The 55,748-nt window shown below is 52.6% G+C and carries 62 protein-coding genes and 1 pseudogene (1 of these 63 running past the window's edge); 37 read left to right on the top strand and 26 right to left on the bottom strand.

Features of this window, described 5'->3' with window-relative positions:
- A partial coding sequence (locus KNP02_RS12225; RefSeq protein WP_214709640.1) for an IS3 family transposase occupies positions 1–927 on the top strand: 927 nt, incomplete at its 5' end.
- A 67-nt stretch (positions 928–994) separates the two neighbouring features.
- Here the strand turns inward: KNP02_RS12225 and KNP02_RS12230 are convergent.
- Positions 995–1,297, bottom strand: coding sequence for an AzlD domain-containing protein (locus KNP02_RS12230; RefSeq protein ID WP_138860152.1), 303 nt, complete (start codon positions 1,295–1,297; stop codon positions 995–997).
- On the bottom strand, positions 1,294–2,022 hold the full coding sequence (locus tag KNP02_RS12235; protein WP_214709642.1) for an AzlC family ABC transporter permease: 729 nt from the start codon (positions 2,020–2,022) through the stop codon (positions 1,294–1,296). Before KNP02_RS12235 ends, KNP02_RS12230 begins: the two co-directional genes overlap by 4 nt.
- A 112-nt stretch (positions 2,023–2,134) precedes the next feature.
- Here KNP02_RS12235 and KNP02_RS12240 point away from each other — a divergent pair, with 112 nt between their 5' ends.
- A complete protein-coding gene (locus tag KNP02_RS12240) occupies positions 2,135–2,836 on the top strand; it encodes a CBS domain-containing protein (RefSeq protein ID WP_131471717.1) in 702 nt (233 codons plus the stop codon).
- Here the strand turns inward: KNP02_RS12240 and KNP02_RS12245 are convergent.
- Together KNP02_RS12245 and KNP02_RS12250 are read right to left on the bottom strand one after the other, a co-directional pair.
- Positions 2,819–3,154 (bottom strand): antibiotic biosynthesis monooxygenase, encoded by a 336-nt coding sequence (locus KNP02_RS12245; RefSeq protein WP_034780505.1) that lies wholly within the window; start codon positions 3,152–3,154, stop codon positions 2,819–2,821. The genes KNP02_RS12240 and KNP02_RS12245 overlap by 18 nt on opposite strands.
- 78 nt (positions 3,155–3,232) lie before the next feature.
- Positions 3,233–4,072, bottom strand: coding sequence for a M15 family metallopeptidase (locus KNP02_RS12250; RefSeq protein WP_214709644.1), 840 nt, complete (start codon positions 4,070–4,072; stop codon positions 3,233–3,235).
- A 283-nt stretch (positions 4,073–4,355) separates the two neighbouring features.
- Here KNP02_RS12250 and KNP02_RS15015 point away from each other — a divergent pair, with 283 nt between their 5' ends.
- The gene (locus KNP02_RS15015; protein WP_256442104.1) at positions 4,356–4,490 is read left to right on the top strand and encodes a hypothetical protein; all 135 of its coding nucleotides are present in this window, start codon (positions 4,356–4,358) and stop codon (positions 4,488–4,490) included.
- A 61-nt stretch (positions 4,491–4,551) separates the two neighbouring features.
- Positions 4,552–5,022: a hypothetical protein gene (locus KNP02_RS12260; protein WP_034780511.1), complete on the top strand. Its 471-nt coding sequence runs from the start codon at positions 4,552–4,554 to the stop codon at positions 5,020–5,022.
- Between the two features lie 17 nt (positions 5,023–5,039).
- Here the strand turns inward: KNP02_RS12260 and KNP02_RS12265 are convergent, their stop codons facing one another.
- Entirely contained in the window at positions 5,040–6,146 is a 1,107-nt protein-coding gene (locus KNP02_RS12265) for a glycerol dehydrogenase (RefSeq protein ID WP_214709648.1), read from the bottom strand.
- Positions 6,147–6,519: 373 nt separating this feature from the next.
- Between KNP02_RS12265 and KNP02_RS12270 the strand changes: the two genes are divergently transcribed.
- The 5 genes from KNP02_RS12270 to KNP02_RS12290 all read left to right on the top strand — a co-directional run bounded on the left by KNP02_RS12270 (position 6,520) and on the right by KNP02_RS12290 (position 10,299).
- On the top strand, positions 6,520–7,179 hold the full coding sequence (locus tag KNP02_RS12270; protein WP_034780515.1) for a type 1 glutamine amidotransferase domain-containing protein: 660 nt from the start codon (positions 6,520–6,522) through the stop codon (positions 7,177–7,179).
- Between the two features lie 109 nt (positions 7,180–7,288).
- The gene (locus tag KNP02_RS12275; protein WP_131471709.1) at positions 7,289–7,714 is read left to right on the top strand and encodes a DMT family transporter; all 426 of its coding nucleotides are present in this window, start codon (positions 7,289–7,291) and stop codon (positions 7,712–7,714) included.
- Between the two features lie 11 nt (positions 7,715–7,725).
- Positions 7,726–8,397, top strand: coding sequence for a Crp/Fnr family transcriptional regulator (locus KNP02_RS12280; RefSeq protein ID WP_114164987.1), 672 nt, complete (start codon positions 7,726–7,728; stop codon positions 8,395–8,397).
- 11 nt (positions 8,398–8,408) lie between these two features.
- Positions 8,409–8,885: a DMT family transporter gene (locus tag KNP02_RS12285; protein ID WP_131471707.1), complete on the top strand. Its 477-nt coding sequence runs from the start codon at positions 8,409–8,411 to the stop codon at positions 8,883–8,885.
- Positions 8,886–8,973: 88 nt separating this feature from the next.
- Positions 8,974–10,299, top strand: a complete 1,326-nt coding sequence (locus KNP02_RS12290) for a hemolysin family protein (RefSeq protein WP_138860144.1) — start codon at positions 8,974–8,976, stop codon at positions 10,297–10,299.
- A gap of 10 nt (positions 10,300–10,309) precedes the next feature.
- Here the strand turns inward: KNP02_RS12290 and KNP02_RS12295 are convergent, their stop codons facing one another.
- Entirely contained in the window at positions 10,310–11,494 is a 1,185-nt protein-coding gene (locus KNP02_RS12295; protein ID WP_214709650.1) for a M20 metallopeptidase family protein, read from the bottom strand.
- Positions 11,485–11,937 (bottom strand): NUDIX hydrolase, encoded by a 453-nt coding sequence (locus KNP02_RS12300; RefSeq protein WP_214709652.1) that lies wholly within the window; start codon positions 11,935–11,937, stop codon positions 11,485–11,487. Before KNP02_RS12300 ends, KNP02_RS12295 begins: the two co-directional genes overlap by 10 nt.
- A gap of 138 nt (positions 11,938–12,075) precedes the next feature.
- Between KNP02_RS12300 and KNP02_RS12305 the strand changes: the two genes are divergently transcribed.
- The 3 genes from KNP02_RS12305 to KNP02_RS12315 all read left to right on the top strand — a co-directional run bounded on the left by KNP02_RS12305 (position 12,076) and on the right by KNP02_RS12315 (position 14,060).
- The gene (locus KNP02_RS12305) at positions 12,076–12,624 is read left to right on the top strand and encodes a LemA family protein (protein ID WP_021067978.1); all 549 of its coding nucleotides are present in this window, start codon (positions 12,076–12,078) and stop codon (positions 12,622–12,624) included.
- A 21-nt stretch (positions 12,625–12,645) separates the two neighbouring features.
- A complete protein-coding gene (htpX, locus tag KNP02_RS12310; protein ID WP_232819448.1) occupies positions 12,646–13,527 on the top strand; it encodes a zinc metalloprotease HtpX in 882 nt (293 codons plus the stop codon).
- A 245-nt stretch (positions 13,528–13,772) separates the two neighbouring features.
- Positions 13,773–14,060: a hypothetical protein gene (locus KNP02_RS12315; protein ID WP_114164982.1), complete on the top strand. Its 288-nt coding sequence runs from the start codon at positions 13,773–13,775 to the stop codon at positions 14,058–14,060.
- A gap of 36 nt (positions 14,061–14,096) precedes the next feature.
- Here KNP02_RS12315 and KNP02_RS12320 read toward each other — a convergent pair.
- Together KNP02_RS12320 and KNP02_RS12325 are read right to left on the bottom strand one after the other, a co-directional pair.
- Positions 14,097–14,624, bottom strand: a pseudogene (locus tag KNP02_RS12320) (glucose PTS transporter subunit EIIB); the annotation flags it as partial.
- Between the two features lie 196 nt (positions 14,625–14,820).
- Positions 14,821–15,390 (bottom strand): hypothetical protein, encoded by a 570-nt coding sequence (locus KNP02_RS12325; RefSeq protein ID WP_214709654.1) that lies wholly within the window; start codon positions 15,388–15,390, stop codon positions 14,821–14,823.
- A gap of 142 nt (positions 15,391–15,532) precedes the next feature.
- On the opposite strand from KNP02_RS12325, the gene KNP02_RS12330 reads away from it, so the two are divergent.
- The 3 genes from KNP02_RS12330 to KNP02_RS12340 are packed head-to-tail and all read left to right on the top strand — an operon-like array spanning position 15,533 to position 18,191.
- Complete coding sequence (locus tag KNP02_RS12330) at positions 15,533–16,183, top strand: response regulator transcription factor (protein WP_214709656.1); 651 nt, start codon at positions 15,533–15,535, stop codon at positions 16,181–16,183.
- Positions 16,180–17,457: a sensor histidine kinase gene (locus KNP02_RS12335; RefSeq protein WP_214709659.1), complete on the top strand. Its 1,278-nt coding sequence runs from the start codon at positions 16,180–16,182 to the stop codon at positions 17,455–17,457. The genes KNP02_RS12330 and KNP02_RS12335 overlap by 4 nt, the downstream gene beginning before the upstream one ends.
- A complete protein-coding gene (locus tag KNP02_RS12340) occupies positions 17,448–18,191 on the top strand; it encodes an AAA family ATPase (protein WP_214709661.1) in 744 nt (247 codons plus the stop codon). Before KNP02_RS12335 ends, KNP02_RS12340 begins: the two co-directional genes overlap by 10 nt.
- Positions 18,192–18,323: 132 nt before the next feature.
- Here the strand turns inward: KNP02_RS12340 and KNP02_RS12345 are convergent, their stop codons facing one another.
- Positions 18,324–18,758, bottom strand: coding sequence for a hypothetical protein (locus tag KNP02_RS12345; RefSeq protein ID WP_131471690.1), 435 nt, complete (start codon positions 18,756–18,758; stop codon positions 18,324–18,326).
- 238 nt (positions 18,759–18,996) lie between these two features.
- On the opposite strand from KNP02_RS12345, the gene KNP02_RS12350 reads away from it, so the two are divergent.
- Together KNP02_RS12350 and KNP02_RS12355 are read left to right on the top strand one after the other, a co-directional pair.
- Complete coding sequence (locus KNP02_RS12350) at positions 18,997–20,514, top strand: sensor domain-containing diguanylate cyclase (protein ID WP_214709663.1); 1,518 nt, start codon at positions 18,997–18,999, stop codon at positions 20,512–20,514.
- Positions 20,511–21,005 carry a hypothetical protein gene (locus KNP02_RS12355; RefSeq protein WP_214709665.1) on the top strand — a complete coding sequence of 165 codons (495 nt, stop codon included), beginning with the start codon at positions 20,511–20,513 and terminating at the stop codon, positions 21,003–21,005. The genes KNP02_RS12350 and KNP02_RS12355 overlap by 4 nt, the downstream gene beginning before the upstream one ends.
- Positions 21,006–21,044: 39 nt before the next feature.
- Here the strand turns inward: KNP02_RS12355 and KNP02_RS12360 are convergent, their stop codons facing one another.
- Both KNP02_RS12360 and KNP02_RS12365 read right to left on the bottom strand, forming a co-directional pair.
- Positions 21,045–21,668: an ROK family protein gene (locus tag KNP02_RS12360; protein ID WP_214709735.1), complete on the bottom strand. Its 624-nt coding sequence runs from the start codon at positions 21,666–21,668 to the stop codon at positions 21,045–21,047.
- Positions 21,668–21,916 carry an ROK family protein gene (locus KNP02_RS12365; protein WP_214709667.1) on the bottom strand — a complete coding sequence of 83 codons (249 nt, stop codon included), beginning with the start codon at positions 21,914–21,916 and terminating at the stop codon, positions 21,668–21,670. The genes KNP02_RS12360 and KNP02_RS12365 overlap by 1 nt, the downstream gene beginning before the upstream one ends.
- A gap of 112 nt (positions 21,917–22,028) precedes the next feature.
- Here KNP02_RS12365 and KNP02_RS12370 point away from each other — a divergent pair, with 112 nt between their 5' ends.
- From KNP02_RS12370 to KNP02_RS12385, 4 genes are read left to right on the top strand one after another with little or no spacing between them, the layout of a single operon-like run.
- Positions 22,029–22,703 (top strand): ABC transporter ATP-binding protein, encoded by a 675-nt coding sequence (locus KNP02_RS12370; protein ID WP_214709669.1) that lies wholly within the window; start codon positions 22,029–22,031, stop codon positions 22,701–22,703.
- A complete protein-coding gene (locus KNP02_RS12375; protein WP_214709670.1) occupies positions 22,700–23,707 on the top strand; it encodes an ABC transporter permease in 1,008 nt (335 codons plus the stop codon). Before KNP02_RS12370 ends, KNP02_RS12375 begins: the two co-directional genes overlap by 4 nt.
- A complete protein-coding gene (locus tag KNP02_RS12380; protein WP_029596332.1) occupies positions 23,704–24,315 on the top strand; it encodes a class I SAM-dependent methyltransferase in 612 nt (203 codons plus the stop codon). The genes KNP02_RS12375 and KNP02_RS12380 overlap by 4 nt, the downstream gene beginning before the upstream one ends.
- Positions 24,316–24,332: 17 nt before the next feature.
- A complete protein-coding gene (locus tag KNP02_RS12385) occupies positions 24,333–24,995 on the top strand; it encodes an NAD(P)H-dependent oxidoreductase (protein ID WP_214709672.1) in 663 nt (220 codons plus the stop codon).
- A gap of 36 nt (positions 24,996–25,031) precedes the next feature.
- Here KNP02_RS12385 and KNP02_RS12390 read toward each other — a convergent pair whose 3' ends face one another.
- Complete coding sequence (locus tag KNP02_RS12390; protein WP_034780571.1) at positions 25,032–25,667, bottom strand: nitroreductase family protein; 636 nt, start codon at positions 25,665–25,667, stop codon at positions 25,032–25,034.
- Positions 25,664–26,110 (bottom strand): MarR family winged helix-turn-helix transcriptional regulator, encoded by a 447-nt coding sequence (locus tag KNP02_RS12395; RefSeq protein WP_029596329.1) that lies wholly within the window; start codon positions 26,108–26,110, stop codon positions 25,664–25,666. The genes KNP02_RS12390 and KNP02_RS12395 overlap by 4 nt, the downstream gene beginning before the upstream one ends.
- A 184-nt stretch (positions 26,111–26,294) precedes the next feature.
- On the opposite strand from KNP02_RS12395, the gene KNP02_RS12400 reads away from it, so the two are divergent.
- The 8 genes from KNP02_RS12400 to KNP02_RS12435 all read left to right on the top strand — a co-directional run bounded on the left by KNP02_RS12400 (position 26,295) and on the right by KNP02_RS12435 (position 33,603).
- Positions 26,295–28,487: a malate synthase G gene (locus KNP02_RS12400; RefSeq protein WP_251129321.1), complete on the top strand. Its 2,193-nt coding sequence runs from the start codon at positions 26,295–26,297 to the stop codon at positions 28,485–28,487.
- Entirely contained in the window at positions 28,484–28,780 is a 297-nt protein-coding gene (locus KNP02_RS12405) for a hypothetical protein (protein WP_214709676.1), read from the top strand. The genes KNP02_RS12400 and KNP02_RS12405 overlap by 4 nt, the downstream gene beginning before the upstream one ends.
- Positions 28,781–28,846: 66 nt before the next feature.
- A complete protein-coding gene (aceA, locus tag KNP02_RS12410; protein ID WP_371819505.1) occupies positions 28,847–30,127 on the top strand; it encodes an isocitrate lyase in 1,281 nt (426 codons plus the stop codon).
- A 147-nt stretch (positions 30,128–30,274) separates the two neighbouring features.
- Positions 30,275–30,982 (top strand): iron-sulfur cluster repair di-iron protein, encoded by a 708-nt coding sequence (gene ric / locus KNP02_RS12415; protein ID WP_021068013.1) that lies wholly within the window; start codon positions 30,275–30,277, stop codon positions 30,980–30,982.
- Between the two features lie 107 nt (positions 30,983–31,089).
- The gene (gene modA / locus KNP02_RS12420; RefSeq protein ID WP_214709680.1) at positions 31,090–31,821 is read left to right on the top strand and encodes a molybdate ABC transporter substrate-binding protein; all 732 of its coding nucleotides are present in this window, start codon (positions 31,090–31,092) and stop codon (positions 31,819–31,821) included.
- Complete coding sequence (locus KNP02_RS12425) at positions 31,818–32,237, top strand: molybdate ABC transporter permease subunit (RefSeq protein ID WP_241764623.1); 420 nt, start codon at positions 31,818–31,820, stop codon at positions 32,235–32,237. The genes modA and KNP02_RS12425 overlap by 4 nt, the downstream gene beginning before the upstream one ends.
- Positions 32,171–32,596 carry a cyclic pyranopterin monophosphate synthase MoaC gene (gene moaC, locus KNP02_RS12430; protein WP_214709682.1) on the top strand — a complete coding sequence of 142 codons (426 nt, stop codon included), beginning with the start codon at positions 32,171–32,173 and terminating at the stop codon, positions 32,594–32,596. Before KNP02_RS12425 ends, moaC begins: the two co-directional genes overlap by 67 nt.
- Positions 32,593–33,603 carry a ThiF family adenylyltransferase gene (locus KNP02_RS12435; protein WP_214709684.1) on the top strand — a complete coding sequence of 337 codons (1,011 nt, stop codon included), beginning with the start codon at positions 32,593–32,595 and terminating at the stop codon, positions 33,601–33,603. Before moaC ends, KNP02_RS12435 begins: the two co-directional genes overlap by 4 nt.
- A gap of 37 nt (positions 33,604–33,640) precedes the next feature.
- Here the strand turns inward: KNP02_RS12435 and KNP02_RS12440 are convergent, their stop codons facing one another.
- A complete protein-coding gene (locus KNP02_RS12440; RefSeq protein WP_214709686.1) occupies positions 33,641–34,834 on the bottom strand; it encodes a LysM peptidoglycan-binding domain-containing protein in 1,194 nt (397 codons plus the stop codon).
- A 278-nt stretch (positions 34,835–35,112) separates the two neighbouring features.
- On the opposite strand from KNP02_RS12440, the gene KNP02_RS12445 reads away from it, so the two are divergent.
- Entirely contained in the window at positions 35,113–35,868 is a 756-nt protein-coding gene (locus tag KNP02_RS12445; protein ID WP_131471667.1) for a FixH family protein, read from the top strand.
- A gap of 33 nt (positions 35,869–35,901) precedes the next feature.
- Here the strand turns inward: KNP02_RS12445 and KNP02_RS12450 are convergent, their stop codons facing one another.
- The gene (locus tag KNP02_RS12450) at positions 35,902–37,527 is read right to left on the bottom strand and encodes an ABC-F family ATP-binding cassette domain-containing protein (RefSeq protein ID WP_034780623.1); all 1,626 of its coding nucleotides are present in this window, start codon (positions 37,525–37,527) and stop codon (positions 35,902–35,904) included.
- A gap of 132 nt (positions 37,528–37,659) precedes the next feature.
- On the opposite strand from KNP02_RS12450, the gene KNP02_RS12455 reads away from it, so the two are divergent.
- A complete protein-coding gene (locus KNP02_RS12455) occupies positions 37,660–38,271 on the top strand; it encodes a stage II sporulation protein M (protein ID WP_214709688.1) in 612 nt (203 codons plus the stop codon).
- 23 nt (positions 38,272–38,294) lie between these two features.
- Here KNP02_RS12455 and KNP02_RS12460 read toward each other — a convergent pair whose 3' ends face one another.
- The 5 genes from KNP02_RS12460 to KNP02_RS12480 form a co-directional block, all read right to left on the bottom strand.
- Positions 38,295–39,017, bottom strand: coding sequence for a DNA/RNA nuclease SfsA (locus KNP02_RS12460; RefSeq protein ID WP_214751542.1), 723 nt, complete (start codon positions 39,015–39,017; stop codon positions 38,295–38,297).
- Positions 39,018–39,019: 2 nt separating this feature from the next.
- Positions 39,020–39,466: an OsmC family protein gene (locus KNP02_RS12465; protein WP_114164930.1), complete on the bottom strand. Its 447-nt coding sequence runs from the start codon at positions 39,464–39,466 to the stop codon at positions 39,020–39,022.
- Between the two features lie 55 nt (positions 39,467–39,521).
- Positions 39,522–40,760, bottom strand: coding sequence for a peptidase T (gene pepT, locus KNP02_RS12470; RefSeq protein ID WP_214709692.1), 1,239 nt, complete (start codon positions 40,758–40,760; stop codon positions 39,522–39,524).
- A gap of 145 nt (positions 40,761–40,905) precedes the next feature.
- Positions 40,906–41,580 carry an LrgB family protein gene (locus tag KNP02_RS12475; RefSeq protein WP_138860118.1) on the bottom strand — a complete coding sequence of 225 codons (675 nt, stop codon included), beginning with the start codon at positions 41,578–41,580 and terminating at the stop codon, positions 40,906–40,908.
- Positions 41,577–41,933, bottom strand: coding sequence for a CidA/LrgA family protein (locus KNP02_RS12480; RefSeq protein ID WP_214709694.1), 357 nt, complete (start codon positions 41,931–41,933; stop codon positions 41,577–41,579). Before KNP02_RS12480 ends, KNP02_RS12475 begins: the two co-directional genes overlap by 4 nt.
- Positions 41,934–42,084: 151 nt before the next feature.
- Here KNP02_RS12480 and KNP02_RS12485 point away from each other — a divergent pair, with 151 nt between their 5' ends.
- Positions 42,085–42,822 carry a YwqG family protein gene (locus KNP02_RS12485; protein ID WP_214709696.1) on the top strand — a complete coding sequence of 246 codons (738 nt, stop codon included), beginning with the start codon at positions 42,085–42,087 and terminating at the stop codon, positions 42,820–42,822.
- Between the two features lie 46 nt (positions 42,823–42,868).
- Here KNP02_RS12485 and KNP02_RS12490 read toward each other — a convergent pair whose 3' ends face one another.
- Together KNP02_RS12490 and KNP02_RS12495 are read right to left on the bottom strand one after the other, a co-directional pair.
- On the bottom strand, positions 42,869–46,012 hold the full coding sequence (locus KNP02_RS12490) for an efflux RND transporter permease subunit (RefSeq protein ID WP_214709698.1): 3,144 nt from the start codon (positions 46,010–46,012) through the stop codon (positions 42,869–42,871).
- A 24-nt stretch (positions 46,013–46,036) separates the two neighbouring features.
- The gene (locus tag KNP02_RS12495; protein ID WP_214709700.1) at positions 46,037–46,609 is read right to left on the bottom strand and encodes a TetR/AcrR family transcriptional regulator; all 573 of its coding nucleotides are present in this window, start codon (positions 46,607–46,609) and stop codon (positions 46,037–46,039) included.
- 228 nt (positions 46,610–46,837) lie between these two features.
- On the opposite strand from KNP02_RS12495, the gene KNP02_RS12500 reads away from it, so the two are divergent.
- From KNP02_RS12500 to KNP02_RS12510, 3 genes are all read left to right on the top strand, one after another.
- Positions 46,838–47,905 carry a Fe(3+) ABC transporter substrate-binding protein gene (locus tag KNP02_RS12500; RefSeq protein ID WP_214709703.1) on the top strand — a complete coding sequence of 356 codons (1,068 nt, stop codon included), beginning with the start codon at positions 46,838–46,840 and terminating at the stop codon, positions 47,903–47,905.
- A 134-nt stretch (positions 47,906–48,039) separates the two neighbouring features.
- On the top strand, positions 48,040–49,677 hold the full coding sequence (locus KNP02_RS12505) for an ABC transporter permease (RefSeq protein ID WP_214709705.1): 1,638 nt from the start codon (positions 48,040–48,042) through the stop codon (positions 49,675–49,677).
- Positions 49,677–50,384 (top strand): ABC transporter ATP-binding protein, encoded by a 708-nt coding sequence (locus KNP02_RS12510; RefSeq protein ID WP_214709707.1) that lies wholly within the window; start codon positions 49,677–49,679, stop codon positions 50,382–50,384. Before KNP02_RS12505 ends, KNP02_RS12510 begins: the two co-directional genes overlap by 1 nt.
- Positions 50,385–50,429: 45 nt before the next feature.
- Here KNP02_RS12510 and KNP02_RS12515 read toward each other — a convergent pair whose 3' ends face one another.
- From KNP02_RS12515 to KNP02_RS12525, 3 genes are all read right to left on the bottom strand, one after another.
- Entirely contained in the window at positions 50,430–51,326 is an 897-nt protein-coding gene (locus KNP02_RS12515) for a class F sortase (protein WP_214709709.1), read from the bottom strand.
- Between the two features lie 20 nt (positions 51,327–51,346).
- Positions 51,347–52,687: a globin family protein gene (locus KNP02_RS12520; RefSeq protein ID WP_034780656.1), complete on the bottom strand. Its 1,341-nt coding sequence runs from the start codon at positions 52,685–52,687 to the stop codon at positions 51,347–51,349.
- A gap of 82 nt (positions 52,688–52,769) precedes the next feature.
- The gene (locus tag KNP02_RS12525) at positions 52,770–53,594 is read right to left on the bottom strand and encodes a helix-turn-helix domain-containing protein (protein WP_353047356.1); all 825 of its coding nucleotides are present in this window, start codon (positions 53,592–53,594) and stop codon (positions 52,770–52,772) included.
- Between the two features lie 69 nt (positions 53,595–53,663).
- Here KNP02_RS12525 and KNP02_RS12530 point away from each other — a divergent pair, with 69 nt between their 5' ends.
- Positions 53,664–55,313: a glycoside hydrolase family 13 protein gene (locus KNP02_RS12530; RefSeq protein ID WP_214709713.1), complete on the top strand. Its 1,650-nt coding sequence runs from the start codon at positions 53,664–53,666 to the stop codon at positions 55,311–55,313.
- Between the two features lie 103 nt (positions 55,314–55,416).
- Positions 55,417–55,748: the 5' portion of a flavodoxin domain-containing protein gene (locus tag KNP02_RS12535; protein ID WP_214709715.1), read on the top strand. Its footprint extends 175 nt past the window's final position; only the first 332 of its 507 coding nucleotides appear in the window; it begins with the start codon at positions 55,417–55,419; its stop codon lies off the right edge, out of view.

The following is a 55,748-nucleotide window of genomic DNA, read 5'->3' on the forward strand; positions in this document are numbered from 1 at the left end:
AAAGTTAGAGGAGATCGAGAGGAGAGGTTGATCAGCCAAATCCGGCTACAATTACGTTACATGGCGATCGAGGAAATGTCGACGACCGACACGTTCCCGGTCGTGCTCCTGTGTAAAATCGCGCAGGTCTCACGGGCCGCCTACTACAAATGGTTGAAGCGTACCGTCTCGGTACGCGAGGAGGAGAACTTGGGCTTACTTGAGGACATCCGTCTCCTCTATGACCAGGTGAACGGGACCTACGGCTATCGACGGCTCACCATGACAATCAACCGCAGACGACGTCAACATGGCCTGCCGGCATACAATGAGAAGCGGATCTATCGTCTCATGCGCATCCATGAGATCCGTTCGGTCATCCGCCAGAAACGAAAACGGTACAAAAAGTCGTCCCCGCAACATGTGGCGGAGAACCTGATGAACCGGGAATTCCGTGCGTCCCGACCGGACGAGAAATGGTGCACCGACGTCACTGAGTTCAAATATGGTGCCGGGAAGAAGGCGTATCTGAGCGCGATCATCGACCTGTATGACGGCTCGATCGTCGCCTATCGCATCGGGAAATCCAACAACAACGCGCTCGTCTTCCAGACGATGATCCCAGCCATCGTGGGGCTCCGTTCAGGAGCGAGTCCGATGATCCATAGCGACCGAGGGTTCCAATATACCTCGAGAGGGTTCAAACGCATGGTAGAAGACGCGGGGCTGACCCACAGCATGTCCCGGGTCGGACGTTGTCTCGACAACGCCCCGATTGAGGGTTTTTGGGGTACCCTGAAAGTCGAGATGTACTATTTGCGTGAGTTCCAGGCCTACAGCGAACTCACATCAGCCATCGAGGCCTACATATCGTTCTACAACCATGATCGTTTCCAGAAACGACTAAACGGCTTGAGCCCTGTCGAATACAGGACTCAAGCCGCCTAGGCTGGTTTTCATTATTTGCCCTGTCTACTTGACGGGGAGCAGTTCAACAATTGGGCGGACCTGTTTGTTAAAGGAACGTTTCAATGAGATACACCCCGACGATGCCGCCGATGACGACGAGCATCAAGTTGACCCGAAGGAATGCGAGCGTTGCGGCGACCACCCCACCCGCTAAAGCTGACGTAAGACTGGTCGTTGCCTGCAGGATGCCCGGGAAAATGAGACTGGCGAGCACCGCATAAGGCGTGAAGAGTAAAAACCGCTTCAAGAGCGGAGGTAATTTCAAGTCCCGGAGCCAAAGCAGCGGCACGAGTCGCGGGATATATGTGACGAGCGCCATAGCAAGGACGAGCAACAAGAGGCTGATCATGTTTCGTCCTCCTTATACAGCAAGGCTCCGGCTCCAGCGGCGACAATCGTGGCCAAGATGATGCTCAAGCCGGACGACAGCGGGATGAATGGAGAGACGCCGAAGTAGAGAATGGCTTGAGTCAAGACGGCGATTGCAGCCACGACGATGACCGGTTTGCGGGTAAGGGATGGGACGAGTAGGCCGATGAACATGGCGTACAAGGCGATGCCCATACTCGCTTGGACCGAGGCGGGCAAGCCGAAGGCGAGAAAAACGCCAATCCATGTTCCGACGTTCCAAGCCAAGAAGGCGATTAGGTTTAGCCCGAGCACAAAGTGACCGCGCGTCGACTCGTCACGCGTCGAGGCGACACTGAACGTCTCATCGGTCACGCCGAACGCGATGGCAGCCAGAAATCGATTCGAGGTCGTCTCGAGACGCTGGGACAACGACGCCGACATAAGGAAGTGCCGCAAGTTCAGGATGAACGTCGTCAAGATAATCTCCCAATACATCGAACCGGCCATGATCAGTTGGACGCCAATAAATTGACTGGCGCCGGCAAAAATGAATAAAGACATGGCGAGCGTGATGACGTTTGGCATATCGAATGATTTCGCAAGCAGCCCGAAAGCGATGGCAATCGGGATATAGCCGACAGCGACCGGTATACCGGCCCGCATGCCGGAACGGAAGGCGTCCTTATTCGGGATCGGTGTCATTTGCGAGACCGGAGTTGCCATGAGAACCCCTCCATTTCAGAGATGATTAGTTGTGGATTCGAGATTGGGTCACGCTTTCCTGCTCGAACCCGAAAAAAATAGGGTATATATAGGCGATAAGGAGTGTGAATATATGAGTCGTGCAGAAGAATTTATCGCATCGTATCACCGGATCGAGGATCATTTGAGTCGCGAGATGGGGGACGGCCAGCATTTCAGTTTCAGCAACATGGTCAATCGTCTTGCCAAACATAACCCAATCATTGAACGTTACAAAGAAGATTTACATCAAATGAGCCAATTGCGAAACGCCATCGTCCACGAGCGGCGCGAGCCAGATTTCATCATCGCGGAACCGCATGAATCGCTCGTTAATTTGATTCTCGAGGTGGAGAAAGAACTCCTTCATCCGCGTCAAGTCATCCCGCTGTTTCGTAAAATTGTGACGACGTTCGACGCCGATGACTCGTTGGTCGACGTCCTCGGTGAGATTCGAGATAAGAACTACTCGCAGTTCCCGGTCTATAACCATGACGGGTCATGGCGCGGGTTATTGACAAAAAAAGGAGTGACCAGCTGGCTCGCCGAAACGGTCAACGGGCCGCATGTGTCACTCGAAGGCATTCAAGTCAAGCACGTGCTCCATCACGATCCGCACCTGCGACGGTATCGGTTTATCGCGAAAGAGACATCGGTCATCGAGGCACACCATCATTTCATCAACATGAAAGACGGGGTCCGGCTCGATGCGTTGTTGATCACTGAGACAGGACAAGAAGATGAACCGCTGCTCGGTATTATCCGACCGCAAGATATTTTATACGTCATCGGTTGAGGCGCCGTGCTCGATGGCGACCTCATATTGGGTGACCGTATTGCCAAGGACGATGGGCTTCACTTCAGAAGTGCCGTCGTCCCGTTTTTTATGGGCATGTTTATACGCTCCGCTATCACGCCAATTTTCGAAGCTCGCCGCATCGCGCCATGTCGTCATGATGACGACTTGATCTTTCGTCTCGTCCGACGTATCGGTCAACACTTGCATCCGAACGAACCCATCCATCGACTCGATGCCTTTCGTCGTCTGGAAACGGGCCGTGACCGCAGCGACTTTCCCTTTTTCAACGTCTAGTTTGTTCATGACAATCCACATGCACATGTCCTCCTCTGCGATATCGTACGCGTCCATTATACCTTGAACGCATTCAATGAATCGCTCGAGATGCTCGCGTCAACGTTTCGCCCACCAGTCCTCGAACGTCCAGTTTTGTTGTTTGATTATCGTCGCTTCTTTTACACCGACATAACGAAGATGCCACGGTTCATAATTGTAGCCGGTGATTTTCTCTTTGCCTTTCGGATAGCGAACGATGAAACCATAACGGTGTGCCTGTTGGAGCATCCATTTTCCTTCAGGGGTTTGGTCGAACGAGGCATAGAGCCCCATCCGCATCCGTGCACTCGTCATATCGACGGCGAGTCCGGTCTGATGTTCGCTATGGCCGGGACGGGCGACATATTTTGAGGCGTATGCCGTGCCGCGGGTATTGACCCAATACGTGTAAAGCGATTTTTGCGTGGCATAGGAGCGATAGGCACTGAGCGCATACAGCGTATGTCCTTCTTTTCGACCGGCATAATAGAGACGAGCGAGGGCGTGAGCGGCTTCAGCGGCCATGAGGGTGCGTTCGCTTCCTTTTGTATAGACGGTCGGGATGGTCAACGTGACGAGTTGACGAGAGCGATACGTGCTCGATAGTCCGTGTTGTTTATTGACGAGTCGAAGCCGTTCTGTAGCCGTAAGTGTTGGGATCCCGGCTTTCAAATTACTAGACGGAGTGTAGTAGCGTGTGCCATTGATGTAGACGTTCGACCAGCTTCGGTTGTAGGTCGTGTAGCGGACAGGCGTATTGGTCAAAAGCGTCTTGGCGACCGGAGACGATTGCATCGCCCGCCAATACAATTTCGTCGTCTTGATGGTATAGCCTGGCTGAGGTGAAGGCGTCGCGGCAAAGGTGGACGTGGTGGGGAAGACGAGCAATAGGACGAGGAGTACACGGATGAGCTTCACAGGAAAGACCCCCTTTTTGCTGGATAGTCTTCTTTTCCCGGTTTTTAAGGGGATGAAAAGAAGAGAAATTGGGGAATAGTGAACAGGACTGTCTCCGCCTCTTGACCTGCTTCCTGTACTGCGAGAGCCCGATGTGATGGAGAGCGGGAAGTAGTACACTGAATGTAAGAGGATGGTTGAGACTAGAAAGGAGTGAACGTATGGAACTCATTTTGGTTTACCGTTATTGTTGCTCGTCTTGTTCTTCGCCTTTTTGTATTTCAACATCAAAGGGTTATCGAACATGTGGAAAGACTATGATCGGACGAAATCGATGATGCCGCTCGGGTTCTTTATCGTCGGGATTATCGGAATCTTCACCGGCGTTTGGACGTGGCTCGTCATCTTGATCTACTATGCAGTCCGTCCGAAAGCCTGACCTGACACCGTGTGCGAAAGCGCATGGTGTTTTTTTGTTATACTGGGGGTGAGGTGTTGTCATGGAGAAATTGATCAAGGCGTGGTTCATCATCACGCTCATAACGTTTGTATTATTCAAACTCGGCGAGACGATGACTGCCGCCTATACAGAAACGGCGGGTGAAGGGAATCCCTACGTGCTCGTCTTGCTCATCGGTTGGCCGTTCGTCCTGTTGTTCATCTGGATTACGATTCGGCTTGCTCGGCGTGCGGTCGAATCGGTTCATCGCCTGGGACGAGTCGGTCTTTTAGCCGGGAGCCTCGTGATGGCGGGAATCGGTCTATATATCAACGCCGGTCAAGCGGCTTCGCTCCGGGCTGGAATCCGTGCTTCTGAGAATGCGGCGTACGCCTCAGGATGGAACCAGTTCACGAACATCATTTATGCGAACCAATTGACGTTTTTCGTCTTGACGGTCAGTTGCATGGCAATCGGGGTAGCGTTTTCCTTCGTCACGCGAAAACAAACGAACGAGGAACGGCTCAACTAGCCGTTCCTCGTTCTTGTTCACTGCAATTTGTTTTGATAGAGACGAGCGTACCGGTCGGCCGCGATGATGGCATCGGCCACTTGTTCAGCGGTCACATCGAACCCACTATGAATCGTCTCACCTTCCGCCGTTGCCGCTTGACCGACTTTTAGGATGTCTTCACGGGAAGCGTCTTTCAACTTCACGTCTTCGAGTGTGACCGGCAACTCGAGCGCCATATACAAGGCGACGTAGCGGTCGAACTCTTCCTGCGTTCGGCCTTCGAGCGCAAGTTGGACGAGTGTGCCGAACGCGACTTTTTCCCCGTGCGTCAAATGGTGGATGTCTCCGTGGAGGGCGGTGAAGCCGTTATGAATGGCGTGGGCCGCTGCGAGCCCGCCGCTTTCAAAACCGAGACCACTTAGAAGTGTGTTCGCCTCGACGACGGACTCGAGTGCCGGAGTGACGACTTTGGCCTTCACCGATTCATAAGCAGGGATTCCGTAATCGAATAGCACCTCTTCGCAGCGTTTGGCGATGGCTTCCGCCGCAATCGTCGGGACACCACCCGCCATCGTTTTGCCACCGAAGGCGAGGACGCTCCGGACTTCGACCCATGTCGCGAGCGCATCGGCAATCCCCGAGGCGAGGAATCGGGCCGGGGCCTCGGCGATCAATTTCGTATCGACGAGGACCAAATCCGGGTTCTTTTTATAGAAGCGATAGCTTTCAAAGTTTCCTTCATCCGTATAGATGACGGACAAGGCGCTCGTCGGGGCATCCGTTGAGGCGATGGTCGGGACGATGACGATGCGGCCATCGAGTTCGTCGGCGACAGCTTTCGCCGTGTCGAGCGTTTTTCCGCCGCCCATTCCGATGACGAAAGCAGTATGGCTCTCTGCTGCCGCTTTGGCGATCCGTTCAATCTCGTGACGGGACGCTTCCCCGACAAAATCGGCCTTTTCTGCGTTCACGCCGCTCGACTTGAGTGAATCGGTCACCCGTTCCCCAATCAAGCGCCAGACGATGTCATCGGCAATCAAGAGAGCCTGTGATCCAAAATGGCTAACGTGCTCCCCGATGCGATCGATTGTATTTTTTCCTTGCACGTACTTGGCCGGACTGATAAATACGCGTTCTGACATATTCAACATCCTTTCTAAAGTAACAGTGACGACAGGACAACAGTAGGTTTGTTCCCGATACAGCCCCTCCTTCAAACAGTCCTACATGTGACATCTCGGTGAAACTGCTCTCAGTTTTCTTCACAACCCGCCAATAATCACGAGTAACACTATCAAAGCGACGACGGCAAGAAATCCCCAGTCGAGTACATGCTTCATCACGGTCGTTCCCTCCTGCCAGCTGATGAGACCAGTATAGATGGTGGATTGATTTCTGCCGTTCTAAAAATAGGACCTGGTCAAAAAAAGAGTAGCGTTAAGGGTTACAAGGTTTGAATGAACTCACAGCGGGAACAACTCTTTCGTATGCTTAATTTAGAAGGAGGAATTTGCAATGTCTAAACATGTACTGATTGTCACGACTTCTGCGAATCAACTGGAGAACGGTCACGCGACAGGGCTTTGGCTCGAGGAGTTTGCTGCACCGTATCTTCAATTCGAGAAACAAGGTTATAAAGTCACAGTAGCGAGCATCGAAGGTGGAGACGTGCCAATCGATGCGAACAGCCTAGAAGGCGATTTGCCGCAAGAGGTGTTGGACACGAAACACCTGTTGAAAGATACGGCGCGACTCGATCAAGTGGCCGATGACACGTATGACGCAGTCTTCCTTCCGGGAGGACATGGTACGGTCGTTGATTTCCCGAACAGTGAAACGTTACAGCGTGTCATCCGTGATACGTATGAAGGCGGAAACGTCGTCGCGGCCGTCTGTCATGGACCGATTGGACTCGTCAACGTTAATTTGAGCAACGGCGATCCGCTCGTCAAAGACAAGCGCGTGACAGGATTCACGGATGCCGAGGAACGCGAGATGCAGCTTGACTCAGCGGTACCTTTCCTCCTTGAATCGGCGATGCGCGAGCGCGGTGGAAAATTTGATGGCGCAGACAACTGGGCTGTCAACGTAACGGTCGATGAACGTCTCGTTACCGGACAAAATCCGCAATCTTCAGAACAAGTCGGGGCAGAAATCGTCAAATTGCTCGGATAATCCCACAGACAGCTTAGGTTACTCCTAAGTTGTCTTTTTTTCGGACATATGTCCTTTTCAAGCCTTCTCATCTCACGTAAAGTCAGACGAGGAGATAGGAGGAAATCGGATGGGTCTGTTGTTTGCCGTGCTTTCGGGCACGTTCATCGCATTGCAAGGGATTTTTAATGCCAAGCTCGGCTACGCGGTCGGTGCTTGGGTGTCGGTCACGGTCGTTCACCTCGTTGGCCTTGTACTTGCTCTTCTCATTTATGCGTTCAAGCGGGATGCAGACATGACGGCGTTTCGGCGCGTACCTTGGTACTATAGCTTGGGCGGTCTGTTTGGGGTGTTTGTCGTTTTCGGAGAACTGACTGCTATTCAACAGCTCGGTGTGACTTGGGCGATCTGCGTCTTGCTCGTCGCCCAATTGATCGGGGCGTTTTTGATTGATGTGAACGGATGGTTTGGTGTGAAACGGAAACCGCTCAACCAAGGTCAGCTCACAGGACTTGCCTTGATGGTCGCCGGGATTGGCATTTACACGTTCACGTAAGGGGGAGACGGATGAAAGTAGAGGCAGCACTAGAACGACTCGGGTGGGTCCACCTGTTCTCGGAACAAACATTAGAGGCATCGACGATTGTGACGTATCCGTCCGGAGCGATGCTCTGCACGAACGATAACCCGATCGAGTCTCTCTTCGTCGTGTTAGAAGGGCGTGTCAAAATCTATACGTTGAGCGAGGAAGGCAAGTTGCGCTTGCTCCGTTTAAAGATGGCCCCGACATTGATTGGGGATATCGAATACGCCAGTGGACGCAACGTACTCCACACGGTCGAGGCTGTCGGGGCAGTAACCTGTCTGCGCGTGCCGTTTGATGTTCTCCGCACGCATAACCGAACGATCGAGTTCACGGAGCATCTTCTGCGCGGCGTATCTGAGAAACTGTTCATCGAGGCGAATGCCTCGTCGAACCATCTCATGTCGACACTCGAAGAACGATTGGCGGGATATCTCGTCTCGCTCAGCGAATCAGGGAACGACTTGTTCCAAGACGAGATGAGTCAGTTGAAACGAAAAGAAGTGGCGGAATGGCTCGGGACGAGTTATCGTCATTTAAATCGGACGTTACAATCGTTCGCGGATGAAGGACTCGTCGAAAAGACGCGGACAAAAGTAACGATTTTAGATGCGACTCGATTAAAAGAACGTGCCAATGGCATGTTGTACGAATAAGGAGGCAACTCATGATAGTAGGAATCATCTGTTCGGCGGTAGCCGGCGCATTTATTAGTGTACAAGCTGCAGTCAATGCCAAGATGAACGCCCATCTGGGGGCATGGGCGACAACGGTGCTCGTCTTCATTGTCGGCTTGCTTGGATCGCTTGTCCCACTCGCTTTGTTCGGTGGTAATGTTCACGGCGTATTCGAAATCTCGCCGATATACGCGCTCGGCGGGTTGCTCGGGGTCGGTGTCGTCTTCTGTGTGATGCGAAGCATTCAATTGCTCGGACCGACGCTATCGGTGTCCATCATTCTCGTATCTCAGTTGATATGGGCGCTCGCCGTCGACCTAACGGGAGCGTTCGGGATGCAACAGTTGTCACTGTCCCCAGGGCAGGTCATCGGGTTGATGGTGTTGCTCTTAGGCGTCATCGTCTTCAAACAATCTCAAGCGGCGGCCCTGCATCAGGAAGCCGCACCCGAAGCCACTTCACGTTGAAGGGGCTTTTTTCTCGAGTGAAACGGGTACAGGTGAATAACAAATCTCTGATATGATGAGATTGTAGTACGAAATATACGCAGAGGTGATGAAAACAGTGGATTCTTCCATAGTGATCGATTTACTGATCGTTTTATTCTTGATCGTGTTGAACGGGATTTTCGCGATGACGGAAATCGCACTGATCTCGTCCAAACCGGCCAAACTTGAAGTCGAGGCGAGCCGTGGTAAACGCAGTGCCGAAATCGCACTCAAGTATTCAAAAGATCCGACCGACCTGTTATCGACGGTCCAAGTCGGAATCACGTTGATCGGGATCATCAACGGGGCTTACGGGGGTGCGCGTTTCTCGGCGCCGCTCGCCGATGTGTTCGCCAATCTTGGCATGAGTCCCCAGTACGCACCGACCGTCGGTTACGTCGTCGTCGTCACGATTATTACGTATTTGTCGCTCATCATCGGTGAGCTCGTGCCGAAACGGATTGCGCTCGTGGCTCCGGAAAAAGTCACGATGGCGATCATTCCGGCACTCGACTTATTTAGTAAAGTGATGCGACCGTTCATTTGGATTTTGTCGAAGTCGACACTCTTCCTTTTCAAATTGCTTGGCTTGAAAGCGGAGCAGTCGAGTGGTGAGACCGAGCTCGAAATCAAGCAACTCTTGTTCGAAGGAGCCCAGCAAGGGGCATTCGCACACGAGGAAGTGCAGCAGGTCGAGCGTGTGTTTGCGTTCCATGACCAGCTGATTTATGAATTGATGCAACCGCGGACGACGCTGGAATGGGTCGACCTTGAAGACGATATGGACGATATCAAGAAATCGATTTATGAGAGTAAACACAATAAACTCCCGGTCGGGCGCGATACGCTCGACGAGTTCGTCGGTTATATCGATGTCCGTGACATTTTGACATTATCGACGCTTCGGGAGCCCTCACAAATTTTGAAGCGAATCAAACAACCACTCATCGTCCCAAAACAGCGAGAAGCGAGCCAAGTGTTGCAGATGATGCAAAAGAATGGCGTCGAAATCGCCTTCGTGCTCGATGAGTACGGCGGATTCCTCGGGATGGTCACATTGTTCGATATTCTAGAAGAAATCGTCGGCGAAGTGATGATTGAAGAAGAGACACCGGAAGTCGTGCGCCGTGAAGACGGTTCGTACTTGGCCGATGGTTTGCTCGGGATTGAGGATTTGAAGCGGACGTTCGGAATTCGAGACAATCGTTTTGATGAAGGGCGTAACTCGTATCATACTCTTGCCGGACTTGTTATTTATGCGCTCGGCGATTTCCCAAAACGGGGAGACGTTGTCGAAGCATATGGTCTTCGATTCGAGGTCGTCGATATGGACGGCAAACGTGTTGACCAAGTGCTCGTATCGATGTTGCCTGAACAAACAAAAGAAGACTGACGCCGCGGCGTCAGTCTTCTTTTTTAGGCGCGTTCCATGTCTCGAATGCCGCCTGCATGAGGACGCGGGCGGTATGAAGCATCGCCCGTTCGTCCACATCGAAGCGGGGATGATGATGAGGGAAGACGGCACCGACTTCTGGGTTACCGGCTCCGGTGAAGAAGAAGCTGCCCGGTACGTGTTGCATATAATAGGCAAAATCTTCTCCGACCATGAGCGGGGGCATTTCGATGACGCCATCGGTGCCAACGACGCGAGCGGCGCTGCGACGGACGTGATCGGTCTCGATAGGATGGTTGATCACGGCGGGGTAGCCCCGGATATAGTCGAGCTCGTAGTGCGCTTCGCTCGCCGAACAGATATGGGTGATAGTCCGCTCCATCTCGGCTATAATGCGTGTTTGCGTCTCTGGTGTGAACGTCCGTACCGTGCCAGACAGCTTCGCTTCATCGGCGATGACGTTGAATGCCTGACCGGCAACGAACGTGCCGACAGTTAAGACGGCCGGTTCGAGCGGGTCGATGCGACGACTGATGACTTGTTGCAACTGGCTGACGATATTCGTTCCGACCATGACGGCATCGACCGTGTGTTGCGGGATGGCCCCGTGACCACCTTTGCCTTTGACGGTCAGTTCGAAGCGATCAGCCGCGGCCATAATCGGTCCCGTCTTCACACCAATCGTCCCGTATGGAAGCGGGGTCCAAATATGAGAGCCGTAAATATAATCGACACCGTCAAGACATCCATCTTCGATCATCGGTTTGGCCCCACCTGGCGCGAGTTCTTCTGCGAACTGGTGAATGAGGACGACATCTCCCGGAAGGTCGATTTCCGTGAGTGCTTTCGCAAGGACGAGCAACGTCGCCGTATGCGCATCATGACCGCAAGCGTGCATCGAGCCATTCACTTTCGAGCGGTACGGGACGTCCTTTAAATCTTGAATCGGCAAGGCGTCAAAGTCGGCCCGAAACGCGATGGTCGGGCCTTCGCCGCCATGAATGCGTGCGACAACACCGTTGCCACCGACATGTTCGCGCACATCGAGGCCGAGGTCGCGCAAATAAGCTGCAATCGTCCGAGGTGTCTCTCGTTCTTCGAATGAAAGTTCGGGATGTTGATGGAAGTGGCGGCGGAGCGTCACCATCTCGTCGTATAGCTCCGTCAAGCGTGAATCGAGGTCAGTCACAAGCATGATTTACACTCCTGTCCGTTGATCATTTTTGGTTGAAGCAAGGTCCATACGTCGTGTGAATTCAAATCGTCGAGAATCGGACGATGTAATAAGGTTTGCGCTTCGTCAGCCGTCACCCATCTGGCATCACTGTGCTCCTCGGAGAGGGTGACGGTCGTCGCGACCGGGTGAGCTAAATACGTCATGATGACGACTTGACGATCCGGGGCGGTCAAAAACGTCGTGGCGTACAACAATTGCTGGACCGCCACATCCAAACCGGCCTCTTCGAACACTTCCCGTTCAAGAGCGCGTTCGAGCGACTCGCCAAAGTCGAGTTTACCTCCGACGAGTTCCCACGTGCCGGGATTGACCTCGTCATCATCAGCTCGTTTGATGATGAGCATGTGGTCGTCTTGCACAATCACCGCTTTCACGGCAACAACGATGGTAGGAACGGACATAATGACACTCCTTTGTATGAATTCGTGAGAGAACCCACAGCATATATGAATCATTTTCTACATATTCCCTAAGTTATGATTATGGTATACGACAAAAGGGAATTAATACAGGAGAAAATCATGAAATGAGGTGTCGAAATGGGTTGGATTATCGCAATTGGGATTATCGTTGTCTTGGCGTTCGTCTATTTCTCGATGTACAACGGACTTGTCAAATATCGAAACTGGGTCGACGAGGCGTGGGCACAGATTGATGTACAGTTGAAACGGCGTTACGATTTGATTCCGAACTTGGTCGAAACGGTGAAGGGCTATGCCAAGCATGAGCAAGAGACGCTCGCAAAAGTTGTTGAGTTACGGAATCAACTCGGTTCGAAGACGAGCCGTCAAGAACAGATGGAAGTGAACGATCAATTGAGCGGCGCATTGAAGAATTTGTTCGCACTCCGGGAGGCATACCCAGATTTGAAAGCGAACGAGAATTTTAAGATGCTCCAAGAAGAATTGACGCAGACGGAGAATAAAGTCGCCTATTCACGGCAGTTATATAACAATACGGTCATGAAATATAACACGAAAGTCGAATCGGTCCCGACGAACATCATCGCCTCCGTCCATAATTTCGAAAAACGCGACATGCTCGAAGCACGTGAGGAAGAACGCGAAAACGTGCGTGTCTCATTCTAATGGATTGGGGTGGCGACGATGATCCTGTATGAACAAATTCGTAAAAATAAAATCAAGACCGTGTTCATCGTGGCCGGATTCGTCCTTCTCGTCTTGGCCGTTGGAGTGGTCATCTCATATTTGAACTATGGTGATCCGCTCCCAGGCCTCATCTTCACTCCGGTGTTCTCGTTGTTTTATATCGGGATTGTCATCATGTCGAGCACGAACATCGTCATGAAGATGAACCATGCCCAAGAAATCACCTCGGTCGACCAGCACCGATTTCTGTGGCATACGGTTGAGAACATGGCCATGGTCGCGCGTGTCCCGATGCCGCGCATCTTTATCATCAACGATGCGTCACCGAATGCGTTCGCGACCGGCCTGAAACCAGAGAAAGCGGCCGTCGCCGTGACGACCGGACTGCTCGATCAGTTGACGCGAGAAGAAGTCGAAGGCGTCATCGCCCATGAAGTCGCCCATATTAAAAATTACGATGTGCGATTGGCGACGGTGACGCTCGCCCTCGTCTCGGTCATCGCCATCATGAGCGATATCGGCTCACGGATGCTCTTCTTCCGAAGTGTCGGTGGCCGCCGCGACAACAACCAAAACCCGATTTTTATGATCGTCGGGCTGGTGTTATTGATTCTTGCGCCGCTCATCGCCACGCTCGTCAACTTGGCCATCTCGCGAAATCGCGAGTTTTTGGCGGATGCGAGCGGGGCCGAGTTGACGCGTAATCCGGATGCGCTCGCGTCGGCGCTAGAGAAAATCGCGAATATCCAAACACCGGTGAAGGAAGCCTCTCGCGCCTCGGCGTCGCTCTACTTTTCAGACCCGCTTAAGAAAAAGCTGAGCGGTCTGTTCTCGACGCACCCGAACCCGGCTGAACGGATTGCCAGACTTCGCAATATGTAGCCTATACGAAGGTCCTCTTTTTAGAAGAGGGCTTTTTTGTACGTGAATAGGACCAACTCATTTCGCAAATCCAGTTTGTATCAATATTAAATGGGAATGATAGTAAAAAGAGGATGAAATGGAGGAGATTCCATGTTTGAGTCGGCACTCGAGTTAGGCATTGTCCTATTTTTATTGATTTATTCCATCACGGTTTCGCTCATGTTGATGTCAGCCAAGAAGAAGAGCTGAGTGGAAGAGGGTACATGATTAAAACGGTCAAACGCGTCTATGGATCGGTCATGAACATGGCCGATTTTTTATACGATATCATGGAGAAAAATGGAAGAGGAGTGAGTGAGATTCAAACATTTATCAAGTACATAGGGATCGGACTAGCGCTGTTCATCGGGCTATCTATACTCGGTTTTTTCGGATTTAACCCGTGGCGATTACTCATCGAGGCATTCATGTGGATGACGACATACGTGTTGCCATGGATCTTTCTTTACTTTTTGATTCAATTTTACAAAACATATGAGCAAAGACAGTAAAAAAAGCCACCTCGCGCGCGAGGTGGCTTTCGTCAGTTACTCGGCGCGATGGCTCCGGAGTTTTTCAATCTCTTCGAGGACGAATTGGACGTTCGTTCCGACGATGACTTGAATATGGTTCGGGCTGACAACCTTGATACCAGGGATGCCCGCTTTCTTGATTTGGGCTTGGTCGACCGTATCCATGTCTTTCACATCGACGCGGAGACGTGTGATACATGACTCGATGCCTGTGACGTTTTGATCGCCACCGAGACCATCGTAAATCATCGCTGCCATCGCTGAATATTGACCGCCGGCAGCGACTGGAGCCGTCTTCGTTTCGCCTTCAGGAGTCGTTTCCGTTGCGACCGCGTCAACCGCTTCGTCTTACTCGCGGCCAGGTGTGGCCAAGTTGAGCTTGACGATCATGAAGCGGAAGATGACGTAGTAGATGGCACCGAAGACGAGACCTTGAACGAGCAACATGTACGGCTGGTTCGCGAGCGGTAACCGTGAGCTGAGGACAAAGTCGACAAGACCGGCGCTGAAGCCGAATCCGGCCGTCCATTGGAACGTCGGCGCATTTTCAGCGCTCCATGAAGTGACGCTGTCGATGATTGTCGCGTTCTTGGCTGGGGGGATTATTTTGAACGTCATGAAAGAAGAGCTGCCAGAAGAGCGAGACAGCAGCTTTCGTGCGTTTGCTGTCGGGCTCATCGGATACGCTTTACTGTTATTGGCCATATGAAAAGGCAACCGATCGTGGTTGCCTTTTTGCTTACAGTGAATTGGTGCTCTGATTGTCTACGTTATCATCGGCCGCAGGTGTGTCCTCATCTTGGTTCGGGCCACCGAATTGACCACCGTGATGAGGGCCATGCCCGCCTCCGTGACGTCCACCGCCAAAGCCGCGCATGTCGCCTAAGTCGTCGTAACTCGTGATGTCAGCAAAACGTTCTTCGTGGTCGGCAAGAATCGCGTCGGCCTCATCTTGCGTCAAGTCACCGGATTCGATGGCTGCCTCAAGTTTCGCTTCATGAGAAGTGATGATCGCCTCGATGAACTGTTCGATGGTGATTCCTGTTTCTTCCGCGAGTTCAGGAAGCGATTGTCCTTCTTCTCGCGCTGCTTCCACTTCGGCTTCGGTCAAACCGAGCGCCTCGAGCAAAGCGGCCTGCCCGGCTGCCCGGTCACCGAACATGCCCCGCTCGCCGCGTTCTCCGCGTTCGCATTGGGTCGTCGTTTCCGTTCCGTCGGTTATTGTCGTATCGTTCGTGGCGGCATAGACGCCGGTTCCTGAGACGGCAAGTAGGCCGGCCAGGGTGATGGCTAATTTAGATGTTTTCATATTAATCTCCTCCTTTACTACTTCAAGTGTAGGACGTGGGTGATCAAAAGTTGTGAGGGAGTTGCAAGGTTTCTGCAAATTGTCTTTGGGAAATGATGGGTTCGTTCCGCGATGCGATATAATGGGGTTGGAGGCGATAAAGATGAACGTACTCGTAGTCGAAGATGAACCGAAATTAGCGGACGGGCTCGCCCGCTTTTTAACGTACACGGGGTTTCACGTCAGTGTGGCCGGTACGCTCGCCGAGGCGAAGCGACAGCTCGAGCAACCGTTCGATGCGGTCCTGCTCGACGTTCGTCTGCCGGACGGGGAAGGATGGACGCTCATTCCAAAACTGAAGACGCTCAAGCCGCGGCCGGCCATCATCTTGGCGACGGCACGGGGAGAGGCGGATGACCGTGTGTTCGGCCTCGAGCTCGGGGCCGACGATTATTTGGTCAAACCGATCGTGTTAAAGGAACTCGAAATTCGCCTGAAACGTCTCGTCAAACAGACGGACGAGATCTCGTTCGGCGACATGATGGTGGACGCACGATCCCGTACGGTGACCGATCACGGCCAAGCGATTCGGATGACCAATAAAGAATACGAGTTGCTCCTCTTCTTCTTGAAACATAGCGGAGAAGCGCTCGATCGCAACCGCCTACTCGACGAGGTGTGGGATTATACGTTCGCCGGGGACACGCGCACGGTCGACACGCACGTCAAACAGTTGCGTGACAAATTGCCGACGATGAAGCGGTACTTGAAGACGGTGCATCGCGTCGGTTATCGATTGGAGGAAGTCCGATGAGCCGGTTGATGAAGAAGTTGCTCTGGACCGCGATTCTCCCTCTCGTCGTCATGGCGGTGCTCACATTTGGTCTGACATCACTCTTGATTGGGCGTTTCGCGGAGACGGAGAGCTATGACCAACTCGAGCGTGAAGCGGACATCGTGTATGAGGCGCTTGTGGATGGACGCGGCATACCGGGTCAACTCGATGTTCTCGTGTTTCAAGACGGGGAAGCGGTCAATCTTGATCGTGGGGGCAGGATGCGTCGACATATGTCGCCAGTCCTCGATCCAGACTTACTTTCCGAACGAGATGAGGTCAGTGTGAACGGGGCGCGGTTATTGACGTTCCTTCGGGAAAAAGGGGATGTACAAATCGTGACGTACGCACCCGTCCCGCTGTCGAATCCGCAGTTTCGTCAAATCTACGTCATTCTCGGGAGCGGGTTCTTGCTCGCGCTCATCGTCGCCGTCGGTGTGACGTATTGGATGGGGCGGCGTTTGACGTCCCCGCTCGTCGAGTTGAAGCAGGCGACCACAGCCATCATGTCGGGCCGGCATGACATCACACTACCGCCTGTCACCGACGACGAGATTGGAGATTTGACGGAAGCGGTCCGTCAGATGAACACATCACTCGAAGAGAAAGAACGGATGCAAAATACATTCATCTCAGGGGTTACGCACGATGTCCGGACCCCGCTTGCCATTGTCCGGAACGAGGCCGAAATGCTTGAACTCGGTGTCGTCAAACAAGAAGATGTGGCGGCGACGGGTCGCAGTTTAACCGAGGAAGTCGATCGGATCGATCGGCTCGTCAGTCAGATGCTCGAATACTCCAAATTATCCGCGGGCAACGTGACACTTTCGCTCGAGTCCGTTCGTTTGGATGCATTGATCAAAGAGACTGTCTCGCGGATGGATGAATGGTTCCGTCATAAGGAAGTGACGGTCACACTTGAACTCGTCGAGGACGCGGTCGTCCAGGCGGACCGATTGGCGATGGAGCGTGTGCTGTCGAACTTTCTTCAGAACGCGTATCACGCCAGTCCACTAGGAGGTGTGATCACGATCAGGCTCTCCGAGCGACGGCTTGAAATCGAAGACAAAGGGCCGGGCATTGCCGAGACGATGCGCGCCAACATCTGGGATATGTATGTGAAAGGGGACCGTTCGAACGGTCACGGACTTGGTCTGGCCATCAACAAGCTGTTGCTCGAGGCTCAAGGGCTCGTTTACGGAGTCGAATCGAGAGAGGGAAAGGGGGCGTTGTTTTGGATCGAATGGGACTAAACTTATTTTTGCGGGGTGTCCGCTTAGAGCGAGATCGGATTGAAAAGCCAGGTTACCCGTTCTCGCTACCGATTTTTGATGGATTTGATGAATTGACGCTGACGAAACCGGTCACGTTCTTGGTTGGTGAGAATGGGAGCGGGAAATCGACGTTGGTCGAAGGGATGGCCATCGCCGCTGGATTCAATCCGGAAGGCGGCGCGACGACGTTCCGTTTTGAGACCGAGTCGACACATAGCCCGCTGTTCGAAGCGCTTCGTCCGATTCGGGGCGCGTACCGGCCGAAAGATGGATTTTTCCTCCGGGCCGAGACGGCATATCAACTGTCGAGCTATGTGGATGAGATCGCGCGAACGTCGCCCGACCCGGAACGGTTTTATGCGTCCTACGGCGGTCGATCGCTCCATGAGCAGTCGCACGGGGAGGCGTTTTTGTCGCTCATGCTCCATCGTTTCCGAGACGGCGGACTGTATATTTTAGATGAGCCCGAGGCCGCCTTGTCCCCGATGCGGCAGTTGACGATGCTCGCAAGGATGCATGAACTCGTCCAGTCGGGAAGTCAATTCATCATCGCGACCCATTCGCCGATCCTCATGTCGTATCCGGACGCCGACATCCTCCAAGTCGAGACGGGACTCCGGCCGACGACGTTCGATGAACTCGAACACGTCCGTGTCATGCGCGACTTTCTAGCGGCACCGGAACGGATGCAACGCATCCTGTTCGAGGATTAGACGGTGAAATAAGAAAAGAGCGGCCGCGGCCGCTCTTTTCTTATGACTTCGTGACTTTGCGCAAGACGATGATGGCGAGACTGACGCCACCGGCAATCAACATATACGTGAGAATCTCCATCCAAGCTGTCATCAGACATCCTCCTCCGCGAAGACGGCCAAGTCCCCTTGAGGCATGGCGACGAGTAAGAAGTGTTCGCCTCCGAGCGGACGGGCGTCTCCGGCCTGCCAACTTTCATACTGTTCGTGATAGCCGTTCACGAACAGGACGGCTCCAGATTCAAATGTCAGTTCAAGATGGGGATTGTCTTCAGATAACAGGATGGAACGGACGCGTTCACGCCGGAGTCCGACGAGGTGATGGAGTTGTTCATCTTCGTTGAACAACGGTCCCGATGAATGGACGTACCAAGGTCCTTCAATCGAGAGCCACGACTCGTTGCCGTCTCGGTTGAAGTAGAGTAGATGATGATTGGGGCCAGAACCGAAGTCGATTCCGACGAAGGAAGATGCGTTAAACAAATGCTGTAAAATCCGTGTTGCTTCAAGATGTTCGGTACGGGTCACGCTTCCACCTCGCTTAAATGGGTTAGTTAATTCCATCATTCCACGTTACTTCGCTAAAGTAAATGAAAGGATTATGTGAAATCACTCATATGAGAAGAAACAAGCGAGTTCGACAACTTATGGAAAATACTTCAAGTAAGTTAAAAGTTTGGTCAGTGATTGGACAAATCCGGTCCCGCGTTCGATGATTCGACTTATAATCAAAAGTATAGATGACTCGATGAAACGAGGGGTAACCATGGTTTATGGCCTATTGATTGGCGGCATCATCCTAATCACCATCGTCCTCAACGTCCTTCGGTTGATGACGACCCCCGCCTTGAATCGCTGGCTGCTCGCCGGAACGAGCAGCCTTGTCGTGATTTGGCACGGGGTGTTGTTCGATTTTTATGATTTACATTGGTCAGTGCTGTTATTGATTATGACAGGGCTCGTCTGTTTTCACTGGAAAGGCATGACTGTTGCAATTATGGTCAGCTGGCTTTTAGTATACAGTCAATCCGGGATACTATCCTTTCCACTGTTGCTCAGTTATGTCTTTATTGGCCTAGGAGCCGCGCTGCTCTTTGGTTACATCAACCAGTTGAAGCGAGAGCGATCAGGCCGGTTGCGGATGCTGACGGTGAGTTCCCGTCAATTGAACGTGTTCCGGGAAGTCAGTTTTACGATGCAAGACACGCTCGACCCGGACCGATTGCTGCAAACGATTTTGACATCGGTGACGGCGGGGCACGGGCTCGGGTTTAACCGTTCAATCATCTTTTTTGCGGATTTGGAAAAAGATAGCATTTACGGAGTGATGGGAACAGGACCGATGAATCCAGAAGACGGCTTTCAAATTTGGGAAGAAATTACGCGCCAACATTATGACCTCCAAGGACTGATTGATGAGAAGGAGACGGACTCGACGCACGATGAACAGTTGAACGAACGAATTCGGAAGATGACGATCCCGTTTCATGGAGACCACCTGTTCAAACAGACGCTCGACTCGGGACGGCCGCTCCACGTGTATGCGAGCATCACCGACGATCCGGTGCTGCGCATGTTACATACCGACTTACAGATGGACGAGTGCACGATTTTCCCGCTCCATCATCAAGGAATTCCATACGGACTTCTCGTCATCGACAATGTCGTCAATAAAAAACCAATCACCCCTCAAAAGATTGACAGTGTCCGACCGATTGCGGAACAAGCCTCGCTTGCGCTCCATCAGACGATGCTGTACCAGCGCATCGAGACGTTGGCGCTTCGTGACGGGTTGACGCGTCTTAAAAACCATCGCTCGTTTGAACAAGATTTGGACGTTTTGTTCCGGGAGTGCGAAACGGACGAGCTGTCACTGATTGTGATGGATATTGACCATTTCAAGCATTTCAACGACACAAACGGTCACTTGGCTGGAAATGAGTTACTCACGCGGCTCGCGAGTGTCATTCGACGAAGCGTGCCGGATGAACAGATGGCGTATCGGTTCGGTGGCGAAGAGTTTGTCGTTCTCTTGCCGCAGTTCGACGAAGTCGAGGCGTCCCACGTCGCGGAGACGATTCGTGCGGCCGTGCTCGGCACCAACTTCATGTACGGGGAGCGACAACCAGGTGGTCAGTTAACGCTGAGCTTCGGTGTCGCTTCGAAGCACACGCTTCACGAACAGTCACGCGAACGGTTGATTGAGTGCGCCGATCAAGCGTTGTACGCGGCCAAATCACGAGGGAAAAACCAAGTCTGCCGCTGGGAAGGGGTGCCGCTATGACCGAATTCAGTGTCATGATCATGACCGTCGCCTTTATCGCGACCATCTTGTTTACGAGCCGTCCAAGTTATCGGTTTGTGACGGGTAGTGTGGCCAACCGACACGCGGAGGCACTGGGCGTCTCGCTGAAAGACGTCTCATTCTCGTTCGACCAAATGGTGTATTTCATCGCCTTGCCGACAACGATTCCCGAAGTGCGGGATGCGATGAAAGAAGAGCTGGTCGTCGAACCGTATTATGAGTCGTATTTCTTTCCCGATGTGAACGGGGTCCAAGTTTCCGTGAAGTCGGAGGATGCGGTAGTCCCCATCGCGTATTTACCAATCGATGATTTTAGTCTCCCTGTGTTAGATCGACATTTGGAAACAGGGACGATTGATGAGCGGGTCAACCGAACGATTCGGGCACACATGATCGTTCATGAGCGTACGCTCGAAGCGATTCGAGACGAGGTGTATCATCACCTCCATGAAGACCGCCTGACCCAATAAAAGGGTTTCCATCACAAACTCGTGATGGGAAACCCTTTTTTACTTGGCTAACATGTGAAACCGTGAGGCACCGATCAAGTTGGCCTCGTTGAAGTGGGCACACGTCTCGACGTCGATGCGGAATGTTCCGAACGCGTCGCAAAGCGCATCCAAGTGTCGCTTGATGCCGTCCCGAACTTCCGGGCGACGACTGATGCCGCCACCGATTAAAATACGCTCCGGGTCGAGCCCGAATCGGAGGTTGTAGATGCCAATCGCGTTCCAGCGATAGAAGCGCTCCAGTTCCACCTGGATGATTGGGTCGCTTTGAAGCGCGAATACATCTTTTCCGGTAAGGGGACGTCCGAGTTGCTCACTGCATCGATGGACAAGAGCGGCCGTGGCACCGATTTTACTCCATGTCCCATCTGGGTGGGGAAGCGACGGGTCGAGAATCCAATATCCGAACTCACCGCCATGGAAGTGGGATCCGATCATCACCTGATCATGGTCGACGAATGCTCCGCCAACGCCCGTCCCGATGACGACGGTCGCATAGCTCGTCACCGACGCCGCGGCACCGGTCCATCCTTCTGCGAGCGCTGCCGCGTTGGCATCGTTCAAGACAGTGACAGGCAAGTCGTACCGCTCTTTGAACGCCTGTAAGAAAGGACGATCATGAATTAGGGAAGTGCACTGATTCCATGAATCACTCCGGTCGTCGAATCGACGGCGCCGGGCGCACTGAAGCCGATACCGTCGAAGCGGGCTTCGGCGGTCGTTTCGTTAAAGATCACATCGACTTGTTCGAGCAAGCCGTCCCACGTCGCAGGGGTTGGGACGTGTTTGTTTGACAGTAGGGTGCCATCGGATCGGACGACTCCGTATTTGATACTGGTTCCACCGATATCGATGGCTAAATAATGTTGCATGCTGTTCTACTCCTTTATGTGGGGGATGACAGGGGATATTATGACACATTTTTTTGCGTGTTATGATAAACATAGTAAAAAAACATATTCGTAAATCGGGAGGTTCTCTCTCATGAACGTTCACATTGAACAAGCCGGGTATGAACGCGGTGAGGCGGTCATCGAGGCCATCCGGTTCGAGGTCCGCCCGGGCGAAATCGTCGGGATGATTGGATCGAACGGGGCCGGGAAGAGTACGACGCTCGCCTGTCTCACCGGAACGATCCCGTGGATGCGTGGAACGGTGCAAATCGACCGCTACGCCTATATCCCCGAGCAACCGGTGTACTATGATTATTTGACGCTCGAGGAACATATCGCTCTCGTGTTGGAATTGACGGACGTTGATAATCGTGAGCGGACGGAAGAACTGATCCGGTTGTTTCGGTTCGAGACGGTCCGCCACGACTATATCTCCTCGTTCTCAAAAGGGATGAAGCAAAAAGCGATGATCCTCTTGGCGCTCATCCAAGAAGCGAAGTTTCTCCTTGTCGACGAACCGTTCGTTGGACTCGATGCGACGACGACGATCCAGTTGCTTCGTTTACTTGAAGCGGAACGTCGTCAAGGTACCGGGGTGCTTCTCGTCACCCACGTCCTCGATACGGCAGAGCGGTTATGCGACCGCTTCGTCTGGATCGATGACGGACGCATGCTCGCGGGCGGGACAAAAGAAGAGTTGCGTCTCAGCCTGCAAACCGAAGGCAAGTCGCTGTTCGATATGATGGAAGATGTGGTCATGCGATGAATGAACATCAGCTGTTCGTTAGACGTGTCCGCACCCATGTGACCAAGCAGTGGAAGACGTGGCGGCTCATCTTGGATTGGACAGTCGTTCTATACGGCGTCATTCCGTTCGCCATCTTTCTCGGGTATCAATACCGATTGCTTTGGCAAGGCGAAATCGAGTGGGTGAGTCAGGTGCCGATGTTCGTTTGGGCGCTTGGAATTGGAATCGTCCTCCTTAGAAATCCGTTTTTCGTCTGGGTCGAACGGGCGGACGTGACGCTGGTGGCCAAACGTTCTTTGATTGATAAATTGAAGCACGATTCGTTGCTCTATCAAGCCCTCAAACTCGGTGCAATGTTCCTCTTTGTTTTGTCGGCGTTCATGCCCGTGCTTTGGCTTGACGGTTGGTCCGTTGCCTCTATATTCGCATTCGGGATTAGCCTCCTATTTTTGACCGGGATTCATACGTGGATCCGTTATCAGTTGACGGTCCGGCGCAGCCATTGGATGTTACGAGTTACGGTCACGTGTGTGACGTTCGTTTGTATGTATGCGCTCCTCATCGACTCACCTTTATGGTCGGCCGTACTCGGCAGTGGTCTTGTTGCATTTGCGATGTATGTCGGAGAAGGGTGGCTGTCACGCCACCCATATCTTAGCCAAGAACTCGAACGGAGTGAGGCGTTGCGTACCGCCTTTGACCGGGCATTATTATCGACGTCGGGCGCCATCGAGAAGCCGAGCCGGCGCAAGCGTCCGCTCTATCGACCGAGACCGAATCGGTTTGGGACCGCCCGGCGCACGACGGCCATCTTACTTTATATACGGACGCCGCGTCATCGGAACTTATGGCTGCGTCTCATCCCGCTTGCCGTCACGGGGATGCTCCTCGTACCGAGTTGGTTTAAGTTGCTCATCCCGCTCTACGTCGGCTATGTGATGTGGCAAGAACGACAGGCGTTCAAACAAGAGATGGAGCGGCATCCGTTTTTCCGTGCCATCCAAGAAAGGACACATTCATGACTGAACAAGACTATGAACGATTGCTCCAAATCGAGACGGCGAAACCGCAACAAGGGTTCCCGGCCTCGGCCGAATACCACCGCTATGAACCGACTCCTTATGAGGCGCTCGACTTGTTGCGTGACGCCTATCCGCTCGCGGCCACGGACACGGTCGTCGACTTCGGTTCGGGGAAAGGGCGCCTCCCGTTTTATCTCGCCTATACGTTCCGAGTTCGGGCCATTGGCATCGAAATGGATGGCGGCTTCCACGAAGCGGCACTTGAGAATTGGATGAACTACGCCAAGAAACACCGGACGCGTGGCAGTGTCCAGCTCGTCCGCGGCTACGCCGAACAGTTTGAGGTGCCGGCTGAGGCGAACCGCTTTTATTTCTTCAACCCGTTCTCGGTGAACGTGTTCCGGCAGGTCGTTGCGAACATCATCGAGTCGGTCGAGCGCGCACAGCGTCCGGTCGACCTCATCCTCTATTATCCGGCCGATGAGTACTTACATTTTTTGAATGACGAGACGCCTTTCCGCTACGTACAGGACGTTCGCTTGCCGTTAAAGAATCTCCATGAGCGCTTTCTTATTTATCGTTTTGATATGATGGAGTCATCTTGGTAAATGGGGAGTGGATCATCGTGAAGAAAGAAGATATTTTAGATGCGTATCGTTGGCGTCAAGCGACGAAAGAGTTCGACGCGGACCGCAAAATCGATGAGGAAGATTTCGAATTCATTCTGGAGACGGGTCGCTTATCACCGAGTTCGTTCGGCTTTGAGCCTTGGCAGTTCGTCGTCATTCGTCGCGAAGACTTGCTCCAAAAGATCAAAGACCACGCGTGGGGTGCCCAAGGACAGGCGTTAACGGCGAGCCATTTCGTGTTGATCTTGGCGCGGACGCCTGAAGCGATGCGCTACGACTCGGACTACATCCGTCACATCGTCACGGACGTCCAAGGACGGACCGAGGACGAGTACGCCCTCCGGGTGAAGCGGGTCCGTGAGTTCCAAGAACAAGATTATCGACTGTTGGACGACGAGCGTGTGTTCCAAGAATGGATTAAACGCCAGACGTATATCCCGCTCGGCAACATGATGACGGCCGCCGCACAGATCGGCGTCGACTCATGTCCGATCGAAGGGTTCAATCAAGCGGAGATTGACGAATTATTGATCTCGGAAGGGGTCATGGAACGAGGTGCCTGGTCGCTCTCGGTCATGGTCGCGTTCGGACATCGGGCCCGTGACTTCGCGCCGAAGACACGCCGTGACTTTAATGAGGTCGTCAAATACATCGGATGAAAAAAAGCTCAAGCGCCGAGGCGCTTGAGCTTTTGCTTATTTCCAGTCGGTGATGCGGTCGATTGGGAAGCGGACCGATTGGTAACCGTCTTCCGCGGCTTTTCCGATTGAGAGGAGCATGACAGGAAGGTAGCGCTCTTTCTCGAGGCCGAACGCTTCCGCGATGTTCGCTTTGTCATAACCACCGATCGGGTTTGTGTCGTAGCCGTGGGCACGGGCGACGAGCATGAGTTGCATCGCAACGAGACCCGAGTCGAGCAAGATGCTGTCTTTGACAGACTCTTTCGGTGCGTCTTTGAAGATGCCTTTGATCATGTCGACTTGACGGTCGCGGACTTCTGGTGGCATGAGGCCACGCTCGACGGCCGTATCAAAGATCTCTTGTGTGTAATCGGCCATCTGGTAGTCGGCAAAGATGGCGATAACGGCTGATGACGTCTCGACTTGGCGTTTGTTGAAGCTTGCGAGCGGAAGGAGTGTGTCTTTACCTTCTGCGCTATCGATGACGACGAAGCGCCACGGTTGCAGGTTGAGTGATGACGGTGCCGTCGTCGCTTCCTCCAGGATTTGTGTCATCTCTTCTTTTGAGATTTTGACGTTCTCATCATAGACGCGAATCGAGCGGCGTCCTTTGAGGATTTCCATAAAGTCTTTCTGTGTTGTCGTGTTCATATAAGGGTCTTCCTTTCATGTTGAATGTTGGTTTGTAACGTATTTAAAAGTTCGAGTAACTGTCGTTGCTCCTCTACCTTCATGTTTACAAAAAGACGGTCCGATAAGCACTTCTTTTGCTCGGTCCAATGTGCAATCCGCTCCCGACCGACATCGGTCAAATCGACAAAGATGACCCGATTGTCTTGGAGGCAGCGTTCGCGCGTGATCAAGCCCTGTGTCTCGAGCTGTTTCAAATGACGCGTGATGGCGGCATGATCGACGCCGACCCGTTGTTGCAGTTCACGCTGACGCAAAGGGCCGACGTGATGCAAGTTGCTCAAAATATCGAAGCGGGTCGAGCTGAGCCCGTCCATTTCCGTATCGAACAGTTGGGCCAGTTCTTTTTGTACGGTGATGACGTGGTAGAGAATCTCATCGCTGAGCGAACAGGCGTCGCGCATCGGGTATCCTCCTTCAAAAAACTAATTGATGAATCAATCATTGATAGGTCACACAATGTATACTAATCGGTTTTGAAATAAATCGCAAATAAAAAGTTTCAAAAAAACTGTTGTCAAACTGTTATATAATAGTCTATATTTAAGTCAACTGATATATAACAATTGAATGGGAGGATGTGACGGCTTGGAACATTACAAACAAGTAGGTACTTATCACGTACATGAAACGTTGCTCGACTTCATCTCGGCTCGTATATTGCCTGACGAAGAGGCACACCGACAATTTTGGCCTGGGGTCGGGCGCCTACTCGATGAGTTCATTCCTCGGAATGAGTCACTGCTTCACGAACGTGAGTCGTATGAGCGACTATTACAGGGGTGGTACAGCGAGCACAAGCAAGCCTTCGACCTGGAAGACTATGAGCGTTTCCTTCGGTCCATCGATTACATCGAAGCGACCGTCCCTGATTTCAGCATCGACGTTTCAGGTGTCGATTCAGAGGTTAGTAGGCAAGCCGGACCACAGCTCGTCGTTCCGCTCGACAACGCGCGCTATGCGTTGAACGCGGCGAACGCCCGCTGGGGAAGTCTGTATGACGCCTTGTACGGAACGGACGTCATCGACGAAGAGGACGGGAAAACGAAGTCGAGTGGTTATAATCCAGTCCGAGGTGAAGCGGTCATCGCCTACGCCAAACAGTTTCTCGACGATACATTTCCGCTCGGGGAGGGCTCGCACGAAGAAGCGAACGGCTATCTCGTGTCAGAGGGCAGGCCATACGCCATCATCGAAGGGAACCGCATCGCGTTTCAAGACGATTGTCTCGTCGGCTATGTCGGGGAAACGAGTAATCCGAATAAGCTCTTGCTCGTCCATAACGGGATTCACGCAGAGTTAAAGTTTGACCGGGACCACCCAATCGGACGGAGCGATCGAGCAGGGCTCATTGACATCGAACTCGAGTCCGCCTTGTCTGCCATCGTCGACTGTGAAGACTCCGTCGCCGCCGTTCGGGCGGAAGACAAGGTCCACCTTTACGCGAACTGGCTCGGCCTGATGGACGGGACACTCGAAGCAACGTTCACGAAAGGTGGGCGTCCGCTCACTCGGAAGTTGAACCCTGACCGAAAGTATACCGGGAAAGACGGGCGTGAAGTCACGCTTCCGGGCCGGTCGCTCCTCTTTATTCGGAATGTCGGGCACTTGATGACGACAGACTTGATGCTCGACGCGGAAGGGCGTGAAGTACCGGAAGGGATCTTGGACGGGATTTTCACTGCGCTCATCGCGAGCCGCCATCTTGATGCCAGACGAAATTCCCGCGAACGCTCCATCTATATCGTCAAACCGAAGATGCATGGATCTAAGGAAGTCGCGTTCACGAACGACTTGTTCGATGCGATTGAAGATGTACTCGAGTTACCGCGTCACACGCTCAAAGTCGGCGTGATGGACGAGGAGCGACGCACGTCGCTTAATTTGAAGAACTGTATCGAGCAAGTGAAGGAACGCATCGTCTTCATCAATACCGGATTCCTCGACCGGACGGGCGATGAGATTCACTCCTCGCTCACGCTCGGACCGATGCGCAAGAAAGGCGAGATGAAAACATCGGAGTGGCTCGATGCTTATGAACGTCTGAATGTCCAGATCGGGCTTGACGCAGGATTCCATCAACGCGGGCAAATCGGGAAAGGGATGTGGGCGATGCCCGATCGGATGCGCGACATGATGCGTGAAAAAAGCAATCATGTCCGGTCCGGGGCGACGACGGCCTGGGTCCCGTCACCGACAGCGGCCACGCTCCATGCGCTGCATTACCATCAAGTCGATGCGTTTGACGTTCAGCGTGAGTTGGCGAATCGTTCGTTTGATCCAGCAACTGAGCGAGGGCGTCTGCTCGAGGTACCACTCGCCACGCGTCTCTATACAGATGAGGAAGTGAACGAGGAACTCGAGAACAACCTGCAAGGGTTGCTCGGTTACGTCGTCCGTTGGGTCGAGCAAGGTGTCGGTTGCTCCAAAGTGCCAGATATTCATCATGTCGGGTTGATGGAAGACCGAGCAACGCTTCGTATTTCGAGTCAACATGTCGCCAACTGGCTATACCATGGAATCTGTAGCCGTGAACAAGTCGAAGCGACGCTTTACCGGATGGCCGAGGTCGTCGACGCGCAAAACGCGGAAGATCCGCACTATCGTCCGATGACGCCAGATGTAGACTGCTCCATCGCCTATCAAGCGGCGAAAGAGTTAGTGTTCGAAGGCGATGCATCACCAAATGGATATACGGAACCGATCCTGCACCGGCGCCGCCGACAGTTTTTACAACAAGTGACATTAGAACCGAATTTAAAAGGAGGAGCATCATCATGACAACGAAAAAAATCGAAAGCGAACAGTTGATTGAACGTTGGGTCGTCTGTCGGATCGTCTCGGGGGAATCGACAGCGGCGCTCGCTAACACGGCGTTCGTCTATGGGAACGATTTGATGCGCCTCGTGCTCGACCGGGCCGACGGATCGCTCCAAATCATGAGAGAGCCGGTCGAAGAGGTCGTCATATTCCGGAAACCAGAAGATCGTGACGAAGAAAACGTCTGTCGTTGCTGCGGTATGGAGCACTCGTCATTCAAAGCGGCGCTCGAATGCTGTGCATACTTGGATTAAGTTTGCACCATCTGTTATATAACAAGAATTAAATATATAAATTAATATAATACAGGAGGAATGGATATGAACGAACAACAAATGCAGCTAGAGGATATGTTACAGTCGGAACGGTTTAACGGGGTCGAACGTCCATATGGGGTTGAAGACGTGATAAGACTTCGGGGGTCTGTCCTAATCGAGCATACGCTCGCGACAAAAGGGGCGGAACGGTTATGGGAGTTACTCCATGAACGAGATTACGTTCACGCGCTCGGCGCATTGACGGGAAATCAGGCCATCCAACAAGTGAAGGCGGGCCTCGAAGCCATCTATTTGAGCGGATGGCAAGTCGCCGCCGATGCGAACTTGTCGGGTCACATGTACCCTGACCAAAGCCTGTACCCGGCTAACTCGGTGCCGAGCGTCGTCAAACGGATTAACCAGGCGCTTCAACGGGCCGATCAAATTCAAACGGCGGAAGGGAAAGGCGATACGCATTGGTTCGCCCCGATCGTCGCTGACATGGAAGCCGGTTTCGGCGGTGTGCTCAACGTCTTCGAGTTGACGAAGGCGATGATCGAGGCGGGCGCCGCCGGTGTTCACTTAGAAGATCAACTGTCGTCGGAGAAGAAGTGCGGTCACCTCGGTGGCAAAGTGTTGCTGCCGACACAGACGGCCGTGAAGAACTTGATTGCCGCACGGCTTGCGGCAGACGTCATGGGGGTGTCGACGATTATCGTCGCCCGGACGGATGCTCACGCAGCGAATTTGATTACGAGCGACATCGACCCAATCGACCATCCGTTCATCGTCGGTGACCGGACGCCGGAAGGCTTTTACCGGACCGAGGCGGGAATTGAACAGGCGATCGCACGCGGTCTCGCCTATGCACCGTACGCCGATCTCGTTTGGTGCGAGACGTCCGAGCCTGATTTGGACGAAGCGCGTCAATTCGCGGATGCGATTCATGCGAAGTATCCGGGCAAACTTCTCGCTTACAACTGTTCGCCGTCATTCAATTGGAAGAAGAAGTTGTCGGATGACGAGATCGCAACGTTCCAACAAGAGATTGGTGCGATGGGATACAAGTTCCAATTCGTGACGCTCGCTGGCTTCCACTCGCTCAACTTCGGAATGTTCGAACTCGCACGCGGGTATAAAGACCGCGGGATGGCCGCCTACTCGGAACTGCAACAGGCCGAATTCAGTGCAGAACAGCACGGTTATACGGCGACACGTCACCAACGTGAGGTCGGGACCGGGTATTTCGATGAGGTGTCTCTCGTCATCTCGGGAGGCCAGTCGTCAACGACGGCACTGGCCGGATCGACCGAGGCAGAACAATTTGAAGCGCCGTCCCATTAAGCGTCGCCCCTCCACAAGAGGGGCTTTTTTTGTGTCCAAATTCAGAACGCGTGCATCCTGTTCACTTAAATGTGACGTATTTCACATTTTTGTCGTCAAACTCTTGCTACGCTGAACATGTCAAAATGAATATGGAGGTTATGACAGATGACACAGACATTCACGGGCGATACGCACGTATCTGAAATCGTCAAACAATGCCCGCAAGCAGCAGACATTTTCAAACGGAACCGAATCGATTTTTGTTGTGGCGGCAACCGGCCACTCGCTGAAGCGACTGACAAATCGAAACGGTCGACGGAAGACATTTTAGAAGAAGTCAATGCGCTCTATCAACGCAAGCAAGAGATGAACGAGAAGAGCATCGATTGGGATGCTGCTTCTTCATCGGAATTGATTGAGCACATCATTTATAAGCATCACCAGTTTTTGACGGACGAATTGCCACAGCTCACACCATATGTGACAAAAGTGTTCCGGGTTCACGGACAAAACCATCCGCACCTCGGACGCATTCATCAACTGTTCAATCAATTGAAAGTGGAACTTGAACAACATATCGTCAAAGAAGAGACAGAAGACTTCCCGACGTTGCTTCGTCACGAGACGGCACCGACAGCTGAAACGAGACGGGAGCTCGACGACATCTTGGCCTCGCTCGAGTCAGAACATGCAGCAGCTGGAGACATTTTAAAAGAGTTACGTCACATCACGAACGACTATACGCCGCCTGAAGGTGCGTGTGGAACGTATCGTCTTGTGTATCAACGGTTAGAAGCGCTCGAGTCGGATACGTTCGAACATATTCATCTTGAAAACAACATTTTATTCCCGCGGGCGCGCACGTTCGCTTAAGAAATGGCACACCTCTACTGACGTGGGGGTGTGTTTTTGTGACGTTTGATACAGATGGGGGATGAATCAATCGCTACGATAAAGGGGAGGCAAAGGAGTGATTAATCATGAAACGGGTGAGTGGGGTCATCATCGGGGTGGCGATCGTCTTATTACTAAGTCAAGTCTGGTCGAGTTCAGATTCAGAGGACACCGTGACCATTTTGGCAGCGGCAAGTTTAGGGCCGGCTTTAGAAAAGGTCGAACAACAACTTGAAGCGGAATTCGATGGGGTCGACGTTCGGGTCGTGACGAACGGGAGTGGCGCCTTGCGAGCACAAATCAACCACGGCTCTCCGGCGGATATCTTTTTAGCCGCGAGCGTTGATGATGTCGACCGATTACAAATCCCGATTCTAGAGCGGGATGCGTTTTTGCATAACGAGCTGTGGCTCGTGACACCGAAAGGGAATCCGTGCGCGGAGACGTGGGACGACTTAAACGCATGTGCTCGGATCGTCATCGGTGACCCGGTCAATGTCCCGGCCGGTCGCTACGCGAAAGCGGCGCTAGAAGTGGAATGCGTGTGGGAAGAAGTGGAACCACGAATCACGTTCGCCCAGAATGTGAGACAAGTGTTGACGCTCATCGAACAAGGCGACGCCAATGCGGGATTTGTCTATAAGACGGAACTGACGACGGACGTCGAGTCGCTTCAGGCGGTCCCGTTTGAAGCGACGGGTACGATCGCATATCCGGCGGTCCGATTGACGCACAACCCATACGTGCGCGATGTTTACGCGCGTTTGTTTGACGATGATATCCAAGCTCACTTTTTAGCGAAAGGATTTTCTAAATGACGCAATCTCCACTTCAACTCACATTCGAAGTCGGGATGATGGCGACGGTGAGCGCCTTCGTCCTCGCCTTCGGAGCGGCCTATTTTATGCATCACCGTCAATTCAAAGGAAAGCGGCTGTTGGAGACGGTGTTTTTACTGCCGCTCATCTTGCCGCCGACAGTCATCGGACTATACGCCTTGATTGTCCTTGGGAACAACGGGATCGGCGGATTGTTGCCGATTACGATCTTGTTCACCAAACAGGCGAACGTCATCGCGTCCGCCTTGGCCGCGTTCCCACTCATCTACCAAACGATTCGTCTCGGTCTCAAACAACTCGATGCGGAATGGTATGAGGCCGGGCGCGGATGGTCGATGTCTCGGATAAACCGGAAACGACACGTACTGCTCGGGCCCGTACATCAGTTGAACTGAGCGGTGAACTCAAACAACTCATCACGGATGGGGGTCTTGCAAAAGGGGATGCACTCGCTGTCGCTCAAGTGGCTGGCGTCATGGCCGCCAAAGAGACGAGCCGCATCATCCCGATGTGTCATCCACTCGCCTTGAAAAAAGTCGATTTGACGTTCGAATGGGACGGGACACAGCTCATCATCGAGTCGTTTGTGAAGACGAAAGGCGATACCGGTGTCGAGATGGAGGCGTTGACAACAGCAATGGTCGCCGCCTTGACCGTGTACGATATGACGAAAGCAGTCGATAAAGGCATCGTCATCGGACCGACATACTTGCTCGAGAAACAAGGCGGGAAGTCAGGGGACTACATCCGATGACACCTGTCCCAGAACGTTACGCGCGGCAGGCCCGGTTCCACGGCATCGGGGAGGAGGGCCAAGAACGTCTGATGGAGAAACGCGTGCTCGTCGTCGGTCTCGGCGCGCTCGGGGCGGCCGTTAGCGATCAACTTGTTCGGGCCGGCGTCTCGCTCATCCTCGTCGACCGCGACTATGTCGAGGTGACGAACTTACAACGACAGACGCTCTATACGGAACAGGACGCACGTGATGAGACGCCGAAAGCGGTCGCGGCACTCGAACGCCTGCGGGCTATCAACTCAGACGTTGAGTTGGACGCTCAAATCGCCGATGTCTCGTGGGATTGGCTTCGGCCTTTGCCGTCCGTTGATCTCATCTTGGACGCAACCGATAACGTCGAGACGCGTCTTCTATTGAACGATTTCGCACTCGAGCGTGGCATTCCGTTCTTGTTTGCCTCTTGCGTCGGGGCATACGGCATGAACTACACGGTGATGCCGGGAGACGCGCCGTGTCTTCGTTGTCTCATGCGTCATTTGCCGCTAGCCGGGCAAACGTGCGCGACAGCGGGGGTGGTGGCGCCAATCGTGCAACATGTGGCGAGTCGTCAAGCCGTCGAGGCTTTGAAATATTTGACGGGGCGTCATGAAAAGGTGGAACGTCGACTCTTGATTGAAGATATGTGGGAAAACCAGTCACAGCGACTCGATGTCGCACGGCTCGTCGATGTGTCTTGTCCTTCTTGTCAAAACCGCGACTATCCGAGCCTCGTCCCGAATCGGCAACAGACAGCACTCCTCTGTGGGCGTGACGTCGTCCAAGTCCGGCGGTCCATTGAAGGGCTTGAACCAATCGCCCATCAACTCGAGCGTGCGGACATCGCTGTGAAACAGACACCGTTCACATTAGAATGGCGATGGCGGAATCATCGGATGCTTTTATTTAAAGACGGTCGTGTGCTCGTCCATGGAATTGATGACGCGAACGTCGCAATCGCGATGGTCGATGAGTGTCTTGGCGCATAAAAAAGTGTCCCCCGAAAAGCGGAGGACACTTTTTTGGTTAGCGTGGGATTGTAAGCACTTGCCCGACGCTAATCAAGCTGACGTTCGTAATATTGTTGGCGGCTGCAATCTTAGCGACAGTCGTGTTATACATCGTCGCAATCTTGTAGAGCGTATCCCCTGATTTTACCGTGTATTTCACCGTAGTCGTCGGTGGTGTGACGGTTGTACCTGGGATGATCAGTACTTGTCCGACATAGATGGAGTTGACGTTCGTAATATTGTTGGCGGCTGCAATCTTAGTGACGGTCGTTTTGTACAAAGTGGCGATCTTATAGAGCGTGTCTCCCGATTTGACCGTGTACTTGACGGTCGTCGTAGGTGGAGGAGTTATAGTGGTACCCGGGATGACGAGCACTTGTCCGACGTAGATGAGACTGTAGTTTGTAATTTTGTTGGCCGCAGCGAGCGCAGCGACTGTGACGTTGTAAGCTCGGGCGATGCTATAAAGGGTATCGCCTGATTTGACGGTATACGTTTTGCTGGTAGATGTGTTTTGGTAAGCGAGCAATTGCGAGACGGTGACGAACTTGTAGCCTTTCGCTTTCAACTGGGCAATCATCGTCGGCAAGGCGAGTGGTGTACCTGGAGCGCCGGCACCGGTGTGCATCAAGACGATTGAGCCTGGTTTGATGTTTGCCTGTACTTTCGTATTGATTTGGCTAGCAGTGACTCCTTTCCAGTCCACGGTATCGATGTTCCATTGAATCGTATAACCGTAGCCGGCAGCGCCGACTCCGCTCAACACGGCGCTATTGACGGCGCCGAACGGTGCCCGGAAGATTGGTTTTGTCGTTTTGCCAGTAAGCGATTTAATGAGCGCTTCCGTCCGATCAAGTTCTGATTTCATTTGCGTGGCGGTCAACTTTGTGAAGTCTGGATGGGTATACGAATGGTTACCGAGTTGGTGACCTTTAGCGGCGATGTTTTTAATGTATTGAGGATGGTTATTGGCGCCTGATCCAGTCAAAAAGAAAGTGGCTTTGACGTTGTTCTTGGCAAGTATGTCCAAAATTTTGTTCGTATTCGCACCATCCGCTCCGTCATCAAACGTCAACGCGACGACTTTACTCGTCGTGTTCACGCTCGTGATGAATTTCGAAGCGGCGGCGTCAGCCGATTTTGGATAAGCGACTAACGGTGCCAGCATGATCAACAAGGCCATCAATACACGTACGAACTTGCTCTTCATTTTGGTTTCGCCTCCATTCTTGGGTGTATGTATCTTGATGTTAAGGCTTTCCATATATTGAGCTGTGTATATATTTTATATACCCCCTTTTAGTGGTAAACATCGTCTAACCCTAAAAATAGGGAAAGGAATTTTTGGATAATGACTCTCAATATTTGTGTTCGATTTATGAGTGACAAACGTGTCAAATATCACACAATCCTCACACATTTCCTAAAAAAGGGTGCTATCATGAACAATGTGTGAAGAATGTAAGCGATTGAATAGGGGGATTCAACATGAGTAAATCAATGAAACGGTTCGGGGTGGCATTTGGTCTCGTCGGTCTATTCGTCCTTGGGGCGTGCGGAGCCGATGAAACGGCCAGTGGTACGGAGACGGTGCAGTCGATGGAACCGGTAGAAGCAGAATTAAACGTTCCGGCCACGGCGGACAAAGACGAGACGGTCACGTTGGCGGTTCGCGTCACACAAGACGGTGAAGCGGTCGATGATGCCGACGAGATTAAGTTCGAGGTCTGGAAAAATGGTGCCAAGGAAGAGAGTGAGATGACGAAAGCGTCGCTCACAGAAGATGGAGTCTACGAGGCGGAGACGACGTTTGTCGAAGAAGCAGTTTACACGGTGCAAGTCCATGTGACGGCCCGTTCGATGCATACGATGCCGACGACGAACGTTACGGTCGGCCATCCGGAGACGGCGGCCGAGGCTGAGTCTGAAGCTGAGCAAGACCATCACAACCACGCGGGAGCAGACATTGTCCTTGATCCGACTCAAGCTGTCGCCAATGAAGTCCAACCGTTCACAGTCAACGTCGAAATTGAGCATGAGGCGTTGACGGGTGCGGACGTCCAACTCGAAGTGTTCAAAGACGGAGCGGACAAGCACGACTGGGTGAAGCTTGATGAAACGGAAGGCGGAAGCTATGAAGGTGAGCATACATTCAAAGAGTCAGGCATATACAACGTTCAAGTCCACGTGACGAAAGGACACGACATCCATGAACATATCATGGAGACGGTCGAGGTCAAATAAAAAAATCGATCGGCCGCGGCCGATCGATTTTTCTTATGCGTTCTGATAGAGTGACTCGACTTGCTGTTGAAGCGATTCGTTCTCGAGGAACTCGTCGTACGTCGCTTCTTTGTCGACAATCCCGTTCGGCGTCACTTCGATGATGCGCGTGGCAATCGTCGAGATGAGCTGATGGTCATGCGAGCTGAAGAGGAGTACGCCTTTGAACGTTTCGAGACCGTTGTTGAGCGCTGTGATCGACTCGAGATCCAAGTGGTTCGTCGGATCGTCGAGGACGAGGACGTTCGAGTTCGAGAGCATCATTTTCGAGAGCATGCAACGCACTTTCTCTCCCCCTGAGAGGACAGATGCTTTCTTCATGACTTCTTCGCCTGAGAAGAGCATACGTCCGAGGAAACCGCGAAGGAACGTATCCGACTCGTCGGCTGGTGAGAACTGGCGTAACCAATCCAAGATGCTCTTATCCGAGCCTTCGAAGTATTCCGAGTTGTCTTTCGGGAAGTACGACTGTGTCGTCGTCACGCCCCATTTGACCGTACCCGTGTCCGGTTCCATCTCGCCCATGATGATTTTGAAGAGAGTCGTAATGGCAACGTCCGAACGGCCGACGAATGCGACTTTGTCCGTCTTGTTGAGTGAGAACGTGACGTTGTCGAGTACTTTGACGCCATCAATCGTCTTCGAGACGTTGTCGACGTAGAGCACGTCGTTCCCGATTTCACGTTCCATTGAGAAACCGACGAACGGATAGCGACGTGATGATGGACGGATATCGTCGAGCGTGATTTTATCGAGCAACTTCTTACGCGACGTCGCTTGACGCGCCTTCGAGGCGTTCGAGCTGAAACGGGCGATGAAGTTTTGAAGTTCTTTGATTTTCTCTTCTTTTTTCTTGTTCTGATCGTTGGCCATACGCGAAGCGAGTTGGCTCGACTCGTACCAGAAGTCGTAGTTCCCGACGTACAATTGGATCTTCCCGAAATCAAGGTCGGCCATGTGTGTACAGACTTTGTTCAAGAAGTGACGGTCGTGGGATACAACGATGACGGTATTCTCGAAGTTGATCAAGAACTCTTCGAGCCATTGGATCGCTTTGAGGTCAAGACCGTTCGTCGGCTCATCGAGGAGAAGAATGTCAGGTTTGCCAAACAATGCTTGAGCAAGGAGGACTTTGACTTTCTCGCCACCTGTGAGCTCGCTCATGAGCTTGTGGTGTGATGCATCCGTGATCCCTAGTCCTTGAAGGACCATGGCAGCTTCTGATTCGGCTTCCCAACCGTTCATCTCAGCGAATTCGCCTTCGAGTTCAGCAGCGCGCATACCATCTTCGTCAGAGAAATCTTCCTTCATATAGATGGCGTCTTTCTCTTTCATGACTTGATACAAACGCTCGTGGCCCATGATGACCGTCTCGAGTACCGCTTGATCTTCGTACGCATAATGGTCCTGCTTGAGGACGGCGAGGCGTTCGCCAGGTGAGAAGCTGACGTCACCTGTTGTCGTTTCTTGCTCGCCGGCAAGAATTTTTAAGAATGTCGACTTCCCGGCACCGTTCGCGCCGATCAAGCCGTAGCAGTTGCCTGGTGTGAACTTGATGTTCACGTCTTCGAACAACTTGCGTCCACCGAATTGGAGACTTACGTTATTTACTGTAATCATGTATAGGATCCCTCGTTTTTCTGATTAGTTTACGACGTGTATTGTATCACGTTTTTTGAAAACGCGCAGTCGTGGGTAAAAATGAAACAAACAGCAGCCTGATTCGTATAGAGAAGAAAGGGGGAATCAGCCATGAAAACAACGCTCTCGCTGAAAGAAGCGTGGTCAAACTACTACAGCCGAGATTTCTTCCGGCTCTGGGTCATCTTCCTCGTGACGAGCATCGGGTCGTATTTTCTATTCAGGGCCGTCATCGCCCCTGAACAAGTGGACGAAATTTTAGCTCAGCTCGGTGAATCATTTGAATCACAAGGATTGACGTTCGATTCGAGCGCACGCGAGACGATGATCGCCCTATTCGTGAACAATACGCGCGTCACGTTGCTCGCTTTCCTGCTCGGAATGATCCCGCTCTTCATCCCGTATGTGTTCGTCGTCATCAACGCCGCGGTCATCGGCCTGGTCGCCATGCTCGTTGGGGTTGCCGGCGAATCCGTGATCCGGGTCATCGTGCTCGGCATCTTGCCCCACGGTATCACCGAAATCTCGGCCATCTTGCTCGGAGCGGCGATGGGGTTGTCGCTTAACCGTTACATCTGGAAAAAACTACGTGGGAAAGAGACCGACGTCACGTTCAAGGCGCTGTTCGTGGCAGGCGTGAAGACATTTCTCGTCATCGCAGTTCCGCTCCTCGCCATCTCTGCGATCATCGAGGCGTACGTGACCCCACTGTTATTACAGTAAAAAAGCCATCGCTGATGGCTTTTTTACTTGAAATGAGGCGTCGTCTCGACACAGTGGGTTAAACGAATCCCTTCCGTAGACACCTCGCCATTCACTTGCCAGATTTCAAGTCCGTCCGCGATTGCGTCGCGAATCAGCTGCCGAATTCGTAAGTCGTGTTTCCGATTCGGGTTGCCGGTGAAGATGGGCGCATTATATAAGAAAACATACAGCAAGACGGCCCGACCCGTTTTCGGCAACGTCGCAATGAGTGTCTCGAGATGTCGAATCAACCGTTCGGTCTCGATCGGTCTCGTCACCGCACGCCGTTCAAAGCGGGGGAGAGGCGTTACGAACAACTCGGCTAGAGGTGCTTTCACTTCGATATAAGTGCCATCGACTTTAAAGTCGATTCGTGACGCATCGACGACTTTCTCTCGTTCCACATGTTTCGGAGAAGGAAAAGCTGAAATCACGTTCGTCCGCAACCAATGTTCGACGAAATCGTTGACGCGGCCTTGATGAATTCCAATCCATTGTCGGTCCGCGTCGATCGAGATGGCCTCCACTGTGAAGGCGGTGTTCCGTCGCGGGTCGTCCGTCGCTGAGACGAGGCAAGGCACCCCGTCAAAGACGAGGTCGCCAATGCGACCGGTGACCGGACAGTGGCAGGCGACGACAGTGTCGCCGAGCAATACGTCCATCACGAACCGATTGCGGCGTTTCAGGATGACCCCTTCCTGCAGGGGAGATACAAAGCGATACATCGTCAGACGACGCGCGTGACCGTCGTGTCGAGTTCGAACGCGACGTTGCCGGCCAAGGCGCGTGAAATCATACAGCCATCCTTCGCTTTTTTGGCGATTCGTTCGACGAGCGTGATATCGCGATCTGTGGCCGTTTTTGGAACGTTGATACGTGTCGTGTAGCGAATCGTCTCATACGTGAAGACACCGTTCGTCACGTCGACGATGCCTTCGGCGTCAATCGTGATGCCTTGATGAGGCAGTTCGCTTCGCCCGAGCATAGCCGCAAGTGTGATGATATAGCAGGTCGCCGCAGCACCGAGCAACATCTCATCCGGGTTCGTGCCGATGCCGGGCCCGTCCATTTCCGGGGGAATCGATATCTGTGTCTTTAACCGTTCGGCCTCGATCGTTCCGACGTCGTTGCGTCCGCCGGTCCAGTCGAGGTTCATTTGAAACGTATGCTTCATAAAAAATCGCCTCCAATGTCTCTATTCTAGAAGAGAACGATTGGAGGCGCATGTGTTATGCTCGCGCGCGTTCAGCGAACGTACGGAGCGTCTGGATGATGACGTGGGTCGCTTTTTCCATGTTGTTGACGGAGACGTACTCGAACTTGCCGTGATAGTTCTCGCCACCGGTGAAGATGTTCGGGGTCGGGAGTCCCATATACGACAGTTGCGAACCGTCCGTCCCGCCGCGAATCGGTTCGATTTTCGGTTCGATGCCTAGTTCGCGCATGACGTCGGCGACGGTGTCGACGATGTGTTTTACCGGCTCGATTTTCTCGGCCATGTTGTAATATTGATCGTCCATTTTCAAGTCGATGCGCGCTTCGCCGTACTTCTGTTTCCATTCGACGACGAGCTTTTCAAGCAACGCTTTGCGCGCCTCAAACTTTGTGCGGTCGTGGTCGCGGATAATGTATTGCAGCGTCGTCGTCTCCACGTCGCCAGAGAAGCCGTTCAGATGGAAGAAGCCTTCATAGTCGCTCGTATGTTCCGGTGCCTCATCGGCCGGGAGGCGGTTGTGGAACGCCATCGCCAATTTCATCGAGTTGACCATCTTGTTTTTGGCGCTGCCCGGGTGCACGTTCGTCCCATGGAACGTGACCGTGGCGCCGGCAGCGTTGAAGCTCTCGTATTGCAGTTCACCGAGCGGGCCGCCGTCCATCGTATAGGCGAAATCGGCGTTGAAGCGGGCGACGTCGAACTTATGTGGTCCGCGTCCAATCTCTTCGTCCGGTGTGAAGGCGATTCGCACCGGGCCATGCGGGATTTCCGGATGGGCCAATAAGTATTCGACCGCGGTGACGATCTCGGCCATGCCGGCTTTGTCGTCGGCACCGAGCAGCGTCGTGCCGTCTGTCGTGATGAGTGTATGTCCAACGTAGCCATCGAGCTCCGGGAAGTCACGCGGCGACAAGATGACTTGGAGCGCCTCGTTCAAGACGATATCGCCGCCCTCGTAATGTGCGACGAGTTGCGGGTTGACGTTCGTCCCGGTGAAGTCGGTCGCCGTATCGACGTGGGCGAGCAGGCCGATCGTCGGTACGTCATGGTCGACGTTACTCGGAAGGGTGGCGAACAAGTAGCCATAGTCATCCGTCTCGACGTCCTCGAGTCCAATCGCTTTTAACTCAGCCTCGAGATGGCGAATCAAATCCCATTGTTTCACTGTTGAGGGTGTCGTTTCACTCGTAAAGTCGGACTGTGTATCAATTTTTGCATACGTGATTAAACGTTCAATTAATTTCGATTGCATGGTCTGCCTCCTCTAATCAATCTGTTCTCGTTTAGTGTAGCATGAGAGCCGTTTTGAAAAGTATCGAAATTGTTTGAAAATAAAAGAGAGGCGCTAAGGCCTCTACTTTTACTCAATTTGTATGAAACAAGGGTGCTGGCCTTTTTTAAAGAAGGAACGGCAGGAGAAACGGCAACAAAAACGACGTGAAGATGGCGGACAGGCCCATCGCCGCGCCCCCGGTGGCCCCTGAGAGCGGATGTTCTGTCGCGGCTTGAGCCGTGCCGATGCCGTGGCTGATCGTTCCGAGTGCGAGTCCTCGCGTGAACGGATCAGTCACTTTGAAAAGCGACAACATTAGCGGACCGAACATGGCACCGAGTATGCCACAGGCGACAGTGATAGAGGCAGCAAGCGCCGCGTCTCCTTGGAGCTGTTTTGCCAGTTCGAGTGCAATCGGAGCAGTGACGGATTTGACCGCTAGCCCGATGAGCACTTGGTCCGTCAGTTTGAGCGCCGTTCCAATCATGACTGCGACGATAATCGTCGAGACGGTACCGGCAACGATTGCACTGAGGGCACGTCTCGCGCGTGCGAGTAGCGTCGGCAAGTTGCGGTACAACGGCAGACCGAGGGCGACGGTCGCCGGGCCGAGTAAAATCGTGATCAAATCTTTGGCCGGTTCATACACGTCGTACGGCTGTTCAAAGAGAAGGAGGATCACAATCAAAATAGTTGTGCTCAAGAAGACGACGTTCGTGAACGGAGACGCCCACTTAAATGATAGTTTTCGGCTGATGAGATAGACACCAACTGTGACGAGTACCCAAAATAATGTCATGACGCTTCACCTCGTCTTCCGGAGATGATGGCGGTCACGATGAGTCCAACACTTATACTGATCATCAAGGCGAGAAAGAGCGGGATCCCTTCTGCTTTTAATAGATTACTATAAGACATGAGACCGACCGCAATCGGGATGAAGAAGAAAGCGAGATGTTTCGTGAGGAAGCCGGCACTGTCCTCGATCCATTCGACTCGGATGATTTTTGTCATAAGTAATATCAACAACAGCATCATCCCGACGACGTTCCCAGGCACTTTCCATTCTAAAGTGGCGACGATCCAATTGCCGAGCGCGCTCAAGCCGAACAAGAGCGAAAGGCCGATCATCCATTTGATAAAGAGTTGCATGTATACCATCCTTTCGCATTTAAGTTCAAAACGTATGGATTCTCTCAAACTTTATCATCTAGGTCAAGAGAGAGGCGAGGACAAAAAAGAGAATGGGTACGTACGTTCGCTGTGATACACTATGAGCATCCTATGTAAACGAGGTGTGGAGATGGAACTACAAGCGGTGAAGCAGTTTATAAAAACACATGGAATTAAGGACGGGAATGAAGTCTTGGCGGCGTTCATGAAACGAATCAACTTGAAACTCGTACCGCGGACGGCGCGAGAAGAAGTGGCAATCGGGCATTCAAAATTTGGCGGTTACCCAGATTTACCGAGTGTGTCGGACCATCCGGGAGAAAACTTGACGTTTTTGGCGCAATTTCGCTTGAGCGACTTCGTAGGCTTCGAGTCGGTCGAGGAGCTTCCGAAACATGGATTGCTCTCTTTCTTTTATGATATGGAGGAACAGCCGTGGGGTGATACAGATGAACGTCATCTTTGGCGAGTTCTCTACACTGAAACGACGACACTTGAACGGGTCCGGATCGGCGAGGCACTCAATGAGCGAGCCGTCGTGTTCGAGGAATCCTACGCACCGAACGTTGATACGCTATTCAATCTCATGACTGAAGACGAGTACATCGCCTTAGAAGAGTTGTTCGATGAAGGCGAGGTGCACGCGATCGGTGGACATCCGGACGAAGTGCAAAACGATGTGTTCGAAGAAATGGAAGATACGTACGGTGACCGTTTCAGCGATCCGTTCCTCCTTTTCCAAATGGATTCAAGCGAAGAACTCGACATCATGTTCGGTGACGCCGGCATCCTTTATTTCCTCATCCCGACCGAAGCGCTCCGAGCCAAACGGTTTGAAGAAACCGAAATCATCATGCAATGCCATTGAACACAAAAAAGAGAGTCGATCCTGTTTAGGTCAACTCTCTTTTCCGTTACACTTCTTTATTCTTACGGAACCGTGCGAAGAACTCATACACGATTGGAACGATGAGGAGCGTCAATAGCGTTGAACTTGTCAATCCACCGATGACGGTCACACCGAGACCTTTCGAAATCAAAGCGCCACCTTCAAGACCGAGCGCGAGCGGTGCGAGGGCACCAATCGTCGCGAGAGCCGTCATGAGGATTGGACGGAGGCGCGTACCGGCTGCCTCGAGTAAGGCATCACGTGTCGAGAGACCAGCTTCTTCTTTATGAATGACGCGGTCAATCAAGACGATGGCGTTCGTCACAACGATCCCAATCAACATGAGCGCCCCGATCAAGGCAGATACCGAGATCGTTTCGCCTGTGATAAGAAGGGCGACGAGTCCCCCGATAATCGCGTAAGGGAGCGAGAACAGGACGACGAACGGCGTGACGGCACCGCCGAACGTGATGACGAGCACCAAGTAGACGATGGCGACGGCCGCGAGCATGGCGAGACCGAGCTGGGTGAACGATTCTTGAATCTGTTCAGTGACCCCACCGACGTCATAGGAGACGCCAGTCGGGAGTTCGATGTCCGATACACGTTCTTCGATGGCAGCCGAAGCTTCCGTCGCTTTGTCCGTGCTGAGCTCAACGTTGACGCGAGCAAGGAGCTTCCCGTCACGTTGGACGAGTGTATCCGGTGTCGTGCCTTCCTCGACTTCGATGAAGTCCGAGATTGGGCGAGGGCCGAACGGTGTCGTCACTTCTTGTTCCTGCAAGTCGTCGATGCTGTCGTACGTGACTTGTTCCGTCGGGATGATGACGTCGAGCTGTTTGTCATCGATCGTCACGGTCGAGAGCGGGCCTTCTTGGGCTTGGAACTGTCCAATCGTCTGGGCGAGCTGAGCGGCCGAGACACCTGCTTCAGCAGCTGCCTGCTGGTCGACGTTGAACGTGTACTGGACGTATGATTCGCGAAGGTCAGACGTCGCTTGACGGACATAATCCGTCTCTTCTTCAATCGTTTCAATGAACGTAGGAACGATGGCTTCAAGATCTTCGAGAGAGTTGGCGTAAACGTTATACGTCACACCGCTCGTTCCGGCACCGCCGGCGAAGTCTTGTTCTTTCCATTCACCGCCTGAGGCGAGTTCATTCAAGCGTTCGACGTCAGCGATTTTGACATCAGCGAAATCTTTCGTGTCCGGATCATACTGGACGATGAAAATTCCTTGTTTGTTGTTCCCAGGGTTGAGCGGGTTCTCACCACCGACCGTGAATTGAACGTCGGTGGCGTCCGCTTGCTCTTCCATGAAATACGTCTCGGCGATTTCGGCCGCCGCAATCGAATCGTCAAGCGTTTGACCCGGTTCTGGGTCGAACGTGACGAACAGCGTCTTCTCAGACTCTTGGTTCAAGAAGTTGACCCCGATAGCTGGGACAAGGGCGAAACTTCCGATTAAGAGAAGCGTCGCCAGTCCGAAGACGACGAGTTTATGGTTGAGCGACCAGTTGAGGACGCCACGATACCATTCGGCGAGCTTCCCTGGTCCTTCTTCCGGCTTCAGCTTGTCGCGGTTCTTAAAGAACGAGTCGGCCATCATCGGTACGACCGTGATCGCGACGAGTAAGGACGCGATTAAAGCGAAAACGACGGTCAAGGCGAACGGTAAGAACAGCTCGCCGACGAAGCCTGTGACGAATCCGAGCGGCAAGAAGACGGCGATCGTGACGATCGTCGACGAAGCGATCGGAATGAACACTTCTTTCGTCGAGGCGATAATCAGGTCTTTGCCGCGCAACGTCTCGTTCGGACGGGTGAGGCGACGGTAAATGTTCTCGATGACGACGATGGAGTCATCGACGACCCGCCCGATGGCGACGGTCATCGCACCGAGCGTCATGATGTTGAGCGTGATATCGAGCTGTTTCAAGACGATCAATGCCATCAAGAGCGAGAGCGGGATGGAGATGACCGCGATAATCGTCGAGCGGAAGTTACGAAGGAACACGAGAATAATCAAGATGGCGAATAGACCACCGAGTAACGCTTTCGAGACCATCGTTTCGACCGATTCTTCAATCGGTTGACCTTGGTCGAGCGTGACGGAGACGTTGGCCGTGTCATAGTCGGTCTCGAAATCGGCAAGCGCATCTTTGACGGCATTGACGACATCGACGGTGTTCGCGTCTTGCGTTTTCGTCACTTGAATCCCGATTGAACGTTCCCCGTTCGACCGTGAAATCGATTCCTCGATGCCACGGTCTTCAATCGTCGCGAGTTCGCTCAAAGCGACCGTCGGGACGGTCGTCGGTAGATTCGCAGGTGGGACTGCACCTGGCACGTCAGTCGGGACTTGTGGGGTCTCGCCAGTCGGAAGTTCCGTTGGCGCACCTGGCACCGGCTGTTCCGTTTGTGCGGGTGAGTACGGAATTTGGAGATCGCGGAACGCCTCAAGCGTCTCCGACTTCCCGTCGATGACGACGGCTTGCTCCGTATCACCAAGTTCATACAGGCCGAGCGCGATGCGGGCATCGTTCGCTTGAATCAACTGTTTGACGGTGTCTTCCGTCAAGTTATATTCGGCGAGCGCCTCCTCATCGAATCGAAGCTCGACGCGACGAATCTCTTGTCCGGCGATTTGGACGGTCTGAGCGCCTTCGACGCCTTCAAGGGCCGGTTGCAACTCATTTTCGACCAATTTCGTCAATTCGGCCAAATCGAGACTCTCATCTGAGACGGCTGCACCAACGACAGGGAACGCGTCAAAACTGAGTCGTGATACTTGTGGGTCTTGAACGGATTCTGGCAATTCGACGTTGCTGAGCGCGTCTTTGACGAGTTGTTCAGCTTCTTCCATATCGGTGCTGAAGTCATAATCGATTTGAATGTTTGACGCGTTCTGGAACGAAGACGAACGAACTTGTTCGACCCCGTTCAAGCTCTTCAAGCGCTCTTCGAGCACGGTGCTCACTTCGTCGAGCACTTGTTCAGGTGAGGCGCCTGGATAAATCGTCGTCACCGAGACAGTCGGTGTCGTGATGTCAGGCAACGTTTCTAGTTTCATCGTCAAGCCGGCGAAAATTCCGGCGGCCGTCAAGATGATCGTCATCAACCAGACGGCGAACTTGTTGTTGACGGAGAAGGACGTGATTTTTTGCATGGGGTTCATTTCTCCTCTAATAGATTAGTCTGTTTTACCCGAATCGATGTTCTGGGCTCGCTCGATCAAGCGAGCGATAATGTTTTGTTTTAAAGCAGGTGGGGCGACGCCGACATTGAAGTGCTCGGACATCATCATTCCTTCGAGCGCATAGCGGATGATCATCGTCTCCACTGGATCGCTCGTCTGTTGAAACTGTGCGAAGAACGTGTCGAGGTCGTGTTTCCACCGCTCTGCGTACTCTTGGTCGACGGCGAACAATGTGAGGAACGCAATCATCTTTTCGGCGTCGATGTGGATGGCTGAGCGCTCCGGATGAAGTTTCGTCTCGTCAAAGAGACGTACGAACGCCTCGACAGGGCCATTGCCATCGGCTTGGAGCGATTCGTACAAATCGTTTTGCTCGGTTTGGAGCCGTTCCACGATGGCGGTCAACAACGCTTCTTTGGATGGATAGTGGTACAAAAGACCACCTTTCGAGACACCCGCCGTCTTGGCGACTTCATCCAATGTCAGGTGATGCACACCGTGCTCCATGATGATATCGGTCGCGGCATCCAACAGTTTTTGCTTGGTGATTATTGATCGGTTTGTCATGTCATCCCTCTTTTCTGTACCGACCAGACGGTTTGTTCTCTTCCACTATAGGTGCGTAGTCATTTTGAAGTCAAGAAATGATGACGTCAAAACTGTTAAGTTATGTATTTATAACTACTGTAAACGATTTCAAAAAAAGGTTGACGTGAGAATGATTATCAGTGATGATAGTAACTGAGAGTAATTATCATTACCAACAATAGAGATGAATAAGTGGGGGATAATCAAATGAACAAAAAGTACATGGCGCTCGGCCTATCGGCTGCGCTCACAACATCACTCCTGGCCGCTTGCGCGAGCACGGAAGAGACGACGTCAAATGATAACGAGACAGCAGAAGAGTCAAAAGTCGTCAACGTCTACTCGAGCCGTCACTATGACGTCGATAAAGTACTTTACAAGCAGTTCGAAGAAGAGACGGGCGTAAAAGTTAACGTCGTCGAAGGGAAGAGCGATGAGCTTCTCGAGCGTTTGAACACAGAAGGTGAGAGCACAGAAGCCGACCTCTTTATCACGGCAGACGCCGGGAACTTGTATCAAGCGAAAGACGCGGGACATCTTCAAGCGGTCGATAGCGACGTGCTTGAGTCGAACGTCCCTGAAAAATATCGTGATACGGACCACGAGTGGTTCGGTCTCACGAAACGGGCACGTGTCATCGTCTATGCAAAAGACCGTGTGAAACCAGAAGACTTGTCAACATACGAAGCGCTCACAGAAGAACAGTGGAACGGAAAAGTGCTCGTTCGTCCGTCTGAGAACATGTACAACATCTCGCTCCTCGCCTCGTTCATCGAAGTGAACGGTGTCGACCAGGCAAAAGAGTGGGCGAAAGGTATGGTCAATAACTTTGCACGCGACCCACAAGGAAACGACCGTGACCAAGCGAAAGCAGTCGTGGCCGGTGAAGGTGATGTCGCCATCATGAACACATACTATATGGGTCTCATGTTGAACTCAGAAGACGCGGAAGAGAAGAAAGTGGCCGAGCAACTCGGTGTCTTCTTCCCGAACCAAGACACGACGGGGACACACGTGAACATCTCGGGGATTGCGATGACAAAAGCAGCCAAGAACTCAGAAAACGCGAAGAAACTCATGGAGTTCATGTCTGATCCGTCAGCACAAGAGCAGTTTGCGAGCGTGAACTACGAGTATCCGGTCAACGAATCGGTTGAACCGAACGAGCTCCTTCAATCATGGGGTGAGTTCAAAGAGCAGGACATCAACTTGTCTGTCCTCGGTGAAAACCAGCAAGAAGCCATCCGTATTTTCAACGAAGCGGGCTGGAAATAAGACGACTTCGGCTTGAACAGATGTTCAGGCCGAAGGTTTTTGTGTTTCATGGCACGCTGACGGTACACCGGTGGCGCGGAAACTGATATGATGGGACAGGAAGTGACTGAACGAAAGAACGGGAGTTGTACGACATGAACTGGTACGCGCTGAAACGACAACTGAATGGATGGGCCATCCTCAGCTTTATCGCGCTGGTGTTCATCGTCCTGCCAGGCGTCGTCGTCTTGGTCGAACTGTTCGCACCGGTCAACGAGAACTGGCAACACATTCGCGAGTACTTGTTGCCGACTTATGTGCGCAATACACTGTTCATCATGCTCGCGACCGGATTGTTGACGACCGTCATCGGAACGAGCCTGGCTTGGTTCGTCACGGTGTACGACTTTCCATTCCGTCGGTTCTTCAAATGGGCGCTCATCTTACCGCTCGCCATCCCGCCTTACATTGGGGCTTATACGTATCACGGGATTTTAAACTATACGGGCGTCATCCAGACGACGCTTCGCAACGAGTTCGGTATCACGGTCGACCAGACGTATTTCAACATCATGACGATTCAAGGGACGGTGTTCATCTTCACGCTGTTCTTGTATCCATACATCTACACGATCACGCGTGCCTTCCTGCACAATCAATCGTCCTCGATGATTGAAAACGCCCGTATCCTCGGTCGCGGCTCGTGGGATATCTTCTTCACCGTCGTCATCCCGATTTCGCGCGTCGCCATCATCGGCGGGGTCAGCCTCGTCTTGATGGAAGTGTTGAACGACTATGGCGTCGTCAAATACTTCGGGATTCAGACGTTCAGTACGGCCATCTTCAGTACGTGGTTCGGGATGAAAGATACGTCCTCAGCGCTCAAACTCGCTGGGACGCTCATGATTCTCGTCATCGCCATCTTGACGATGGAACGGCTGATCCGAGGTCGAAAACAGTTCAGCTATGCGACGACGAAAGTGAAGCCGCTCAAACCGAGACAACTGAATGGATGGCATCGATACGCCGTGTTCGGTTATGTAGCGACCATCTTCGCGGTCGCATTCTTCATTCCGTTCGTTCAACTCGTTGCTTGGACGGTATTGACGTTTGAACAAGTGTTCACGGACGAGTTTTTCCGTCTCGTCTGGAACACGGTGAGCGTAGCGTTCATTGCGACCGTGATCATTCTCGTGTTCGCGCTCATCATCGCGAACTACACGCGCCTGTTCCCGTCGAACATGACACGCGTCATTTCGAAAGTGACGACGCTCGGCTATTCGATTCCGGGAGCGGCCATCGCCATCGCCGTCATCACGTTGTTCTTGCTGCTTGATGAGTGGGTGTTGAACGTGGCGCTCGCCCTGGATTTAGGTCAGACGTTCGTGTTCAGGACGACGCTCATCATGCTCATCTTCGCCTACGTCATCCGCTTCCTCGCCATCGGCTATAACTCGATCGAGAGTGGATTTGAGAAAGTCGGCAAGTCGTTCACGGAAGCGTCGCGCATGCTCGGGTGGGGGACGGTACAGACGTTCTTCCGGGTCGATATCCCGATGATTAAAGGGGCCATCATGAGCGCGTTCATCCTCGTCTTTATCGATATTATGAAAGAATTGCCGCTGACGCTGTTCTTGCAGCCATTCAATTTTTCGACGCTCGCTACACAGGCGTTCAAATATGTCAGTGACGAGAAGATACATGAGGCCGCGCTCGCCTCGATTGTCATTGTGCTCATGAGCGGACTGTTGATCTTTGTGTTCCATAAGGTGCTTGATAAGGAGGCCGACTAATGTTTGTTCAAATCAACGATTTACACTTCAGCTATAAAGGTGCGCAAGCCGAAACGATTAAAGGATTCTCCATCTCGATCACGAAAGGTGAAATCGTCTCGCTTCTCGGTGACAGTGGTTCTGGGAAGAGTACGATTTTACGCCTCATCGCAGGGCTTGAGATGCCGAATCAAGGCGTCGTCGTCGTCAACGACTGTGTCTGTTGCGACGATTGCCAGTTCATGCCGCCTGAACAGCGTGGTGTCGGGATGGTGTTCCAAGACTATGCGCTCTTCCCACATATGACCGTTGAGAAGAACATCCGCTTCGGTCTGCATAAATTGAGCCGGAAAGAGCGAAACGAGCGTGTCGAAGAGATGTTGACGCTCGTGAACCTGTCCGAGTTCCGTCATCGCTATCCGTATGAGCTCAGTGGCGGACAGCAACAGCGTGTCGCGCTCGCGCGTGCGCTCGCACCGAAACCGTCGCTCCTCATCTTAGATGAGCCGTTCAGCAACTTGGACACGTCGCTCCAACATCGGATTCGCGACGATTTGCGCCGCCTCCTCAAACAGACGGGGACGACGACGATTTTTGTCACGCACGATGAAGAGGACGCGGGGGCGCTCGCCGACCGTATCGTCTATCTCGGTGAAGGCAAAATCAAAAAACAGATCATGACGGAGAACAACAAGACGTTCAACCCGCAGATTCCGTGTTTTGTGTAAAACGTAAGAACCCGCAGACATAAATCGTCTGCGGGTTCTTTGTGGTTACTTCGTCTGTTTAGAAGGAGCCGATTCATTCCCGAGCTGATTGATGGCTGTCACATAATAAGTTGCCTGCTCGTTCGTGACCTCGATGCTCTTCCGGGCGTGCGACGGGATACTTTTAATATGCGTCGTTTCACCGTCGATGACTTCATAGACGCGATAGCCGATGACGGCGTCGTCACGGACGGCGTGCCACGTCAATAAGTTCCCGCGGAGTTCGACGCTCGTCGGTGCGTCGAGTTCGACTTCGGTATTGATCTCGGTAGCGACAAGTTCGGTATAGACAACGAAACGCTCGTCGTAACCGCCGTCACCGAACGTACCGGAACACGTGATCAAGTTCAAATGTCGACTCGACGTGGCCCCGAAGATATCCTCGATCGGTGCGTTTTTCGTATCGTAACTCTCTGTTTTTGTGACACGAAACGTCAACGTGTTGCCATTCTCGTCGATGATCGTCACGTCATGGCCTGTCTTCAGTTGATCGAGCTCATAAAAGACGGCGGGGCCGGTCTTACTGTCGACGTGTCCAGCGATGACGGCATTCCCTTTACTTCCGGGTTTGACGCCCGGCTCGAACCAACCGACTTGGTTCTCGTCTTTTGGGACGCCCATCTGTCCGTTGTCGAGTACGCCGACCTGTTCGATCGCGGTGTCGACCTTGATTTTGGGAATTTGAAGTTGGACGGGTGTCGCGGCCTTGGCACTTTCCTCTTCCTCGGCTAATCGGAGCTTCTTCACCTCTTCCTGTAGAAGTGAGAATTCAGCCGATAAATCTGGGCTCTCCTCTATTTGTTTTTCTTCTACAGGTGGTGACGACGATTCTTGGGCGCTCGTCCACGTCCAGAAGCCAAAACAAAAGAGAGAGAGCGCCAGAAACAAATGGCGCTTGTTCATGGGGCTCCCTCCTTATTGAATTATTGAACAGATTCTTTACGGTTGCGAAGCGTTACAAAGGCGAGCAAGATTCCGCCAAGTACAGCAAGGCCAGCGTAGAGCGTGTTCATTGATTGTTCTTGTGCACCACCGAGACCTGTTTCAGGCATCTCTTCAGGCATTGTTGTTTCAGCGAACTTGTCAGGCATTTGTGTCACGATCGCGTTACCGAGTGTCTCACCAACACCGAACATGAACGCGTATCCTTCACGGAATGACATCCAAGCGGCATCCGCATCACCAGCTACATACTGGTCGAACGTTTGAAGCACGAGGGCCTCATGTTGTTTGATCGCTTCTTGGCCAGCTTCTTGTGGCAAGTTACCTTCTGTCGCTGCATCGAGGAATGTACTGAAATCGACAGCGAACTGGTCGAGCTTCATGCGTGCTTCTTCAATTTTAGCTTCATCGCCTTCGAGTGTAGCGGCAACGATGTCACCTTGTGCTGTGATGTGGTTCCCATTCCATACTTTTTCGAATTGGGCCGCACCTTCATCACCGTAGACTGAACCGATGGCTGCTTTGAAATCGAGTGTGTTCTGATCTTCAGCCCAGCTCACGTAGTCGAAGTCTTCTGCTTGATCGTAGCCTTTTTGCATGCCGATTGCTGCGAGAGCGAAGTGTTCACCAGCAAGGCTGTTCAATGTTGAACGAAGCTCGACGGCCGGTGTGTCAGCAGCAGTTTCAAACTTGTCAGGCATCTGTGTGACGATTGCGCCTGAGAGGGCTTTACTGATGTCGAACATGAGCTTGTACCCTTCGCGGTACGTCATGTATGCCGACTCGTAGTCACCTGCGACATAGTTGTCGAATACTGAGAGAACTTGGTCTTCGTGAAGCTCAAGTACGTCAGCTGCAGCGTCTTTTGGTAAGTTACCTTCTGTTGCTGCATCAAGGAATGTTGAGAACTCTTCGACGAATTCATCGACCTCAGCTTCAGCGTCAGCGCGAAGCTCTTTGTCTTCTGATTTAGCCGCTTCAACGAAGTCAGCTGAGTAGTCGTTGTGACCAGCGAAGATGTCTTCGAACTGGGCTGCGCCCTCATCTCCATAAATCGAAGCGATGGCCGGTGTCATGTCGAGTGCGTTTTGATCGAGTGCCTTCATCGCGACTTCAGCGTCTGGTGCTCCATCGTAAGCTTTCATCATCGATGTGACAGCTAAGACGTAATGCTCAGACAGTAATTGGTCGAGCGTGGCTCGTAAGTCACCTGCTGGTGTGCTTGCTGTCGGCGCGTGATCCGCTGCCTGTGCATTCAATGGGACGAGTAAGCCGAGTGCGAGTGCCGGTGCTACAATCTTGTTCATTGTTTTCTTCTTCATGGGTAATCGCTCCTTTTTTTGAGTGGTTGTCGTTGTTTACACCCATCTAACGGAGCGGTTCAAAAAATGGATCACTCTTTTTTTATTTTTTTTCGTTTTTTTGTTGAAGTGTGCGATACACCCCTGGTGCGACGCCATATTTTCGTTTAAAGATTCGATGAAAATATGGATAGGATCGGAATCCGGACAGCTCGGCGATTCGTTCGAGAGAGTGTTGGGTATACTGCATCTGTTCTTCGGCGAGCTGGAGTCGAATCGATTGGGCATAGGCGACAATCGTCATACCGGTCACTTCTTTGAACAAGTGGACGGTCCGCGATACACTGAGCCCGACCGCGTCGGCGACGTCCGCCACTTTGAAGTCGCTCGTGACGTTTCCTTCTATATAACGCATCATGCGTGACACGACCGGTGGCCGCACGTTCGCTTGCACTTCTTGGACGGAACGGTCGAGCATGAGAAGCAAGGCTTCAATCAGTGTTTCAATCAAGGCCGGACTTTGTTCAGTCGTCGGGCGTCGTGCCTCTTCGGTGATGTGTTGCCAGAGTGACAACAGGCGAGGGTCGATCGAGATGGACGTGATGCGGGAACGATTCGCCGCAGTCCACCACGTATCAAGTGATGAACCGTTGCAGAAGAGATGATAATCCCCGCTCGCCGGGGTGTCGACATGCAGTTCGTACTCGTCACCAGGTTTGACGAGCAACAAATCGCCAGGCCGTACCGTATACGTCTCTCCATTGACGACGATTCGTGCCGTGCCTTCAGTCTGCAAGCGAATCAAATACGTCTCCAATCGATTAGGGAAAGGAAAAGTGTAGGTCGTTGTATGATACGAATAGCCACAAAAGCCAATTTCCATCGAATCATCCTTTCTTAATAGCAAAATCGTGCATATTCTCATCATATCATGGATAGAAATCAAGGCGAGGAGCGGGTACGATGAAATCGACAGAACGTATGAGGAGGATGAAACATGAAACAATGGTGGAAAGAAGCGGTCGTCTATCAAATTTACCCGCGCAGCTTTAATGACTCGAACGGTGACGGGATTGGGGACATCCCTGGAATCACCGAGAAGATGTCGTATTTGGCGGAACTCGGCATCGATGTCATCTGGCTATCGCCGGTGTACGATTCACCGAACGACGACAACGGATACGACATCCGCGATTACCGGGCCATCATGGATGAGTTCGGAACGATGGACGATTTCGATGCGATGCTCGAAGAAGCGCATCGTCACGGCATCAAAATTATGATGGACCTCGTCGTCAACCACTCGTCGGACGAACACCAATGGTTCATGGAGTCGCGCTCCTCAAAAGACAGCCCATATCGGGACTACTACATTTGGAAAAAAGGCGAGAACGGTCAGCCACCGACGAACTGGGGTGCTTTCTTCGGAGGGAGTGCCTGGCAATACGATGAGGCAAGCGACGAATACTACTTGCATCTGTTCAGCAAAAAGCAACCAGACTTGAACTGGGAGTCAGAGACGTTGCGCCGTGAAGTATACGATTTGATGACGTACTGGCTCGACAAAGGGGTCGACGGTTTCCGAATGGATGTCATCAACATGATCTCGAAAGATCCGAGCTATCCAAACGGGGAGACGCGGGGGACAGGTTATGGGGACGGCACACCGTTCTTCTTCAACGGACCGCGCATCCATGAGTTCATGCAGGAGATGAATCGTGAGGTCTTGTCGAAATACGATACGATCACGGTCGGTGAGATGCCTGGCGTCAGCGTCGATGAGGCGAAGCTATATACGGGAACAGACCGTGATGAGTTGAACATGGTGTTCCATTTCGAACACGTCGACGTCGGCAACGGCAGTTTCGGCAAATGGAATCCGACAGACTGGAAGTTGACGGACTTGAAGACAATCTTCTCGCGTTGGCAAGAAGGTCTTGAAGAAGATGGCTGGAACAGTCTCTACTGGAGCAACCATGACCAACCGCGAGCCATTTCACGGTTCGGGAACGACTCGGACGAGTATCGTGTCGTCTCTGGCAAGATGCTGGCGACGCTCCTGCACATGCTGAAAGGGACGCCATACATCTATCAAGGTGAAGAGTTCGGGATGACGAACGTGGCGTTCGACTCGATTGATGAGTACCGTGACATCGAGACACTCAACGCGTATCGGGATTACACGACGAATGGCTTGTTGACGCATGATGAGATTTTCCGCGGTATTCACGCACGTGGGCGCGACAACTCGCGGACACCGGTCCAGTGGTCGGCCGAACCGCAAGGCGGATTCACGTCCGGCACGCCTTGGATTGGGGTCAACCCGAACTATACGACCGTGAACGCGGAAGCGGCGCGGCGTGATCCAGACTCGCTGTTCCATTACTATCGCCAGTTGATTCAGCTCCGGAAACAAAATCCGATCGTTGTCTACGGGAAGTATGAACTGTTACTCCCAGACGATGAAGCGGTATACGCCTTCACTCGAACGTTCGAAGGGGAGACGTGGCTCGTGCTCTGCAACTTCTCGGATGAGACGGTGACACGCGAACTCCCGTATGACGTGACAGAACGTGTCATCGGGAACATGGAACCGATCGAACCGTTCACGCTTCGTCCGTATGAAGCGCAAGTGTATAAAGTGTGACGAAAAAAACTCGCCTCCGTGGCGAGTTTTTGTTGTGTCGTTAGTAAAGATGACCCGTTTCGGGAATAAGGATAGTAGAGTCTGACCGAAAGGGGGAAACGCGATGAATACGTTAATTGCTTACTCGACCCGCTACGGGACGAGTGAGAAAGTTGCTCATTTGTTGGCCGAACGGCTTCCGGGAGACGTTCACATCCAAAATGTAGTCGAGCAGCCGGATGTCGAGTGGGAGACGGTCGACCATGTGATTGTCGGCAGCTCGATTCGGATGGGCAAAATTCAAGACGAGATGACGGCTTGGCTGCACAGGAACGAAACCCAACTGCTCAAACGACCGCTCGGCCTCTATTTATGTGCCGGTACGCCGACTGCGGCCGAACGGCAACGAGAACTCGAGGATGCTTATCGAGAAGTGTTGCGGGCACATGCTTATTT

The sequence above is a fragment of the Exiguobacterium sp. s40 genome (assembly GCF_018617905.1).
Classification (GTDB): Bacteria; Bacillota; Bacilli; order Exiguobacteriales; family Exiguobacteriaceae; genus Exiguobacterium; species Exiguobacterium mexicanum_A.

Coding starts and splice junctions, on each gene's coding strand:
- KNP02_RS12230 (WP_138860152.1), bottom strand. CDS start 1,297: ATGATCAGCCTCTTGTTGCTCGTCCTTGCTATGGCGCTCGTCACATAT.
- KNP02_RS12235 (WP_214709642.1), bottom strand. CDS start 2,022: ATGGCAACTCCGGTCTCGCAAATGACACCGATCCCGAATAAGGACGCC.
- KNP02_RS12240 (WP_131471717.1), top strand. CDS start 2,135: ATGAGTCGTGCAGAAGAATTTATCGCATCGTATCACCGGATCGAGGAT.
- KNP02_RS12245 (WP_034780505.1), bottom strand. CDS start 3,154: ATGTGGATTGTCATGAACAAACTAGACGTTGAAAAAGGGAAAGTCGCT.
- KNP02_RS15015 (WP_256442104.1), top strand. CDS start 4,356: ATGTGGAAAGACTATGATCGGACGAAATCGATGATGCCGCTCGGGTTC.
- KNP02_RS12260 (WP_034780511.1), top strand. CDS start 4,552: ATGGAGAAATTGATCAAGGCGTGGTTCATCATCACGCTCATAACGTTT.
- KNP02_RS12265 (WP_214709648.1), bottom strand. CDS start 6,146: ATGTCAGAACGCGTATTTATCAGTCCGGCCAAGTACGTGCAAGGAAAA.
- KNP02_RS12270 (WP_034780515.1), top strand. CDS start 6,520: ATGTCTAAACATGTACTGATTGTCACGACTTCTGCGAATCAACTGGAG.
- KNP02_RS12275 (WP_131471709.1), top strand. CDS start 7,289: ATGGGTCTGTTGTTTGCCGTGCTTTCGGGCACGTTCATCGCATTGCAA.
- KNP02_RS12280 (WP_114164987.1), top strand. CDS start 7,726: ATGAAAGTAGAGGCAGCACTAGAACGACTCGGGTGGGTCCACCTGTTC.
- KNP02_RS12285 (WP_131471707.1), top strand. CDS start 8,409: ATGATAGTAGGAATCATCTGTTCGGCGGTAGCCGGCGCATTTATTAGT.
- KNP02_RS12290 (WP_138860144.1), top strand. CDS start 8,974: ATGAAAACAGTGGATTCTTCCATAGTGATCGATTTACTGATCGTTTTA.
- KNP02_RS12295 (WP_214709650.1), bottom strand. CDS start 11,494: ATGCTTGTGACTGACCTCGATTCACGCTTGACGGAGCTATACGACGAG.
- KNP02_RS12300 (WP_214709652.1), bottom strand. CDS start 11,937: ATGTCCGTTCCTACCATCGTTGTTGCCGTGAAAGCGGTGATTGTGCAA.
- KNP02_RS12305 (WP_021067978.1), top strand. CDS start 12,076: ATGGGTTGGATTATCGCAATTGGGATTATCGTTGTCTTGGCGTTCGTC.
- KNP02_RS12315 (WP_114164982.1), top strand. CDS start 13,773: ATGATTAAAACGGTCAAACGCGTCTATGGATCGGTCATGAACATGGCC.
- KNP02_RS12325 (WP_214709654.1), bottom strand. CDS start 15,390: ATGAAAACATCTAAATTAGCCATCACCCTGGCCGGCCTACTTGCCGTC.
- KNP02_RS12330 (WP_214709656.1), top strand. CDS start 15,533: ATGAACGTACTCGTAGTCGAAGATGAACCGAAATTAGCGGACGGGCTC.
- KNP02_RS12335 (WP_214709659.1), top strand. CDS start 16,180: ATGAGCCGGTTGATGAAGAAGTTGCTCTGGACCGCGATTCTCCCTCTC.
- KNP02_RS12340 (WP_214709661.1), top strand. CDS start 17,448: ATGGGACTAAACTTATTTTTGCGGGGTGTCCGCTTAGAGCGAGATCGG.
- KNP02_RS12350 (WP_214709663.1), top strand. CDS start 18,997: ATGGTTTATGGCCTATTGATTGGCGGCATCATCCTAATCACCATCGTC.
- KNP02_RS12355 (WP_214709665.1), top strand. CDS start 20,511: ATGACCGAATTCAGTGTCATGATCATGACCGTCGCCTTTATCGCGACC.
- KNP02_RS12365 (WP_214709667.1), bottom strand. CDS start 21,916: ATGCAACATTATTTAGCCATCGATATCGGTGGAACCAGTATCAAATAC.
- KNP02_RS12370 (WP_214709669.1), top strand. CDS start 22,029: ATGAACGTTCACATTGAACAAGCCGGGTATGAACGCGGTGAGGCGGTC.
- KNP02_RS12375 (WP_214709670.1), top strand. CDS start 22,700: ATGAATGAACATCAGCTGTTCGTTAGACGTGTCCGCACCCATGTGACC.
- KNP02_RS12380 (WP_029596332.1), top strand. CDS start 23,704: ATGACTGAACAAGACTATGAACGATTGCTCCAAATCGAGACGGCGAAA.
- KNP02_RS12390 (WP_034780571.1), bottom strand. CDS start 25,667: ATGAACACGACAACACAGAAAGACTTTATGGAAATCCTCAAAGGACGC.
- KNP02_RS12395 (WP_029596329.1), bottom strand. CDS start 26,110: ATGCGCGACGCCTGTTCGCTCAGCGATGAGATTCTCTACCACGTCATC.
- KNP02_RS12405 (WP_214709676.1), top strand. CDS start 28,484: ATGACAACGAAAAAAATCGAAAGCGAACAGTTGATTGAACGTTGGGTC.
- aceA (WP_371819505.1), top strand. CDS start 28,847: ATGAACGAACAACAAATGCAGCTAGAGGATATGTTACAGTCGGAACGG.
- ric (WP_021068013.1), top strand. CDS start 30,275: ATGACACAGACATTCACGGGCGATACGCACGTATCTGAAATCGTCAAA.
- modA (WP_214709680.1), top strand. CDS start 31,090: ATGAAACGGGTGAGTGGGGTCATCATCGGGGTGGCGATCGTCTTATTA.
- KNP02_RS12425 (WP_241764623.1), top strand. CDS start 31,818: ATGACGCAATCTCCACTTCAACTCACATTCGAAGTCGGGATGATGGCG.
- moaC (WP_214709682.1), top strand. CDS start 32,171: ATGGTCGATGTCTCGGATAAACCGGAAACGACACGTACTGCTCGGGCC.
- KNP02_RS12435 (WP_214709684.1), top strand. CDS start 32,593: ATGACACCTGTCCCAGAACGTTACGCGCGGCAGGCCCGGTTCCACGGC.
- KNP02_RS12440 (WP_214709686.1), bottom strand. CDS start 34,834: ATGAAGAGCAAGTTCGTACGTGTATTGATGGCCTTGTTGATCATGCTG.
- KNP02_RS12445 (WP_131471667.1), top strand. CDS start 35,113: ATGAGTAAATCAATGAAACGGTTCGGGGTGGCATTTGGTCTCGTCGGT.
- KNP02_RS12450 (WP_034780623.1), bottom strand. CDS start 37,527: ATGATTACAGTAAATAACGTAAGTCTCCAATTCGGTGGACGCAAGTTG.
- KNP02_RS12455 (WP_214709688.1), top strand. CDS start 37,660: ATGAAAACAACGCTCTCGCTGAAAGAAGCGTGGTCAAACTACTACAGC.
- KNP02_RS12460 (WP_214751542.1), bottom strand. CDS start 39,017: ATGTATCGCTTTGTATCTCCCCTGCAGGAAGGGGTCATCCTGAAACGC.
- KNP02_RS12465 (WP_114164930.1), bottom strand. CDS start 39,466: ATGAAGCATACGTTTCAAATGAACCTCGACTGGACCGGCGGACGCAAC.
- pepT (WP_214709692.1), bottom strand. CDS start 40,760: ATGCAATCGAAATTAATTGAACGTTTAATCACGTATGCAAAAATTGAT.
- KNP02_RS12475 (WP_138860118.1), bottom strand. CDS start 41,580: ATGACATTATTTTGGGTACTCGTCACAGTTGGTGTCTATCTCATCAGC.
- KNP02_RS12480 (WP_214709694.1), bottom strand. CDS start 41,933: ATGCAACTCTTTATCAAATGGATGATCGGCCTTTCGCTCTTGTTCGGC.
- KNP02_RS12485 (WP_214709696.1), top strand. CDS start 42,085: ATGGAACTACAAGCGGTGAAGCAGTTTATAAAAACACATGGAATTAAG.
- KNP02_RS12490 (WP_214709698.1), bottom strand. CDS start 46,012: ATGCAAAAAATCACGTCCTTCTCCGTCAACAACAAGTTCGCCGTCTGG.
- KNP02_RS12495 (WP_214709700.1), bottom strand. CDS start 46,609: ATGACAAACCGATCAATAATCACCAAGCAAAAACTGTTGGATGCCGCG.
- KNP02_RS12500 (WP_214709703.1), top strand. CDS start 46,838: ATGAACAAAAAGTACATGGCGCTCGGCCTATCGGCTGCGCTCACAACA.
- KNP02_RS12505 (WP_214709705.1), top strand. CDS start 48,040: ATGAACTGGTACGCGCTGAAACGACAACTGAATGGATGGGCCATCCTC.
- KNP02_RS12510 (WP_214709707.1), top strand. CDS start 49,677: ATGTTTGTTCAAATCAACGATTTACACTTCAGCTATAAAGGTGCGCAA.
- KNP02_RS12515 (WP_214709709.1), bottom strand. CDS start 51,326: ATGAACAAGCGCCATTTGTTTCTGGCGCTCTCTCTCTTTTGTTTTGGC.
- KNP02_RS12520 (WP_034780656.1), bottom strand. CDS start 52,687: ATGAAGAAGAAAACAATGAACAAGATTGTAGCACCGGCACTCGCACTC.
- KNP02_RS12525 (WP_353047356.1), bottom strand. CDS start 53,594: ATGATGAGAATATGCACGATTTTGCTATTAAGAAAGGATGATTCGATG.
- KNP02_RS12530 (WP_214709713.1), top strand. CDS start 53,664: ATGAAACAATGGTGGAAAGAAGCGGTCGTCTATCAAATTTACCCGCGC.